33 protein-coding genes and 2 pseudogenes are annotated in these 40,384 nt (G+C 45.8%); 20 read left to right on the top strand and 15 right to left on the bottom strand.

Annotated elements, in window-relative coordinates:
• Positions 1-361: 361 nt before the first annotated feature.
• The 3 genes from R8O11_RS21525 to R8O11_RS21515 are packed head-to-tail and all read right to left on the bottom strand — an operon-like array spanning position 362 to position 2,911.
• Complete coding sequence (locus tag R8O11_RS21525) at positions 362-490, bottom strand: DUF2474 domain-containing protein (RefSeq protein WP_017447407.1); 129 nt, start codon at positions 488-490, stop codon at positions 362-364.
• A 20-nt stretch (positions 491-510) separates the two neighbouring features.
• A complete protein-coding gene (gene cydB, locus R8O11_RS21520) occupies positions 511-1,518 on the bottom strand; it encodes a cytochrome d ubiquinol oxidase subunit II (RefSeq protein WP_033906439.1) in 1,008 nt (335 codons plus the stop codon).
• A gap of 28 nt (positions 1,519-1,546) precedes the next feature.
• Complete coding sequence (locus R8O11_RS21515; protein ID WP_005477080.1) at positions 1,547-2,911, bottom strand: cytochrome ubiquinol oxidase subunit I; 1,365 nt, start codon at positions 2,909-2,911, stop codon at positions 1,547-1,549.
• Between the two features lie 136 nt (positions 2,912-3,047).
• On the opposite strand from R8O11_RS21515, the gene R8O11_RS21510 reads away from it, so the two are divergent.
• Positions 3,048-4,481, top strand: coding sequence for a PLP-dependent aminotransferase family protein (locus R8O11_RS21510; protein ID WP_081107495.1), 1,434 nt, complete (start codon positions 3,048-3,050; stop codon positions 4,479-4,481).
• A 9-nt stretch (positions 4,482-4,490) separates the two neighbouring features.
• On the opposite strand, the gene R8O11_RS21505 is transcribed toward R8O11_RS21510, so the two are convergent.
• Positions 4,491-5,039, bottom strand: a complete 549-nt coding sequence (locus tag R8O11_RS21505) for a sugar O-acetyltransferase (RefSeq protein ID WP_033906440.1) — start codon at positions 5,037-5,039, stop codon at positions 4,491-4,493.
• A gap of 338 nt (positions 5,040-5,377) precedes the next feature.
• Here R8O11_RS21505 and R8O11_RS21500 point away from each other — a divergent pair, with 338 nt between their 5' ends.
• On the top strand, positions 5,378-6,244 hold the full coding sequence (locus R8O11_RS21500) for a mechanosensitive ion channel family protein (protein ID WP_005373258.1): 867 nt from the start codon (positions 5,378-5,380) through the stop codon (positions 6,242-6,244).
• A gap of 98 nt (positions 6,245-6,342) precedes the next feature.
• On the opposite strand, the gene R8O11_RS21495 is transcribed toward R8O11_RS21500, so the two are convergent.
• The 7 genes from R8O11_RS21495 to R8O11_RS21465 form a co-directional block, all read right to left on the bottom strand.
• Positions 6,343-6,663 carry a DUF1840 domain-containing protein gene (locus tag R8O11_RS21495; RefSeq protein ID WP_025767896.1) on the bottom strand — a complete coding sequence of 107 codons (321 nt, stop codon included), beginning with the start codon at positions 6,661-6,663 and terminating at the stop codon, positions 6,343-6,345.
• Positions 6,664-6,836: 173 nt separating this feature from the next.
• A complete protein-coding gene (locus R8O11_RS21490) occupies positions 6,837-7,739 on the bottom strand; it encodes a hydroxymethylglutaryl-CoA lyase (protein WP_213895754.1) in 903 nt (300 codons plus the stop codon).
• Positions 7,720-9,768 carry an acetyl/propionyl/methylcrotonyl-CoA carboxylase subunit alpha gene (locus R8O11_RS21485; protein WP_182015885.1) on the bottom strand — a complete coding sequence of 683 codons (2,049 nt, stop codon included), beginning with the start codon at positions 9,766-9,768 and terminating at the stop codon, positions 7,720-7,722. Before R8O11_RS21485 ends, R8O11_RS21490 begins: the two co-directional genes overlap by 20 nt.
• Positions 9,761-10,543 carry an enoyl-CoA hydratase-related protein gene (locus tag R8O11_RS21480; RefSeq protein ID WP_318148835.1) on the bottom strand — a complete coding sequence of 261 codons (783 nt, stop codon included), beginning with the start codon at positions 10,541-10,543 and terminating at the stop codon, positions 9,761-9,763. Before R8O11_RS21480 ends, R8O11_RS21485 begins: the two co-directional genes overlap by 8 nt.
• A gap of 104 nt (positions 10,544-10,647) precedes the next feature.
• The gene (locus R8O11_RS21475) at positions 10,648-12,255 is read right to left on the bottom strand and encodes a carboxyl transferase domain-containing protein (protein WP_318194417.1); all 1,608 of its coding nucleotides are present in this window, start codon (positions 12,253-12,255) and stop codon (positions 10,648-10,650) included.
• Between the two features lie 114 nt (positions 12,256-12,369).
• Complete coding sequence (locus R8O11_RS21470; protein WP_318194416.1) at positions 12,370-13,539, bottom strand: isovaleryl-CoA dehydrogenase; 1,170 nt, start codon at positions 13,537-13,539, stop codon at positions 12,370-12,372.
• Between the two features lie 45 nt (positions 13,540-13,584).
• Positions 13,585-13,971 (bottom strand): MerR family transcriptional regulator, encoded by a 387-nt coding sequence (locus tag R8O11_RS21465; protein WP_005373242.1) that lies wholly within the window; start codon positions 13,969-13,971, stop codon positions 13,585-13,587.
• A 209-nt stretch (positions 13,972-14,180) separates the two neighbouring features.
• Here R8O11_RS21465 and R8O11_RS21460 point away from each other — a divergent pair, with 209 nt between their 5' ends.
• The 14 genes from R8O11_RS21460 (at position 14,181) to choV (ending at position 31,961) form a co-directional block, all read left to right on the top strand.
• A complete protein-coding gene (locus R8O11_RS21460; protein WP_318194415.1) occupies positions 14,181-15,359 on the top strand; it encodes a thiolase family protein in 1,179 nt (392 codons plus the stop codon).
• Positions 15,360-15,429: 70 nt separating this feature from the next.
• The gene (locus R8O11_RS21455) at positions 15,430-16,923 is read left to right on the top strand and encodes a CoA-acylating methylmalonate-semialdehyde dehydrogenase (protein ID WP_318194414.1); all 1,494 of its coding nucleotides are present in this window, start codon (positions 15,430-15,432) and stop codon (positions 16,921-16,923) included.
• 93 nt (positions 16,924-17,016) lie between these two features.
• Complete coding sequence (locus R8O11_RS21450; protein WP_136977192.1) at positions 17,017-18,171, top strand: acyl-CoA dehydrogenase family protein; 1,155 nt, start codon at positions 17,017-17,019, stop codon at positions 18,169-18,171.
• Between the two features lie 49 nt (positions 18,172-18,220).
• Positions 18,221-18,997 carry an enoyl-CoA hydratase gene (locus R8O11_RS21445; RefSeq protein ID WP_182015890.1) on the top strand — a complete coding sequence of 259 codons (777 nt, stop codon included), beginning with the start codon at positions 18,221-18,223 and terminating at the stop codon, positions 18,995-18,997.
• Positions 18,998-19,007: 10 nt separating this feature from the next.
• The gene (locus tag R8O11_RS21440; RefSeq protein ID WP_182015892.1) at positions 19,008-20,138 is read left to right on the top strand and encodes an enoyl-CoA hydratase/isomerase family protein; all 1,131 of its coding nucleotides are present in this window, start codon (positions 19,008-19,010) and stop codon (positions 20,136-20,138) included.
• 19 nt (positions 20,139-20,157) lie between these two features.
• On the top strand, positions 20,158-21,054 hold the full coding sequence (mmsB, locus tag R8O11_RS21435; RefSeq protein WP_149150627.1) for a 3-hydroxyisobutyrate dehydrogenase: 897 nt from the start codon (positions 20,158-20,160) through the stop codon (positions 21,052-21,054).
• 9 nt (positions 21,055-21,063) lie between these two features.
• Positions 21,064-21,822 carry an SDR family oxidoreductase gene (locus R8O11_RS21430; protein WP_005373217.1) on the top strand — a complete coding sequence of 253 codons (759 nt, stop codon included), beginning with the start codon at positions 21,064-21,066 and terminating at the stop codon, positions 21,820-21,822.
• 462 nt (positions 21,823-22,284) lie between these two features.
• Positions 22,285-24,306, top strand: coding sequence for a diguanylate cyclase (locus R8O11_RS21425; RefSeq protein ID WP_412035066.1), 2,022 nt, complete (start codon positions 22,285-22,287; stop codon positions 24,304-24,306).
• Positions 24,307-24,911: 605 nt separating this feature from the next.
• Entirely contained in the window at positions 24,912-25,511 is a 600-nt protein-coding gene (betI, locus tag R8O11_RS21420) for a transcriptional regulator BetI (protein WP_017820329.1), read from the top strand.
• An 18-nt stretch (positions 25,512-25,529) separates the two neighbouring features.
• Positions 25,530-26,990 (top strand): betaine-aldehyde dehydrogenase, encoded by a 1,461-nt coding sequence (gene betB, locus R8O11_RS21415; protein WP_318194412.1) that lies wholly within the window; start codon positions 25,530-25,532, stop codon positions 26,988-26,990.
• Between the two features lie 180 nt (positions 26,991-27,170).
• Positions 27,171-28,886 carry a choline dehydrogenase gene (gene betA, locus R8O11_RS21410; protein WP_053349194.1) on the top strand — a complete coding sequence of 572 codons (1,716 nt, stop codon included), beginning with the start codon at positions 27,171-27,173 and terminating at the stop codon, positions 28,884-28,886.
• Between the two features lie 36 nt (positions 28,887-28,922).
• Positions 28,923-29,861: a choline ABC transporter substrate-binding protein gene (locus R8O11_RS21405; RefSeq protein WP_005382646.1), complete on the top strand. Its 939-nt coding sequence runs from the start codon at positions 28,923-28,925 to the stop codon at positions 29,859-29,861.
• A gap of 76 nt (positions 29,862-29,937) precedes the next feature.
• Complete coding sequence (gene choW, locus R8O11_RS21400; RefSeq protein WP_005392552.1) at positions 29,938-30,780, top strand: choline ABC transporter permease subunit; 843 nt, start codon at positions 29,938-29,940, stop codon at positions 30,778-30,780.
• 2 nt (positions 30,781-30,782) lie between these two features.
• Positions 30,783-31,961: a choline ABC transporter ATP-binding protein gene (gene choV, locus R8O11_RS21395; RefSeq protein ID WP_064354706.1), complete on the top strand. Its 1,179-nt coding sequence runs from the start codon at positions 30,783-30,785 to the stop codon at positions 31,959-31,961.
• 97 nt (positions 31,962-32,058) lie between these two features.
• On the opposite strand, the gene R8O11_RS21390 is transcribed toward choV, so the two are convergent.
• On the bottom strand, positions 32,059-32,715 hold the full coding sequence (locus R8O11_RS21390; RefSeq protein ID WP_064354707.1) for an NAD(P)H-dependent oxidoreductase: 657 nt from the start codon (positions 32,713-32,715) through the stop codon (positions 32,059-32,061).
• 243 nt (positions 32,716-32,958) lie between these two features.
• Here R8O11_RS21390 and R8O11_RS21385 point away from each other — a divergent pair, with 243 nt between their 5' ends.
• Complete coding sequence (locus R8O11_RS21385; RefSeq protein ID WP_017633662.1) at positions 32,959-33,393, top strand: globin; 435 nt, start codon at positions 32,959-32,961, stop codon at positions 33,391-33,393.
• A gap of 41 nt (positions 33,394-33,434) precedes the next feature.
• On the opposite strand, the gene R8O11_RS21380 is transcribed toward R8O11_RS21385, so the two are convergent.
• Positions 33,435-34,217 (bottom strand): slipin family protein, encoded by a 783-nt coding sequence (locus R8O11_RS21380; RefSeq protein WP_005373196.1) that lies wholly within the window; start codon positions 34,215-34,217, stop codon positions 33,435-33,437.
• Positions 34,218-34,227: 10 nt separating this feature from the next.
• Entirely contained in the window at positions 34,228-35,604 is a 1,377-nt protein-coding gene (locus R8O11_RS21375) for an NfeD family protein (RefSeq protein WP_206958792.1), read from the bottom strand.
• A gap of 498 nt (positions 35,605-36,102) precedes the next feature.
• On the opposite strand from R8O11_RS21375, the pseudogene R8O11_RS21370 reads away from it, so the two are divergent.
• The 3 genes and pseudogenes from R8O11_RS21370 (at position 36,103) to R8O11_RS21360 (ending at position 39,987) form a co-directional block, all read left to right on the top strand.
• Positions 36,103-37,070 (top strand): annotated as a pseudogene (locus R8O11_RS21370) (cytochrome-c peroxidase).
• Positions 37,063-39,420, top strand: a complete 2,358-nt coding sequence (locus R8O11_RS21365) for an ATP-binding protein (protein ID WP_318194411.1) — start codon at positions 37,063-37,065, stop codon at positions 39,418-39,420. Before R8O11_RS21370 ends, R8O11_RS21365 begins: the two are co-directional and overlap by 8 nt.
• Before the next feature lie 99 nt (positions 39,421-39,519).
• Complete coding sequence (locus R8O11_RS21360) at positions 39,520-39,987, top strand: OsmC family protein (RefSeq protein ID WP_017820322.1); 468 nt, start codon at positions 39,520-39,522, stop codon at positions 39,985-39,987.
• Positions 39,988-40,063: 76 nt separating this feature from the next.
• Here the strand turns inward: R8O11_RS21360 and R8O11_RS21355 are convergent.
• Positions 40,064-40,318, bottom strand: a pseudogene (locus tag R8O11_RS21355) (NADP-specific glutamate dehydrogenase); the annotation flags it as partial.
• Positions 40,319-40,384: the final 66 nt, after the last annotated feature.

Genomic DNA, 40,384 nt, shown 5'->3' with positions numbered 1-40,384 from the left:
TACATGGAAGTTACTGAAGAACTTAATGAAAACAGGATGTTAAGTCTTCAGCAACAATTAAAGGGAACATAGCCAATTAGAAAGCTACTTTTTAGCAAAGTGGATTTACGTTTAGAGTCGAAGTTTCAAAGTTTACCGCAAGATAAAAAGGAAGCATTACTGAGCATTGCGAAAAAGCTTGAACCTTTTGATCTCGTAAGCATGCATGAACGACTTCAGGCAATGTAGACTTATGAAAGAATGTTTTGAGTAGATTCTTAACGCTTGGCTTTTTCATTAAGATTGAGTATTAGGTTCAACGCCTCTAGCTCTTACACAAGATCTAGAGGCATCCATTTTTTATTGACTTAAAAATGCCGCGCTAAGATTTTAACCCTGCAGCGGTCATCATGACGCGAAATAACATAGACACTAACCCTAATGCAGCGACGCTAACGACCCAAATTCCAACCATCCACGCCCATTGGCGGCACCAATTTTTGACTTTCATACTCACTCCTTATCAACTCGTTAATGGTACGCTTCGTCTTCTTTCACTTTTCCAGAGAAGACATAATAACTCCAAAAGGTGTAAGCCAGAATGATCGGGATGATGATCACCGCTCCAACGAGCATAAAGCGCTGACTGCTTGCAGGAGCCGCTGCTTCCCATATTGATATGCTAGGAGGAATGATATTTGGCCAGATACTGATGCCAAGCCCTGCGAACCCGAGAATCACGATCACTAGCGCCATCACGAAAGGGCTGCGCTCTTTACGCTTTTTAACGGAGTCAGCAATCTTCAAACATACCAGTCCAGTAATGACTGGTACGGGCAGTAAGTAGAACAAATTCGGCAGAGAAAACCATCTTTCCGCAATGGTAGGGTAAGCAAGTGGAGTCCAAGCGCTCACAATGACTAATGCGGAGATCATCGCCAGTAGTGTTTTATTAGTGAAGCGGTACATCGTGTTTTGCAGTGCACCTTCCGTCTTCATGATGAGCCATGTGCTACCGAGCAGCGCGTACGTTGCGACTAAACCCAAACCGCAAAAGATGGGAAAAGGGGTAAGCCAGTCTAGTTGGCTACCTACGAAGACGCGGTTTTCCACCGCAAAGCCTTGAATTACCGCGCCAACAACGATGCCTTGGAAAAACGTGGTTAAAATCGATCCGACCATAAAAGAGCGATCCCAGAACTTTAAGTGGCTTTCCAATGCTTTAAAGCGAAACTCAAATGCGACTCCACGAAAGATCAAAGCAATCAACATCAACGTTAAAGGGATGGTTAGCGCTTCAATAATCACCGCGTAAGCCATCGGAAAAGCGCCAAATAGAGATGCGCCTCCAAGCACAATCCAAGTTTCGTTACCGTCCCAAACTGGCGCGACACTGTTGACCATGACGTCTTTTTGTTTTTCATCCTTGATGAAGGGCATCAGTATTCCAATACCCAAATCGAAGCCGTCCATGATGATGTACATCAAAGTGGCAAAAACGATGATCGCGAACCAAATCACGGATAAATCAAAATGCATATTCTCTACCTTAACTTTGTGACAAATTCTAGATGCGACCTGAAACGGTCGTCATGTCGTGCTCATCGTGTTCGATTGCATCGGGGCCTTTCTTGATTTGGTGGATCATGTAGTAATAACCAAAACCAAATACCAAGCTGTATACAACAAGGAAACACAGCAGGCTGATGCTCATTTGTAGGTCTCCGTGTGCAGAAACCGCATCACGCGTTTTTTGTACGCCATACACGACCCAAGGTTGCCGACCAACCTCTGTCGTAAACCAGCCAGCGAGTATTGCGATAAGGCCAGATGGCCCCATAAATAATGAAAATTTGAGGAACCAACGCGAGGTATAAAGCGTGTTCTTTTTTCGTAACCACATGCTGTAGAAGCTTTGAAAAATCATCAGAAGTCCTAGCCCGACCATGATTCGAAATGACCAAAAGACGATAGGTGAGTTCGGTCGTTCCTCTTTCGGGAAGTCTTTCAGCGCCGGGATTGGCTCAGTTAAACTGTGGCGTAGGATCAAACTTCCTAGAACAGGAATTTCTAAGGCATAGTCTGTGCGTTCTTGTTCCATGTTTGGCATGCCGAACAAAATCAATGGGGTTGGTTTGCCATCACTGTTATCCCAATGTCCTTCGATGGCAGCGATTTTGGCGGGCTGGTGTTCCAGAGTGTTTAGCCCATGCACATCGCCAATCACGGCTTGGAGTGGCGCAAGGAACACTAAGATCCCGAGCGACATCGAAAACATGGTTTTTACCGCAGTCGATTGATTGCCTCTCAATAAATGCCAAGCGGCTGACGCGCCTACAAAGAGTGCTGAACTGACAAAAGCTGCGACGCTCATGTGAGCCAAACGATAAGGAAATGAAGGATTGAAAACGATAGCAAACCAGTCGGTTGGCACCACACGTCCGTCGACAATTTCATAGCCTTGTGGCGTTTGCATCCAACTGTTGGAGGCGAGAATCCAGAAGGTCGAAATGATCGTGCCTAACGCCACCATCGAGGTTGCAAAAAAGTGCAGCTTTTCGCCGACGCGACGCCAACCAAACAGCATCACGCCAAGAAATCCGGCTTCGAGAAAGAAAGCCGTTAACACTTCATAAGTCAGTAATGGGCCAGTGATAGAACCAGCGAAGTCGGAGAAACCACTCCAGTTGGTGCCGAATTGATAGGCCATGACAAGGCCAGATACAACGCCCATCCCAAAGTTAACCGCAAAAATTTTCGACCAGAAGTGATAGAGCTTTTGGTAATCGGGATTACGTGTTTTTAGCCATAAGCCTTCCAGCACGGCGAGATAGGTGGCCAAACCTATGGTGATAGCGGGGAAAATAATATGAAAGGATACCGTGAAGGCGAACTGTATCCGTGCAAGCATAAATGCGTCGAGGCCAAACATTAAACTTCCTTTGATCTTTTAAGTTTTATGAGAGAGCTATTTTAAAAGGAGCGGAATGAGGGAAGTAGGTACAGACAGTGACTATAAACCTATAACAGATTAAATATTGAAGTGTTATTATTTTGAATTCAGCTTTATGGAGGGGGATTTGCGTTTGGCGAAGTATCAAGAGTTAGTGGAACAGCTTAAAAGGCAGATAAAATCGGGGATATGGCATCCGGGTGACAAGCTGACTTCTCTGCGTCGCCAATCTGAACACTCGGGTTTAAGCTTGATGACGGTGTTGCATGCCTATCAAATTCTGGAATCTCAAGGCTGGGTCACCTCACAGCCGCGCTCTGGTTATCGAGTCGCTCCCAATATTAAGAGTTCAAATGAACCCCAAGCGCCAGCCGCGGTTTCGTGGACAGAACAGGTAGACATCAATGAATTTATCTTTGATGTGCTGCAAGCGAGTAAAAATCCATCCATGATCAATTTTGGCTTTGCCTATCCAGATCCAAGTTTGTACCCACGCTATCACGTGAATCGGGCGATGAGCGCAGCCGCTCGCAATATGCCGATTTCTACCGCCTTTGATAACTTACCGCCGGGAAACGAACAATTACGCACCATCATCGCGAAGCGTTATGCTGCGAAAGGCATTGAAATTTCACCCGATGAAATTGTTATTACGGCAGGCGCGCTGGAGGCGTTAACGCTCAGTTTGCAAGCCTGCACAAGACCGGGAGATTGGGTGGTTGTGGAGTCGCCTGCATTCTACGGTGCATTGCAATCCTTAGAGCGGTTAGGTTTGAAAGCGCTCTCAGTAAGAACAGACCCAGTCACGGGCATTGACCTAGACTCATTGGAACGAGCGCTGCAAACACACGATGTGAAAGCATGTTGGCTGATGTCGAACTTCCAAAATCCTCTGGGTTTTACGCTCACCAACGAGAAAAAACAAAAGCTGATTGAGCTGACACAGCGATATAACGTACCAGTGATTGAAGATGATGTGTACAGCGAACTGCATGCAGGGAATGACTCGGTCTACCCACTAAGAATGTTTGATGACACGGGCAATGCCATGTTGTGCTCCTCGTTTTCAAAATCATTAATCGCAGGGCTACGTATTGGTTGGGTTGCGGCGGGAAAGCGGGCGCTAGAGGTACAAAAGTTACAGCTAATGAGTACATTAGCGACGAGTGCACCAGTGCAAATGACATTGGTGCATTATTTAACAAGCCGCAATTATGAATCGCATTTGAAGCAGTTACGGAAAAAGCTGTTTGAACGTAAAAGTAAGATGACGGATCTGCTTAGTGAGCTGTTACCTGAAGCAGTCAAAGTGTTAAGCCAAAGCGGCGGGTACTTTATTTGGTTAGAGCTTCCCAAGCATATCGACGCCTTGCAGATATATCGAGAAGCGCTAAAAGATAATATCAGCATCGCACCGGGAAAGATGTTCAGCCTGACAGAACAATACGATCACTGTATTCGTCTTAACGCTTCTTTTGAGCTCAATGACAAATACGTCCATGCTCTCAATCTGCTTGCCAACATTATTCGCTGTCATTTGGCGAAATAGCGACTTTCTTCAGTTTTTTGGTTTAATAGAGCGCGCGGGATTTCCAGCAACTCGATCGCCCGGCGCAACGTCTTTGGTTATGACAGAGCCAGCGCCGACGACGGCCTCATCGCCAATGGTCACGCCTGGCAGTATGATAGCGCCCCCACCAATCCAAACGTTATTGCCGATTTTTACCGGTTTGGCGATCTCATCTCCGGCTAAGCGTCTTTGTGTATCGAGTGAATGAGCGGCTGTGTAAATTTGCACTCTAGGCCCAATCATGACGTCCGCGCCAATCTTAACCTGCCCATTGTCCAGAATAATGGCATCCCAGTTGATGTAGGAGTTTTCCCCGATGGACAAGTGACAACCGTAGGTAAGTTGAAGCGGTGGCTCTATACAGGCGCTGTTTTCTAATTGGACGCCCATTTCCGCCAATAGTTGTCTACGGATACTTGGGTTTGGCTCGTGGTTAAATTGGAAGACAAGCTGCGCGGTTTTGGCGCGCATCAGCTTTAGTTCTTCATCCAGACAATTATAGGTTTCTCCAGAGCGCATCCGAGTCAGTTCTGACATAACAATCATTCCATCAATGTTGTTTGCAATAAGGTGCATAATAATAAATGAAGGTGATTCGAAGTGAAAATTTGATGCTTAAAAATCAGAAAGTTATCACTGATTTGCCTTGCGTATTCAGTCGGTTGATTGGCTCGTTGAGTACACAAAGACGTACTCCTTAAATGGCTTAATCGTGTTGAAGCCAAAGCGGGAAACCACTCGAAGCGTTTTACGTAGATTACAATATAGTTAATAAGTAGAACTTAATTGAGTCGCTTGCGCTATCGATTGACCTAAAAATTTAAGACTTATGCGCTCTGGCTTGCTGGCAACGATGAATCAAGAGTGAGCACTTTATGTTCGAACGGGTCATTTCATTTTTAGAAACAACGCTGTTTACCTTTAACGAACAACCTATCACGTTGTGGGCGATATTGATGGTGCCGACATGGGTCATTGTCGCTTTATGGTTATCGAAAATTTTGATCAAAACCGTTACGTCAAGAATGTCTTCATCGGGGAAAGACCCAAACGTGATTCATTTGGTTAAACGGATATTATTTGTCATCGCTCTCGCCATTATTTTTATGACCACACTTTCGATGATAAATGTGCCAATTACCGCGTTTGCCTTTCTGTCTGGTGCCATCGCTATCGGCTTCGGTTTTGGTGCGCAAAACATCATTAACAACTTCATAAGTGGCTGGATTTTGATTGGTGAAAAGCCAATCCGAATTGGGGACTTTTTAGAGGTTGAGGGCGCCAAAGGCACTGTCGAGCAAATAAATACACGCTCAACGAGAATCAGACGAACCGATGGTGTTCATATGCTCATACCCAACAGTCAGTTGATTGAGAACGTGGTGATCAACTGGACGTTATGCGACAGATTAGTTCGTGGCTCTGTCGTCGTCGGTGTCGCGTATGGGAGCGATGTCAAACAGGTTGCTGCCTTAATGGCGGAAGTGACTTCGCAGCAAGCGCAAGTTCTGAGTTCGCCAGCGCCAGATGTGTTTTTTCAAGACTTTGGTGACAATGCTTTGATCTTCGAATCTTATTTTTGGATTAACTCAACGGTTGAGGGCGGTATTCGCTCGGTCGCAAGTGCCATGCGTTTTGAAATCTACGAAGCTTTCGAAAAGCACGGCATTGAAATCGCGTTTCCACAACGAGATGTGCACATTGATGGGCAAATCAAGTTGTCTAGGGAGAGAAACGGATAGGGCGATAAGCGGTATTGGTGTTCTTATCTTGGTGTCGAGCAACCAAAGCGAGGCGGTCACAACACGGATTCACCTCGTTAGAAACCAGTTTGAAGGCGTTATTGGTTGTCCCACATGACTTCGCATTCTTCTTTGATTGCTGATTTTAGCAACTCAATCAGTGGAAACGCTCTGCGTCCTAGGCTTACCGCGGGCTCTGCTTGTTCTTCCTCTTCGTCTACATCAGTATGGAGATTTTCTTCAGCTGCATTTTTCGCAGATAGAGCAGAAGTTAATCTTGATAACGCGTCAGGAACATCTTGAGCGGAAATTGATCCCGGCACCGTGCCGCTGTGACCCATCATTTTGAGCATATCTAATGCAATATCACCAAACATTGTGACGTTTGAGTGGCTTCGACAACGAAATGTTATGAGCATTTACCTGATCCTGTTTTATACGTTCGCTTTGAAACTAAATTGTAGCTGAAATCAGGCACTAATTAATGTGATGAAGACCGTTGAGCGTTAAGGTTTTTATGAGTAACAATAAAAAACGGGCACGTACGTCTGCATGCCCGTTGAAATATATTACCTGATTGGTTGTTGATGATTTACAAGCTATACGGATCGCCTAGAGCCAATGCGACCCTAGAAGCAGGAGACTTTCCTAACGCACGGCAAATTTGCCAACCCGCTTCATTGATGACGCTAAGGTCAACGCCTGTTTCAATCCCAAGTTGCTCACACAGATAAAGTACATCTTCCGTTGCAACATTACCACTGGCTCCTTTCGCGTAAGGGCAGCCGCCGAGCCCCGCTACTGCGCTATCAATGGTGTTGATGCCCATTAACAAGGCTTGATAGATATTGGCTAATGCTTGCCCATAAGTGTCATGAAAATGTACTGCGAGCGCGTCTTTTGGCAGTAGCGTTAACAACGAATCCAGCATGGCGATAACGCGATTAGGCGTTGCTTTACCGACAGTATCACCGAGCGAAATCTCATAACATCCCATATCAAACAACGTATTGGCGACCTTGGTAGTTTGCTCTGGCTTGATTACTCCCTCATATGGGCACACCATGGTACAAGACAAGTACCCGCGTACAGGAATGTTATGCTGGTTCGCCAATTCGATAACGGGCTCAAATCGAGCGAGACTTTCGGTAATGCTGCAGTTGATGTTCTTCTGGCTGAACGTTTCTGAAGCGGAGCCAAACACCGCAATTCGCTTTACACCGCTTTCCAGCGCACGTTCTAACCCTGCGAGATTTGGTGTGAGCGCGCTATAAACCACTTCAGGCTTTTTTGAGATACCAGCAAACACCTGATCGGAATCGGCCATTTGAGGCACCCACCTTGGAGAGACGAAAGATCCCGCCTCAATATGCTTTAAGCCACTGCTGCTTAGTTGGTTAATCAAACGGATTTTATCAACCAGCGTCACTGCCGTTTCATTTTGCAGACCATCACGAGCGCCGACTTCGACGATATTAACCTTCGCTGGTAGCATATTCGCGCTCCTTATCTTCACTGACGTTATCCGATATCAAAGACAAATTCAGCAGTATGGAACCGTGCTGTACTTGGTCCCCGTGCTGATAAAACAATTCGTCGACTGTTGCTGCGACCGGAGCCGTGATGGTGTATTCCATTTTCATTGCTTCGAGTACCAAAAGCGGATCGCCCGCCGCCACTTCGTCACCTTTAGCCACCATAACTGCTGAAATTATGCCGTTGAGTGGTGCGGTTGGACTGAGTTCATCATCTACATCTTTTGCAGAGTCAAAGTTAGGTTGATGAGCGAACGTGCGCTGCTGACCAAGATAAAATAGTGTTGTTCTTTGTTCATCGCTAAGTGCATTAAAGGTGTAACGCACATTATCAATATCGACGATAAACTGGTTGTCACTTTCAAGCAGGATAACCTGATGCAGCTCCTCACCACATCGGACAGTGAAGTGAGATCCTGTATCTTGCGATGATTGTTGCAAACGTGCCTGATGGTTGGCTTTGGCATCCGTGAAGTTAAATCGGTAAACGTTGTCAACTGACAGTCTAAAACCTCGTTTGGTTGGCGCGGGTAACGTTGAGCTGTCTGATTTTGAAATGAGATCATTCCAGCGAGCAACCGCCGCCAATGTAAGCCAGATTGAATCCGACACGTCTTGCTGCTCATTTATGCCTTGTTGATGTGTGACGAGGAAACCTGTATCGAGCTCAATCTCGGCAAAGGCTGGCTGCGAAACAATGCTGTGCAGGTAACCAATGTTTGTCGTTACGCCACGTACGTGATATTGAGTTAACGCCTGCTTAAGCTGCTTTAGCGCGATATCACGAGTTTGCCCCCAGACGATCAGTTTGCTGATCATTGGATCGTAATATTCGCTGATGCTATCGCCTTGGGTAACACCACTATCAACGCGTACGCACGCTAGGCGCACACTACTGTCTGATACGGGTTCTTTTAAGTAATCAATGCGGCCAGTCGACGGCATAAAGTCATTGTCTGTATCTTCTGCGTAAATTCGCAGCTCAATTGAATGACCGTTGTGGGTGATTTCAGATTGCGAAATAGGTAAATGCTCGCCAGCTGCGACTTTTAATTGCCACTCCACCAAATCAACACCGGTGATCAATTCAGTAACAGGGTGTTCAACTTGCAGACGGGTATTCATCTCCATGAAGTAAAACTCACCGCGGCTATCGAGCAAGAACTCCACCGTGCCAGCGCCAACATAGTCGATCGCTTGAGCGGCCTGAACCGCAGCTTCACCCATTTGTTTACGCAGTTCATCACTAAGACCGGGAGCTGGTGCTTCTTCGACTACTTTTTGGTGACGGCGTTGAATGGAGCAATCGCGATCAGAAAGATAGACACAGTTGCCATGTTGGTCAGCAAATACCTGAACTTCAACGTGGCGAGGCTGCAATATACATTTTTCGATTAGAAGCTGCTTATCGCCAAAGCTTGAAAGTGCTTCACGCTGCGCACCGTCGATGGCCAGAGGCATTTCGGCTGCGCTATTGACCACTCGCATGCCTTTACCGCCGCCCCCTTGGGTTGCTTTAAGCATCACTGGGTAACCGATTTTTTCCGCTTCTGCTAATAAATGCTCTATGCTGTTGTCTGTGCCGTGATAGCCCGGAACCAATGGTACGTTCGCCTCTGACATGATGGCTTTGGCTTGCGACTTCGAACCCATTGCTTCAATTGCGCTGGTGGAAGGGCCAATAAAAACAATGCCATTTTCGCTGCACGCTTTCGCCAGTTTCGGGTTCTCGGAAAGAAAACCATACCCAGGGTGGATAGCATCGGCTTGCCATTTTTTCGCAGCGCCGATAATCGCATCGATATCGAGATACGATTCACTCGCCGGAGCGGGGCCAATGAATTCAGCGAAATCCGCTTGTTTAACATGTAAGCTGCTGCGATCCGCTTCGGAATAGACGGCAACCGTCTCTATAGCCATGCTTTTTGCGGTTTTAATGATTCGGCAGGCAATTTCACCGCGGTTTGCGATCAGTATTCTTTTAAACATGATTCCTCCAATTGGCGGCGCGCTTTTCAAAAAATGCACTCAGTCCTTCTTGTCCTTCTGCGGACACGCGGGCGGTTGCAATAGCTTGGCTGGTGTATTCAATTAATGAATGCTCGATAGGTTGATTGTCACAACGTAAGCAGAGCGTTTTTGCTGCCTGCATGGCTTGTGGACCGTTGTTAAGCAGGTGATCAATGGTGCGATTGACGGCTTCACGTGGTTGAGCGTCTATCTGATGAAGAATACTCATCGATAGTGCGGTTTCGGCATCAATCAGTTCCGCGGTTAAAAAGTAGCGTCGGCTTTGTCGTTGTCCAATCGCTCGGATTACGTAAGGTCCGATGGTGGCGGGTAACAAACCGAGCTTCACTTCACTCAAACAGAAGCGGCTTTCAGGTGTACCAATAGCGATATCGCAGCAGCAGATAAGCCCAAGTGCGCCGCCAAATGCAGCGCCATGCACCATAGCAATGGTTGGTTTGCTAAAGGTATCCAGCGTATGCAAAAGTTTTGCTAGTTGCTGTGCATCTTGCAGGTTTTCACTTTCGGTTTTGGCGGCCATTGACTGCATCCAGCCAAGATCTGCTCCCGCAGAAAAGTGTTTTCCCTGTGCAGTTAACACCAGTGCACGGAGAGAATCGTCCTTTTCGAGCTGTTCTAGTGTCTCAATTAGTGAGGCAATCAATGCGTCATTAAACGCGTTGTGTTTTTCTGGCCGATTCAGGCTCAACCAGGCAACGCCATTGCTGTCTTTTTCAAGCAGTAGTCCGGTCATGTGACTTCCTTTGTCTGACATTTCAGTCTGTATTTCAATGCTCGCTAACCATTACTTGTTAAACATCGGTATTCGCGAGGAGTTAAGGTTTGCCTTGCATCCGACTACATACGGAAGATGCCAAATTTGCTGTCTGGTATCGGCGCATTAAGCGCAGCAGACAGAGCAATGCCGACAACATCACGGGTTTTCGCAGGGTCAATAATGCCGTCGTCCCACAAACGAGCACTGGCGTAGTATGCATGGCTTTGAGTCTGATATTGCACCGCAATTGGACGTTTGAACGCTTCTTCTTCCTCCGCGCTCCAGCTTTCACCTTTGCGAGTTTTGATATCGCGGGTCACTTGCGCCATCACGCCAGCCGCTTGCTCTCCACCCATGACGGAGATGCGCGCGTTTGGCCACATCCACATCATGGTTGGATCATAAGCGCGGCCACACATGCCGTAGTTCCCAGCGCCATACGAGCCACCAATCACTACGGTAAACTTCGGCACGTCTGCACACGCAACAGCAGTTACCATTTTCGCACCATGTTTGGCGATGCCTTCGGCTTCGTACTTCTGACCGACCATAAAGCCCGTGATGTTCTGCAAGAAAAGCAGAGGAATTTTGCGTTGTGCGCACAGCTCAATAAAATGCGCGCCTTTTTGTGCTGATTCCGAAAATAGAATGCCGTTGTTAGCGACAATGCCAATCGGCATACCGTGAATATGGGCAAAGCCACAGACCAAGGTTTCGCCGAACAAGGCTTTAAATTCATCGAACTGGGAATCATCAACAATTCGGGCAATGACCTCTTTAACATCAAACGGCTTTTTGAGATCGGTTCCGACGATGCCGTACAGCTCTTGGGCAGGAAAACGTGGTTCCTGTGGTGCTTTTTGCTTGAGTTGAACGGGTTTCAAGTGGTTAATTTGAGAAACGGCTTGTCTTGCCAACTCTAACGCGTGGTGATCATTTTCTGCGTAATAGTCCGCCACACCAGAGGTGCGACAATGAACGTCTGCGCCACCAAGATCTTCCGCGCTGACTTCTTCACCTGTCGCTGCTTTTACAAGAGGTGGACCTGCCAAAAAAATCGTGCCTTGTTCTTTGACTATGATGGATACGTCGCACATGGCAGGGACATAAGCGCCGCCAGCGGTACATAGCCCCATGACCACCGCAATTTGTGGAATGCCTTTGGCCGACATACGGGCTTGGTTGTAGAAAATACGGCCAAAATGGTCTTTATCTGGGAAGACTTCATCTTGGCGGGGGAGGTTAGCACCGCCAGAGTCGACTAAGTAAACACACGGCAGTTGGCATTTTTCTGCAATTTCTTGTGCTCTTAAGTGCTTTTTCACGGTGAGTGGGTAGTAACTGCCGCCTTTTACCGTCACGTCGTTCGCGACGATCATGCACTCAGTGCCGTCAATCACACCCACACCTGCAACCACCCCAGCACATGGAACGTAATCTGGATACACATCCCAGCCAGCAAATTGACCAATTTCTAGAAAGGACGAACCAGGGTCGAGTAGGGCAAGAATGCGCTCACGTACCGGAAGTTTGCCTTTCTTCTGCTGATGCTCGCGGGCTTTCTCGCCGCCACCATCTTCGATTTGCACAGTCACGGTATAGAGTTGATCCACGAGCGACGCCATAGAGCGGTAGTTTTCCTGATACTGCTCTGAATGGGTATTAATATTGGTCGTCAAACAAGCCATAAATAGCCGATCTCCATTCGGTAGACGGGTGACACCACCCGCCTTTATCTATGTTGAATAAGATTTAGGTTGAATAAGGAATTTATTTAGATTCAGAACGCCTAGGTATGTTGATTAGGCGCTTTCGTTAAACAATTCGCGACCAATAAGCATGCGGCGAATTTCTGAAGTGCCCGCACCGATTTCATACAGCTTGGCATCTCGCAACAAACGGCCCGTATCAAACTCGTTGATGTAGCCGTTACCGCCAAGTAGTTGAATCGCATCCAGTGCCATCTTGGTTGCCAGCTCTGCGCTGTAGAGGATCGCGCCAGCAGAATCTTTACGTGTGGTTTCACCGCGATCACAAGCGGCAGCGACGGCGTAAACATACGCTTTAGCGGCATTCATTTGTGTGTACATATCCGCGATTTTTGCTTGAACTAGCTGGAATTCACCGATGGATTTACCGAACTGTTTACGGTCGTGAATGTAAGGCACAACGATATCCATACACGCCTGCATGATGCCAAGTGGGCCGCCTGCAAGCACCACACGTTCGTAGTCGAGGCCGCTCATCAATACTTTCACGCCTTGGTTTTCTTCGCCGAGAATATTTTCCGCAGGGACTTCGCAGTTTTGGAAGACCAGCTCACACGTATTCGAGCCGCGCATACCCAACTTGTCGAGTTTTTGTGCTTGAGTAAATCCAGGGAATCCGCGTTCCACAATAAATGCCGTGATGCCTTTGGAGTGCTGGCTTGGGTCGGTTTTTGCGTAGACAACATAGGTGTGTGCATCAGGGCCGTTGGTGATCCACATTTTGTTGCCATTTAATAGGAAAATATCGCCTTTACGTTCGGCTTTAAGCTGCATAGAGACCACATCAGAGCCGGCGCCGGGTTCACTCATAGCAAGGGCGCCGATATGTTCACCGGAGATGAGCTTAGGTAGGTATTTCTCTTTTTGCGCTTGTGTGCCGTTACGGTGGATTTGGTTGACGCAAAGGTTGGAGTGAGCGCCGTAACTTAACGCAACCGAAGCGGATGCTCGGCTGATTTCTTCCATAGCGATAACGTGGGCGAGATAGCCCATGCCTGCACCACCAAACTCTTCGCTGGTGGTCACACCTAAAAGACCCATGTCACCTAATTTGGACCAAAGATGGTTTGGAAAGTCGTTAGTTTGGTCGATAGATTGCGCTAGCGGCGCAACTTCTCTTGCAGCAAAACTATTGATTTGCTCGCGAAGCAAATCGGTATTTTCGTCATAAACAAAGTTCAGGGAAGAGTAGGTAGATTTCATTGCGTGTCCTTGCCTTTACGTCACCTACATCCCAGAGTTGAGGTGTTAGGTGACTTTTTCGCCTTTCATGGATCTCAGTGTGTTTTGGCATCGCAACTGCGCAGCATTTAACTCCATCATTACCGCTTGAATGTCGTTTGCTTGCTGTTGCAATGCTGCCTTCTTCTCTTCGATCAACCGAATCATATAGTTCAACTGCTCAGTACTTTGATCGGTATCGTAGAGTTCAAATAACTCTTTGATATCTGCAAGAGAAAAGCCCAATCGCTTACCTCGCAAAATCAGTTTTAGTCGAATTCGATCACGACCATTGTAGATTCGAGTGTTGCCTTTACGTTCTGGAGTTAGGAGACCTAAATCTTCGTAGAAGCGAATGCTTCGAGTAGTAATGTCGAACTCTTTCGCGAGCTCGCTGATCTTAAATGTGTTCATTCCTTAACCTTACGACTTTCGTATAACATTTACATGAATATACAATTCGTTAACGTTAAAGTAAACAAACAACATCCACTCTTGAGCCTTGATATCACTCGCATTTACTCGAAATCAAAGAATCACTCGAACAAACAATAACCTCAAACTTGACGTTAACGTAAATGTTAGTATAGTTATGACGTAAACGTCAACAAAAGGTTAATGGAATGAAAAATGAAACATGGATTGTTGCCGCTAAGCGAACGCCTATCGGCTCTTTTCAAGGTGCATTAGCTTCAACAGATGTCACGGAACTCGGTGCGAGAGCCATTCAAGGGGCGCTAGCCGAAAGCCAACTCGATGTGCACAAAATAGACGAAGTGTTGATGGGGTGCGTTTTACCCGCCGGTGTGGGGCAAGCGCCTGCAAGACAAGCAAGTCTTAAAGCTGAAATGCCACAATCGATTGGTTGTACGACACTGAACAAAGTTTGTGGATCGGGTATGAAAACCGTCATGCTGGCATATGACCTTATTCAATCTGGCAATGCGCATGCTGTCATCGCTGGTGGCATGGAAAACATGTCGTCTTCTCCTTATCTATTAAAGAAAGCGCGTGATGGTTTCCGTTTAGGTCACGAGCAAGTGCTTGATCACATGTTTTATGACGGTTTGCAGGATGCCTACCAAGGCGAGCTGATGGGTGTCTTTGCAGAACAGACGGCGCAAAAGTATCAGTTCAGCCGTGAAAGTATGGATGCCTGGGCGCAACAGTCGTTGACTCGTGCGCAGCAAGCAATCGAACAAGGTTTGTTCAAAGAAGAGATCGTGCCTTTTAACGTAAAAAGTCGACGCGGTGAAACCTTGGTTGTAGATGATGAGCAACCGAGCAAACTCGACGTCACTAAAATTCCTACCTTACGCCCTGCGTTTGCCAAAGATGGCGGCGTAACCGCAGCAAACTCTAGTTCCATTTCGGATGGTGCGTCGGCAATGATCTTAGTCGATAGTGAGTTTGGTCGTCAGGAAAACCTTCAGCCCCTAGCCAAAATTGTCGCGTACAGCACGCATGCAAGACAGCCTGATGAGTTCACCATCGCACCAGTCTTCGCGATTGAATCGCTGCTGGAAAAAACGGGCTGGGACAAATCAGACGTGGACCTTTGGGAAATCAATGAAGCTTTTGCTGTCGTGACTCAATACGCGGTAAAAGCACTCGAACTGGACGAGAGCAAAGTGAACCCTCGCGGAGGGGCTTGTGCGCTGGGGCATCCAATAGGCGCAAGTGGCAATCGAATCCTTGTCACTTTGATTCATGCGCTAAAACAAACTGGTGGTAAGCGTGGCGTTGCATCGCTTTGTATTGGCGGCGGCGAAGCTACCGCTATCGCGATTGAAATCTGCTAAATCACTCTCAACAAAGTTTCACTTACATAACAGTAGTCAGTAACAAGCTGAAAAATACAAGGATGTCATCATGACAGAACAAGTAAAGCAGTATATCGGTGGTGAATTTGCCATCTCCGATTCAAAACAATGGCTAGATGTAACCAACCCGGCAACCAACGAAGTGATTGCACAAGTACCTTGTGCCACGGAATCGGAAATGAATGCGGCGATTGCCAGCGCAACAGAAACGTTCAAACGCTGGAAAGAAGTTGCAGCGCCGGAGCGTGCTAGATTGATGCTGCGTTACCAACATTTGCTAAAAGAGCAACACGATGAGTTGGCGATACTGCTTTCAAGTGAGACAGGCAAAACCCTCGCGGATGCAAAGGGTGACATTTGGCGTGGGATTGAAGTCGTAGAACAAGCGGCGAACATTTGTAGCTCAATGATGGGCGAAACGGTTGAGAATGTCGCAACCAATATTGATGGTTACTCTTACATTCAACCGCTCGGTGTTTGTGCTGGCATCACACCGTTTAACTTCCCTGCGATGATCCCATTGTGGATGTTCCCGATGGCGATCGCTTGTGGCAACACCTTTATTTTGAAGCCGTCAGAGCAAGTGCCACTAACGGCAATGAAACTGGCGGAGCTGTTTGAACAAGCTGGCGCACCAAAAGGCGTATTGCAAGTTGTTCACGGGACCAAAGAGCAAGTCGACCGCATTCTGACTGATCCAGTTGTTCGTGCGATCTCTTTTGTTGGCTCTGTGCCCGTTGGTGAGTACATCTACAAAACAGGTACAGACAACCTGAAACGCGTGCAGTCATTTGCAGGTGCTAAGAACCACATGGTCATCATGCCGGATGCAAACAAACAGCAAGTCATCAATAACCTAGTTGGCGCGTCAGTTGGTGCTGCAGGCCAACGCTGTATGGCTATTTCGGTTGCCGTATTTGTCGGCGAAACCAAAGAATGGATTCCAGAGCTTAAAGAGGCGTTAGCTCAGGTTCAGCCTGGCGCGTGGGATGATGAAACCGCCGGTTATGGTCCACTGATTAGCCCTCAAGCGAAGCAGCGAGTGGTGAATCTGATTAATGAAGGCAAAGCGTCAGGCGCGAATTGTGTTCTGGACGGGACAGACTGCCAAGTACCTGGCTTCCCGAACGGTAACTGGCTGGGGCCAACACTGTTTACCAACGTGACCACAGACATGTCGATTTATCAGGAAGAAATTTTCGGGCCTGTGCTGTTAACTATGGAAGTGGATGACCTAGATGAAGCGATTGAACTGATCAATGCAAACCGCTTTGGTAATGGTACGTCTATTTTCACGGCGAACGGCGCTGCCGCGAGAAAGTATCAACACAATATCGAAGTAGGTAACGTAGGCATCAACGTGCCGATTCCAGTGCCATTGCCATTTTTCTCATTTACTGGGTGGAAAGGCAGCTTCTACGGCGACCTGCATGCTTACGGTAAACAAGCGGTTCGCTTCTACACCGAGACGAAAACTGTCACCGCGCGTTGGTTTGAAGATGACATTCCAAGCGGTCCAAACATGACCATTCAACTTAGCTAATTACTGGATTAGCGACACCTCTAGCCAAGCGCCACCGTTTAAGTGGGCTTGGCTCGGATACAAATGCAACGAATTAGACCTTAGGACTTCAAGATGGATTTTGAATTAAACGAAGATCAACTCGCGTTTGCCGAAGTAGCAAAGCAGTTTGCAGACCAAATGTTAGCGCCTCATGCGGCCGAGTGGGATGAAAACCATCATTTCCCTAAAGACGTACTGCGTCAAGCAGGTGAACTTGGTTTTCTGAGCATCTATACGCCGCCAGAGCATGGTGGCTTGGGGTTATCTCGTTTGGATGCGGCGATCATTTTCGAGCAGTTGGCTATGGGTTGTACCGCGACTACTGCGTTTATGACCATTCACAACATGGCGACGTGGATGATAACCAGCTTTGCCAAAGCCGAAGTGGCGCAGCAATTTAGCGCGGATCTAATTTCGGGTGAAAAGCTCGCTTCCTACTGTTTAACCGAACCTAATGCCGGCTCTGACGCCGCTTCTCTAACGACTAGCGCAGTGCGTGATGGCGATGAGTTTGTCCTCAATGGAGCAAAAGTGTTTATCTCGGGTGCGGGTGATACAGATGTTCTCGTCGTGATGGCGCGTTCCTGTGGTGAAGGAGCGAGTGGCGTTTCTGCATTCGTTGTTCCTGCTGATTGCGAAGGCATTAGCTACGGTAAAAAAGAAGCCAAAATGGGTTGGAACTGCCAGCCAACTCGCATGATTACCTTCGAAAATGTTCGTATTCCGGCTGACTATCTGTTGGGTGAAGAGGGAGAAGGCTTTAAGTTCGCCATGCTTGGTCTGGATGGCGGCCGAATCAATATCGCCACTTGTTCCGTCGGTACTGCGCAACAAGCTCTGAACGAAGCCAAACAATACATGACCGAACGCAAACAGTTCGGCCGTTCACTGGCGCAATTTCAAGCGTTGCAGTTCAAGCTTGCTGATATGGCGACTGAGCTGGTCGCTGCGCGTCAAATGGTGCGACTCGCTGCCGCTAAACTCGATGCCCAGCACGTAGAAAAAAGTGCGTACTGTGCCATGGCAAAACGCTTTGCTACTGATGTGGGCTTTAAAGTCTGCGATCAGGCGCTGCAAATTCACGGTGGCTATGGCTACATCAAAGAATATCCAGTCGAGCGCCATTTCCGAGACGTTCGTGTTCACCAAATCCTTGAAGGTACCAACGAAATCATGCGTCTGATCGTCGCAAGACGATTACTAACGGAAGGCGTTGAGCTGCTTTAGTCAGCGAGACACAGCCTTACCTAAAGAAATTAAAAAGGACTGAAAGATTATGACGGCACAAATCAAATTAGAGCGCGAAGCGCATATTGCCAAGCTCACGATTAGTAATCCGCCAGCGAACACTTGGACGCTTGAGTCTTTGAATCAGCTAAAAGAGTTGGCGATTGAACTTAGCAATGATTGCTCTATTTATGCGTTGGTTTTAACAGGCGAAGGCGAGAAGTTCTTCTCTGCTGGAGCAGATCTTAATAACTTTGCATCGGGTGATAAATCACAAGCAGCGGACATGGCGTTCGCATTTGGTGAAGCGTTTGAAGCGCTTTCTGCATTCGATGGGGTTTCTATCGCAGCGATTAATGGCTATGCGATGGGCGGCGGTCTGGAAGTGGCGATGGCGTGTGACATTCGTATCGCAGAAGAACAAGTACAAATGGCACTTCCTGAAGCATCGGTAGGTTTGTTGCCGTGTGCGGGAGGGACGCAAAACCTGACCGCGTTGGTAGGTGAAGGTTGGGCGAAGCGTATGATCCTGTGTGGCGAGCGTGTGACGGCCGAGCGAGCGGAAAAAATTGGTTTAGTCGAAGAGGTGGTGGCGAAAGGTCAAGCACTCGAAGCGGCTATGGAGCTAGCACAGCGTGTTGCGGGCCAATCACCGAAATCCATTTCTGCGTGCAAAACGCTCATTCAAGGTCGACGCAGCCAAACTCACGCGGCTGGATTGGTTTTAGAGCGTGAACTGTTTTTACAGCTGTTCAATACACAAGATCAGACTGAGGGTGTGAATGCGTTTTTGCAAAAGCGCAAGCCACAATGGACAAACAGCTAGCGGAGGCCAAATGACAGGTACAGTAAATGTTTCAAAGCTTAAGTGCGCTGATGGCTCTGTTATTGGTGTGCTGGAGCTTGATAATCCAGCTGCTCTCAACGCGTTGAGTTACGTGATGATTGAGAAGTTGTACAAACAGCTTAATGAATGGCAAACGGACGACAGCGTCGTCGCGGTATTCTTGCATGCTCAAGGTGAAAAAGCGTTTTGTGCTGGCGGAGATATTCAAGCGATCTATCGCGCACTTGAAAACAAAGAGCAAGATTTTGATTCTGCGTTTTCAGCGATGGAAACCTTCTTTGACCTCGAATATCGTTGTGACCATCTTATTCATACTTATCCAAAACCGATCATCGCGTGGGGACATGGTTATTTGATGGGCGGGGGAGTTGGCCTGTTTATGGGTGCCAGCCATCGCGTAGCAGAAACCACCACACGCTTTGCAATGCCAGAGATTAAAATTGGCCTTTACCCAGATGTAGGCGCGACGTACTTCCTGAACCAGTTGCCAAAACATTTGGCACTGTTCTTAAGTTTGACGGCTTGCCAAATTAACGCAACAGATATGAAAGCGTTGGGGTTAAGCCAATGGATTGCACAGCCAGAAAACAAGCAAGTGCTGCTGGATCTGCTTGCATCGGTAAGTTGGAAAGGTGAAGCGAACATCAACGAAAAAATCGCCACTACGCTGCGTTCGGTACACGTGGACGAGCCAACCGAAGGGATGTTGATGCCCTATGCGGAATTGATTGAGCAGTTATGTTCGGGTGACTTAGCGTCAATTGTTGATGCAATCAGCCGTGCTAACGTTGATAACAAGTGGTTCGTCAATGCGCAGAAGTCACTGAACTATGGCAGTCCGCTGTCGCTCAGTATCACTTATCAGCAGTTAACGCAGTATCAAAACCTCTCTTTGAAAGCGTGTTTTGATATGGAATTTAACCTAACACTACGTTGTGGCTTAGAAGGTGATTTTAGAGAAGGGGTTCGTGCGCTGATTATTGATAAAACCAATCAACCGACTTGGCAACATCGCACGGTTTCTGACGTAACGCCACAAGTTTTGGAGCGCTTCTTCTCGCCAATTGACTCAGCAGAATACCCACTGACCGCATCGTCGGTCGCTATAGCGGCACTTTAGTACAAGGAAGAAATACGATATGGACAAAATTGCATTTATTGGCCTTGGTAACATGGGTGCGCCTATGGCTAAGAATCTACTCAAAGCGGGCTTGAACGTCGAAGTATTTGATTTGAACCCAAACGCAGTTGAGGAGTTGACCGCATTGGGCGCTTCAAGTGCCGATTCCGTTCAGCAGGCAGTACAAGGTGTTGACGTGGTTGTCACTATGCTGCCAGCGAGCCAACACGTTCAAAGCGTTTATCTTGGTCAAGATGGCATCTTAGATAGCGTCGAATCAGGTACCTTGCTGATTGATTCTTCCACCATCGATCCGGCGACTGCTCGCTTGGTTGGCGAAAAAGCATCGCAACTTGGTATCAGTTTTGTTGATGCACCAGTATCTGGCGGCGTTGCGGGCGCAGCAGCAGGTACGTTAACTTTCATTGCTGGCGGCTCACAAGAGAACTTTGTTCAAGCCAAAGCGGTGCTTAGCCACATGGGTAAAAACATCTTCCATGCGGGTGATGCTGGAGCTGGTCAGGTCGCGAAGATCTGCAATAACATGATGTTGGGCATTTTGATGAGCGGCACCTGTGAAGCACTCAATTTAGGGATGGAAAACGGACTCGATCCCAAAGTGCTTTCCGACATCATGTTGCAAAGTTCAGGGCGTAACTGGGCGCTAGAGCTTTATAACCCTTGTCCAGGTGTGATGGAAAGTACGCCTGCAAGCAATGGTTATCAAGGCGGCTTTATGAGCCAGTTAATGGCTAAAGATCTGGGTCTTGCGATGGAAGCGGCGGTTGCCAGTCAAACATCAACGCCAATGGGCAGCTTGGCTCGTAATCTGTTTAATTTTCACAACAGTCAGGGCAACGGGCAAAAAGATTTTTCAAGCTTGTTTGAGTTCTACCAAAAGCAAAATCAGGCCTAAGGAGCGCTTATGGAGTTAGCAAATAAGGTCATTGCGATCACGGGGGCAGGGCAGGGGCTGGGTAAACAAATGGCACTGTCACTGGCGGAAAATGGCGTTCATCTTGCGCTTATCGACCTCAATTCAGATCAACTGGCTGAAACGAAAGCGGAATGTGAATCTCTCGGCGTTACCGCTCGTTTTTATGTGACGAACGTGACTGACGAACAGCAGGTGTGCACTGCTTTTGAGCAAATTGAGGCAGATTTCAAGCAGCTCAATGGCGTTATCAATAACGCAGGTATTATGCGTGATGGTATGTTCATTAAAGTCAAAGATGGTCAGGTTAACACGATGTCGCTGGAACAATTTCAGTCTGTTCTAGATGTGAATGTAACAGGCACTTTCCTGTGTGGCCGTGAAGCGAGCAAGGTAATGCTGAACACCGATAGCAAAGGGGTTCTGATCAACATATCCAGCGTTGCGCGTGCCGGGAATATTGGTCAAACCAACTATTCAGCATCTAAAGCGGCGGTAGCCACCATGGCAACGGTGTGGGCGAAAGAGTTAGGGCGTTTCGGAATTCGCTCAGTGGCGATTGCTCCGGGTGTCATCAAAACTGCCATGACAGACCAAATAAAACCTGAAGCGATGGAACGTTTAATCGGAATGATTCCGGTTGGACGTTTAGGTTTGGCGGATGAAATTTCATCGACCATAAAATACGTGTTAACCAACGAATTCGTGACCGGAAGAGTGTTCGAAGTCGATGGCGGAATGCGAATGTAACCCCCTCTGCAACATAAAAAAGGGGAGCGAGTTTGATTGTCCGCTTCCTTCCACTTTCTCCTTTCTTTTATTGCTTCTATCTGAAAAATGTATTGGATGCATGGTCGACTGTTATCTCATCGAACGGTATAGAAATTTATTCTATTTCTAATGTGAATGGCTAGTTCTATATTGCTTGTCATGTAAATGTATTAACTCACAACTAAGACGATCTTTTGTCTCACTAACGAGATCGTTATTCTTGGTGTGTAAAAAACATTCTTATTGGTCATATTGTAACCGAAAACTATTTCGGCATCTAAAGATGGTGATTTATTATTCAGCGCAAAATACATGGGAATATGAGGCTGACTGAATAACCTTCAGTTGTCTTAATAATAAATAATCAGAATTCTCAATTACACTGAAGTAACTACCCATTAGGGAAGAGCAATAATGTCACTATTTCATTCGCTTAGGACGATGCCGCTATTATTGGGGTGTCTGTGTTTTTCTGTTCAGGCCTCCACAGAAAAGGTGGAACAGGAAGGTAAGTTTTTACAGTCGTTAGAAGGCATCGAAAATCAAATTTACGCATTACCTCAGAGTTCTTTAGCTTTGATTGAAGCGTTAGAAGAAGAGTCTTTACTACAAAACCAACCAACAGCGCTGTTGGTGCGTTACTGGCTTGCCAAGGCCACGGTTTTAGAGCTGCTAGGGCGCGTAGAAGAGAGTCAGAGTGTCGTTCAAAAAGGATTGGAGCTTGTACGTCCACAGAGCCATGAGTATCTCCTGTTTAAGTTGATTCAGATGCGAACTATGGTTGGAAAGAGCGATATCGATACCGCGCTTTCTGCGTTGGATAGCTTGTTGGAAACATCGCGTGAGAATGGTGATAAGCAACTTGAATCAGAAATCCTGTTGCTAAAAGGACGCTATTACGATGAGCAAGGTGAGTTTAAAAAATCCTATGCTGCACTTATGTCGTCCATGGATGCGGCTGAATCTTCAGGTGTTCACGGGCTGGTCGAACGTGCAGCACTAGAGCTAGGTGACGTACTTGTCAAAATTCAGGGTTACGACCGATCTGAGGCGCTTTTGGAACAAGCATATCGCTATTTTAGGGATAGGCGTATGTCGTTCAATGAGTTGTTGAGCGTTTTGACGATAGCGAAACTTCATAAAGCACAGTTCCAATACGAAGAGGCGATAGCGTCATATCAGCGAGCGTTAAAGCTGGCTCAAATTATCGGTGATGGACGCTTTAGATTTCGAGTTAACCTTGAACTTGCAGCTTTATATCGCGAGACGAAACAAGAAAAGAAGATGGTTAATCACTTGAAGCTGGCGGAGAATTTACAGTACAGAGAAACGTCTAGCGCGTATTTGGCAACATTTAAGTTGTTACAAGCCGAATATATGTTAGAGCAGCAGCAATTTGAAATACTTTTAGCGATGATCGCGCCAATGCTGCCGGAGATTATAGAGAGTCGATACGTCAAGCAACAGCAAATGGAGCTACTAAAAGTCGCCGCTATGGCCTATGCGGGAAGCAATGACTTTAAACTAGCATTCGAAACTTACGGTAACTATCACGATAAATTTATCCAATTTAGCAATCAAAGAGAAGTTGAAAATCTTGAGCGCCAGCAGACGTTATTTGAGTTGGAACGACTTGAATATGAGAACGAAGATCTCAACTGGAACAATGTGTTGCAGCGTATGGAGCTAGAAAATAACCGTCGTACTTTTTACTTATTGGGTGAAGCGCTACTTGCGCTCATCGGTGTTCTATTTTTGATGGCGGTAGTATTTCTCGTCGTCAATCGCTCGCGTTTGAGAATGCGTCGCCTCGCAAAGACAGACAAATTGACAGGGTTGTTCAATCGCCGTTTTTTAGAGGACTGGTTCACTAAGCCAGTAGAAGTGAGGCGTGAGCGAAAAGAGAAACCGGTACCTCAATCTAAGCAAGAAAAGATACAACACTTTGTTTTTGAGCAAGTCGAGCAAGTTAAGTACGGTTATCTAGCTTTAAATAAATGGGTAGATAGCAAACTCGATAAACAGAAAATGGTGCCAAATAAACCACAATCGGGGCCAGTAACTTTAGCGTTAATCGATGTGGATTATTTCAAGCAGGTAAATGATACCTATGGGCATGTGTTTGGAGATACCGTACTAACGGGCGTTGCCAAAGTGTTGGAGGAAACTGTACGTGAGAACGACATTGTTGCTCGCTTTGGTGGGGAAGAGTTTGTTGTTGTTATGCCCAATACAGACCATAAAAACGCCCTTATTACTGCAGAACGTTTACGTAGCGCTTTATCCCTACATGGCTTTGTTACGGAACAGAAAGAAGAAGTGAGAGTGACCTGTAGTTTTGGAGTCGTTACCACTGAAGATAATGAGATGAGTTTTAAATCACTTTGCGATCAGGCCGATAAATTGCTTTATCAAGCGAAAGCGAACGGACGCAACTGCGTGAAAGGTCGCTCGCTAGCGTAACAGAAATCAAGAGTTCAGGCTCATCGCACGATGAATCTGAACTTATCCCTCCCATTTACTTTGATAGCCAAGTGACTTTGAGATCCTTGCTTCGAATATAAAACGCTGAATCTAACATCTTAAAGTCACTTGGCGATATTACTTAAAAATGGCTTAAGGATATCGAATCGCATATTCATGGCGTTCAATATAACCTCTCTCTTTGCCTTCTTCACCTTCAAAGTGCGAATGCCACTTGTGTCTACAAAACTATAACAAACTAGTGTGTCTAATCTTTGTACAAATAAACCGTGTACAGGTGAAATGATTAGTGGTCGATATAAATTTTTTGTGGCACAGATTTTTGTTGTTCAAAAATCAACTCGTCCATAATCGCTTTAAAAATAGATTAATAGTTAATTATTTGATTTTATTTACCTTATTTGTTTATTCTTAAACTGAAATCTAGTTATCCCGACAAGTTCTTGCCGAGCAATTTTTCGTACACCCTCAACTTTTCATCCTTTTTTACTAACATTTTTCTTTAAAAATAATTTGAGTTCGAATTAATTTTCAGGCATTTTATATTTAACTAACCGTTCAATTAAAAATAACAGGGACGCAAAATGCCAAAGGTGGGGATGCCTGAAATCAGAAAACCGCAGCTTGTGAAAGCGACAATGTCAGTGATTGATAGAGTCGGTTTACACGCGGCGAGTATTTCGTTAATCAGCAAAGAAGCCGGTGTATCAACGGGGATTATCAACCACTATTTCGGTGGTAAGCACGGATTGCTGGAGGAAACGATGCGAGAAATCTTGCGTCAGCTTTCGTCCACTATCACACAGAAGTTACGTGAGCTGCCAAGTGATGCTCATCACCAAAGAATTAATGCAATCATTGACGGTAACTTTGTCGGCTATCAGGCAGAAAACCAAGTTGCTAAGACTTGGCTGGCGTTTTGGTCGTACTCAATGCATGACGAGCAGCTCAAGCGTTTACAGCGTGTCAACGAACGACGTCTATTGTCCCACCTAAGAAAAGAACTCAAAGCATTATTAAATGCAGAGCAGGCTGAATTGGTTGCTCATGGTATTGCATCACTTATTGATGGAATTTGGCTGCGCGGAACGCTCAACCCGCAAGGCATTGATGCAGAAAGAGCGAGAATCATCATCAACGATTATCTCGAAAAACAACTTACGTTTTATTCTGAAAAAATATAAAAGTTACAGGTCTTCAAAATGGAAATGAAAGCACACTATATCAATGGTGCGATGTACGACGGGTGTTCAGATGAACACTTCACCACTTACAATCCGGCGAATGGTGAGCCATTGGCCAACATTAAACAAGCGAACCAAGACGATCTTCAAGCAGCGATTGAATCGGCAAAAAAAGGTTTTGCTGCATGGTCGGCGATGACTGCGATTGAGCGCAGCCGTATTTTACACAAAGCCGTTGCCATTTTACGTGAGCGTAATGACGAGCTGGCTGCATTGGAAGTGGCAGATACTGGTAAGCCCATTCAAGAAGCTATCGCGGTTGATGTCACAACAGGTGCCGATGTTCTTGAGTACTACGCTGGCCTTGCTCCAAGTCTACAAGGTGAACAGCAGCCACTCAGCGACGATCAGTTTTTCTATACACGTCGTGAGCCATTGGGCATTTGCGCGGGTATTGGCGCTTGGAATTATCCAATTCAAATTGCGATGTGGAAATCGGCGCCAGCACTGGCTGCGGGCAACGCAATGATCTTCAAGCCATCAGAAGAAACACCATTAACGGCGCTTAAGCTCGCCGAAATTTATTCAGAAGCGGGCATGCCAGATGGCGTATTTAATGTCGTGCAAGGGGATTACCGAGTAGGACAGATGCTAACGGCGCATCCTGATATCGCAAAAGTGTCATTCACGGGTGAGTCAGGCACCGGTAAAGTCGTAATGAGTGACAGCGCTAAGACACTAAAACAAGTAACGATGGAGCTTGGTGGTAAGTCTCCACTGATTATTTTTGATGATGCGAAGTTAAACGATGCCGTTTCTGCGGCCATGGTGGCGAACTTCTACACCCAAGGTGAAGTTTGTACGCACGGTACACGCGTATTTGTCCATGAAGGTATTTATGACGACTTTATCACACAACTTAAAGCCCGAACCGAGCTGTTAGTCGTCGGCGATCCGCTTGATGAGAACACGCAGATTGGCGCGCTAATCTCTAAAGATCATGAATCGAAAGTTTTAGGAGCGATTGAAGCCGCGAAAGCGAGTGGCGCGACGTTACTGACTGGCGGCTACAAAGTAACAGACAATGGCCTAGCTAATGGTAACTTTGTTGCTCCAACCGTATTTGTTGATTGCGATGATGACATGAGCCACGTTCAACAAGAAATCTTTGGCCCGGTAATGTCAGTTCTGAAATTCCGCGATGAGTCGGAAGTGATTGCGCGCGCAAATGGCACCGATTATGGCTTAGCGGCAGGTGTCTTTACTCAAAACCTACCTCGTGCGCACCGTGTGATCCATCAAATTCAAGCGGGTATTTGTTGGGTGAACACATGGGGTGACTCACCTGCGGAAATGCCAGTTGGCGGCTACAAGCAATCAGGTGTTGGCCGTGAAAACGGAGTCGAAACCCTTAAACATTACACACAAACGAAGAGTGTTCTGGTTCAGCTAAGCGACTTCGAAAGCCCTTACAAATGATACTACTCATAGTAGATAACTGACCACTTTAGCTTGTTAAAATGCTCGATAACTACGTTGTCAATTTTGATTGTAGGTTAACTACTTATCAAAATTTCCGCCTTGTTCTCAAGCATTTTTCCTACGCTAATTTCGCTCACTTATCTACGGTGATGAGTATTAACTCCTAGGAGAATAAAAATGCAACAACACTACGATTACATCATCGTCGGTGCGGGTTCGGCCGGCTGTGTGTTAGCGGATCGCTTAAGTGAAAGTGGTCAAAATTCGGTCCTATTACTCGAAGCGGGTGGGTCGGATAAAAGTATTTTTATCCAAATGCCAACAGCGCTTTCTTACCCGATGAACACTGAAAAATACGCGTGGCAGTTTGAGACGGTTGAAGAGCAAGGGTTGGATGGTCGCCAACTTCATTGTCCTCGCGGAAAAGTTCTGGGCGGTAGCTCATCTATCAACGGCATGGTTTACGTTCGCGGACACGCTTGTGACTTTGACCAGTGGGAAGAGGAAGGCGCGAAAGGCTGGAACTATCAGTCGTGTTTGCCTTATTTCCGTAAAGCAGAGTCTTGGATTGGTGGTGCTGATGAATATCGGGGCGATCACGGTCCAGTCGGCACATGTAACGGCAACGATATGAAGCTCAACCCGCTGTACCAAGCTTTTATTGATGCAGGCAAAGAAGCGGGCTACCCAGAAACAAAAGATTACAACGGTTATCAACAAGAGGGCTTTGGCCCAATGCATATGACCGTCGACAAAGGCGTACGCGCTTCAACCTCTAATGCATACTTAAGCCGTGCTAAAAAACGCAAAAACTTCACCCTAATGAAGAGGGTGACGGTTCATCGAGTTTTATTAGAAGAAACTGATTCAGAAGGCAAGAAAGCGGTAGGCGTTGAATTTGAAAAGTCAGGTTCAATTCAGCAATGTTTTGCGAATAATGAAGTGATTTCGAGTGCGGGTTCGGTTGGCTCCGTTCAGCTGTTGCAGCTTTCAGGCATTGGCCCTAAGGCAGTATTAGAAAAAGCGGGCATTGAGGTGAAACACTCGTTGGAGGGAGTAGGTAAAAACCTGCAAGATCACTTAGAAGTGTACTTCCAATATCACTGTAAACAACCTATCACGCTCAACAGCAAATTAGGCTTGGTGAGCAAGGGCTTGATTGGCACTGAGTGGATATTAACTCGCAAAGGCCTAGGGGCTACTAACCACTTTGAATCGTGTGCGTTTATCCGCTCTCGTGAAGGACTAAAGTGGCCAAATATTCAATATCACTTCTTGCCAGCGGCAATGCGCTATGACGGGCAAGCTGCTTTTGATGGTCATGGTTTCCAAGTGCACGTTGGACCTAACAAGCCAGAAAGTCGCGGGTCGGTCGAAGTTGTCTCTGCGAATCCGAATGATAAGCCGAAGATTGAGTTTAACTACATTTCCACTGAACAAGATAAGCAGGATTGGCGTGATTGTATTCGCCTTACTCGCGAGATCCTCAATCAGCCAGCCATGGATGAGTTTCGTGGGGATGAGATCCAACCCGGTCTGAACATCACAACGGATGAACAGATTGATGAATGGGTGAAGCAAAACGTCGAGAGTGCTTACCATCCATCTTGTACCTGCAAAATGGGCGCAGATAATGACCCATTAGCCGTCTTAAATGAGCGATGCCAAGTACGCGGTATTCAAGGCTTGCGTGTGGTGGACTCTTCTATTTTCCCAACCATTCCGAACGGTAATTTAAATGCGCCAACGATTATGGTGGCAGAACGCGCCGCGGATATGATTTTGGATAACGCCCTAGAAACGTCGAACAACGTACCAGTTTGGATTGCACCGGACTGGCAAGAGATGCAACGAATGCATCCGCCAAAAAGAGATCTCGATTCGATCTCATAAAATGAAAAAGTCAGTAATCATTACAAGGAATTCAACATGTCTAAGATGACAAAAATCTTCTCAACAATTGCACTAAGTACTTTAGCAACAGGCGCTTACGCCAACCAATGTGAAACGGTTCGTTTCGCAGATGTAGGTTGGACTGACATCACAGCGACCACTGCCGTTACATCAGAGTTACTTAAAGGGTTGGGGTACAAAACGAAGACCGATCTTCTGTCTGTGCCTGTAACTTACTCCTCTATGGCTAATGGCGATATCGACATTTTCCTAGGTAACTGGATGCCAACGATGGAAGGTGATATCGCGAAATACCGTGATGCAGGTACTGTTGAAACCGTACGCGCGAACCTCGTTGGCGCAAAGTACACGCTAGCGGTTCCAAAATACGTTTATGACGCAGGCGTAACCAATTTCGCTGATCTAGTAAAACATGCCGACAAATTTAAAGACCGCATTTACGGCATTGAACCAGGAAACGATGGCAACCGCTTAATTCAGTCAATGATTGATAGCAACGCATTCGGCCTAAAAGATTTCAGCCTAGTTGAGTCCAGTGAAGCTGGCATGGTGTCTCAAGTATCACGTGCCGCACGCCGCAATCAATGGATTGTGTACCTAGGTTGGGCGCCGCACCCAATGAATAGTAACGTTGAAATGGAATATCTAGCGGGTGGCGATGACTTCTTCGGTCCTAACTACGGCGGCGCGAACGTCTACACAAACGTACGTAAAAATTACCTCGCTGAGTGTCCAAATGTAGGTCAGCTAGTGAAAAATCTAGAGTTTAACCTAGAAATGGAAAATGAACTGATGGAAGCGATTCTTAACCAGAAACAAAAGCCATCAAAAGCAGCGCAAGCATGGTTGAATGCAAACCAAGAGCAAATTGAAGCGTGGCTAGAGGGCGTGAAAACGGTAGATGGCCAAGATGCGCTAACAGCTATTACAAACTACTTAAAAACAAACGCTTAATAAGCAATATTTGAGCTCGTTTTTTTAAAGAAAGTGGGCAGAATTTTGCCCGCTTCATTAACACAAAGGTTTTATTTTGAATTTTATTACGGACAACAAACTACCGTTGGGCCAATGGATGGAAACTGGCGTCGATTGGTTAACCATCAATGCATCGGGTTTTTTCGATGCAATCTCTATTACACTTGAAACGATCATTCTTTTCGTGGTGGACATTTTTAAATGGATGCCACCTGCAGCGCCAATCATTATGACGGCGGCAATTGCTTGGTTCTTACATCGCAGCATTCCTCTTGTCGTATTTATCGTGTTGGCCTTACTCGCAATTCTCAACCTTGGTTACTGGCAAGAAATGCTGGAAACCTTTGTCCTTGTGTTTGCAGCGACAACGATTTCCGTATTAATTGGCGTGCCGTTGGGCATTATGGCGGCGCACCGTCCTTGGTTATACACCTTGTTGCGGCCAATACTCGATTTGATGCAGACCGTACCGACATTCGTTTACCTAATTCCAACCTTGGTTCTGTTTGGCTTAGGTATTGTCCCTGGTCTAATCTCGACCATCATTTTCGCTATCGCTGCGCCAATTCGATTGACGTACCTCGGCATTATTAAAGTGCCGGAGGAGCTACTTGAAGCGGGTAAAGCATTTGGTGCCAGCCGCATGAAGCTACTGTTTAAGGTGGAGTTACCTGCGGCATTGCCAAGTATTATGGCTGGCGTTACGCAGTGCATTATGTTGTCTCTGTCTATGGTGGTCATTGCGGCGCTTGTTGGTGCTGATGGACTTGGTAAACCAGTCGTACGCGCACTGAATACGGTAAACATCTCGCAAGGTTTTGAAGCTGGTTTAGCGATTGTACTCGTTGCCATCATTCTTGATCGCTTGTGTAAAGCACCAAACCAGAAGGAGGCATAATCATGGACGCTATTACTATTAAAAATCTTGATGTCGTTTTTGGTCAGCAACAAGCACAGGCGCTAGCACTACTAGATCAAGGGAAGTCTCGACAAGAAATCATTGATGAAACTGGCCAAGTGGTTGGGGTTGATAATGTTTCGCTGAACGTGAAACAGGGTGAGATCTGTGTCTTGATGGGGCTTTCAGGCTCGGGTAAATCAAGTTTGCTGCGAACGGTTAACGGATTGAACGATATTTCTCGTGGCTCTCTGAAAATTAAAGATGGCGACGATATGGTTGAGCTCTCTAACTGTGACGAACAGAAACTGCGCCACCTTCGTACGCACCGCGTGTCCATGGTGTTTCAGAAGTTTGCATTGATGCCTTGGTTAACGGTGTTAGACAATGTAGCGTTTGGTCTAGAGATGCAAGGCATTGGTAAAGCAGAGCGTCGTAAAAAGGCGCGTGAACAGCTCGAAATGGTCGGTTTGTCTGAGTGGGAAACCAAATTCCCGCACGAGCTCTCTGGTGGTATGCAGCAGCGTGTTGGCCTAGCGCGAGCGTTCGCGATGGACACAGATATCTTGTTAATGGATGAGCCGTTTTCAGCGCTTGACCCATTGATTCGCGCTCAGCTTCAAGATGAACTGATTCTGCTGCAAGAAAAGCTAAATAAAACCATTCTTTTTGTAAGTCACGACTTGGATGAGGCGCTTAAAATCGGCAACAACATCGCCATTATGGAATCAGGAAAGCTGATTCAACATGGCAAGCCAGAACAGATCATTCTTGCTCCAGAAAACGATTATGTGGCGGACTTTGTTGCTCACACTAATCCATTAAATGTGCTGAAGGGACGTTCCTTAATGCGTGACGATTTGGTTCGCGAAGATACGCGTGTTCTGATTTGCCCTGATAAAGATATTTGGGTGATACAAGAGAGCAAGGGGTTAAGTTTAGCGGATAAAGGTAAATCGTTGATTCAATGGAAGAGCAATTCTTCGAACCTTGACGAAGTTAATGAAAACTCTCTGGTTCAGGTTAGCCCAGAAATCAGTATGCGAGAAGCGATTGAACTTAAACAGCGTAGCAATCAGCCTCTGCTTATGGTTGAAGATAATAAGCTGGTTGGTGTGTTAAGCGACAATGAGCTTTACGATGCATTGCTTGGTAATTTTAAGTCAGAGCAAGTTGCGTAAAGTTGACGCAGAACCAAGTAAAAAAAGAGCCGCACATTAATGCGGCTCTTTTTAGTTTAAACAATGAGTTAAGTCGCTAAGCTAAGACAATGGTCGACTATAGAGTCGTAATTACGTCATCCATTGCAAGGCGCGCTTTTGGAAGACCATGATTATAATCTTCCCCATCTTTATGGTAGCCAATCGCTAGCGCAACTTCACAAATATGGCCCTCGAGCTCTTCTTTAAACTCTTCTCCAATCAGAGCCGGATCGACACCTTCCATCGGTGTTGAATCAATGCCTAGTCGTGCCAATGTGTGTAGTAGGTTGCCTAGTGCCAAATAGACTTGTGCTTTTGTCCAGTTTCCGTTGAAGCCATTTTCGTCCGTATTTGCATCGGCAAAAGCGTAAGCACCCATAAAGTTGTTGTACATCTCCGCTGGCAAGTGGCCAGATGTTACTTCTGCATCCACACGCTTCGCAAATTTCTCTTTAGTAAATTTAGGATCGTAAGCAAACAGAATCGTATGTGATGCGGCTTTCGCGTGTGGTTGGTTAAACTGATGCATATTTGCAAACGTATTGTGGAAACGTTGCTTCGCTTCATCACTTTCAATAACGATGAATTTCCATGGTTGTGAGTTGATAGAAGACGCCGACAAACGCAGTGCTTCTTTGATTATCGCCATGTCTTCTTGAGAAACGCGCTTGGTTTCATCATATTTTTTTGCAGTGTAACGGCTATTTAGATCGGTAATGATTTGATGGGACACGTTTATATCCTCTTTATGTGATGACAGATGAGGATGCACTAGCATCGACAACCATGCGTACCTCGAATATGGGTTCATGATAATGGATATTTTTTCATTGATAAGAGGGTGTTTATTTAAATCACTTTTTACTTTTTGTTGAAAATCGATGTGAGTTGATCGATTTGAAACTTAAATGTCCTTATTTGGAAGCTTTTATTTGATACTAAATTAAACTCATATTGAGGCGTAGGGGAAAGCAACATGAACGTGATTGAAGTTTTTAATGATAGCTATGAACGTTGTACTTCAGATCAGGAGTTTTTCGACTTGTTCTACAAAAATTTATGGTCGAAAAGTGCCAACTTTAGACAGAAGTTTGACGGTATAGACATGCACCAACAAGTGAGAATGCTTAGAGGGTCTATCGTATTTTTTATGATGGCAGATACCTCGACCGAAGCGCACAAAATGGTGGAAAAGTATGGGAAAAAGCATGCAAGTGCAGATATTGGTATAGAGCCGCAGGATTTTGATGTTTGGCTTGAGAGTTTGTTAGAAACGGTTCGACAGTGTGATTCCGGGTATGATGCCGATGTTGAAACCGCTTGGCGAACATGCTTTAAAACGGGCTTAGAAGTAATGAAACAAGAATGTGATAAAGAAGATGGGCACATCCTTAAAGCGAGTACTAAATAAGGAAGTAACGTGAGTGGTCGTTACTTCCTAGGGTCAGAACCTTACTTATCTTGTGTCTCTTTATTCTTTTTCACCGCTTCGGCGATATCACTGACAGCTTCGACAAGATTGATCGGCATTGGAAAAATAATAGTGGATGTTTTGTCTGTAGTGATTTCAGTGAGTGTCTGCATGTAACGTAATTGCAGTGCATTCGGTGCTTCGTTGAGCATTTGCGCTGCTTCTTTTAATTTATTTGAAGCCTCTAACTCACCAGTAGCGTGAATGATCTTCGCCCTACGGTTACGTTCTGCTTCTGCCTGACGGGCTAGGGCTCTGACCATGCTGTCATTTAAATCAACATGTTTGACTTCAACCGTAGCAATCTTGATTCCCCAGTCATCAGTCTGTTGATCGAGAATGGATTGTAAATCCTTATTGAGGCGTTCTCGCTCTGATAGCAATTCATCGAGTTCATGCTGACCCAATACCGAGCGCAGCGTGGTTTGTGCTAACTGGCTGGTGGCATCGCTGTAGCTTTCAATATTGTTAATCGCCATTTGAGGATCGACTACGCGAAAATAAACGACCGCGTTGACGCGCACAGAAACGTTATCTTTGGTAATCAAATCTTGTGTCGGCACATCCAAAACGACAGTACGTAAATCAACCCTCACCATTTGCTGAATAAATGGGATAAGGATGATCAAACCAGGTCCTTTGACTTCTTGAAATCGACCAAGAAAGAACACAACCCCACGTTCGTATTCTCTCAAAACCTTGAACATTTGGGTCGCTAGTGCGAACAGCAGCACCACGATCACCGCAACGGTATAGAGCATCATAAAGCGCCTCCTATTTATTTTGGCGGTCATCAGGCATCACAGTTAAGGTCAGCCCTTTAACATTAACAATGGTGACGTGATCACCTTGTTTGAATTGTTGATGGTCTTTGGCTTTAGCTCGCCATAACGCACCGTTGAGTTGAACGCGTCCTTCGCCATCGATAAAGTCATCGCTTACCACGGCGACCTTCCCAGGGTAAGTCTCTAAACCCGTCGTTACACGCCGGCGACGAATTTTGAGCAGCAGGCCGACGGTCAGCACGATTAGAGCCACGGAAAATATGGCAATACCAAAAATCAAAGGAAGGGCGATCTGGAATCCTGGTAACTCACTGTCCATGAGAAATATCGAACCGAGTACAAAGGCGACAACGCCGCCTAAGCCCAAAATACCAAAGCTCGGGCTGAATGCTTCCGCTATCATTAGTGCAATACCGAGTAACAGCAGACCAAGACCTGCGTAGTTGACGGGCATCATTTGTAGTGCGTACATGGCAAGAAGCAGACAAATCCCACCTAGCACACCGGGTAAGCCAATTCCTGGGTTGTAAAACTCAAGAAGTAAACCGTAGATGCCGATGAGCATTAGGATGTAGGCAACGTTTGGATTGGTGATAACGGCTAACATTTCTGCTCGCCAATCTGGCGTTCTTTCAACCCATGTTGGATTTTCAAGTGACAATGTCACAGTGCGATTGTTTACTTTAACAGTTTGCCCATCTATGGCTTTGACTAAATCCTCTGGTGAGTTGGCTATATAATCAATAACGTTTAATTCCAATGCCTCTGTGGCGTCCAAACTCGCTGCTTCGCTCACTGCTTTCTCTGCCCACTCTGCATTTCGGCCATGAAGCTTTGCTAAGCCTTTAATATAGGCTCTAGCATCATTAATCACCTTTTTCTCCATTGCGGTTTTCGCGGGAACTTTCTCTGAACCTTCGTTGGTTCCTTCTGACGTTTCTTCCGCGTTTTGATCTTTGCCATCATCCGATGAAGGGGGCTGAGGGGCACCACCTAACGCGACGGGCGTTGCCGCGCCAAGGTTGGTGGCTTCAGCCATGGCGGCAACGTGGCTGGCGAGTAAAATGTATGTCCCTGCGCTAGCCGCTCTAGATCCTGACGGGCCAACCCAAGTCGCAATTGGAGTGGAGGAGGTGGTAATCGCGTGAATAATATCTCGCATTGCGCTATCTAAGCCGCCTGGTGTGTCCATCTGTAAGATCACTAAACTGACACCGTTTAGTTGAGCTTCTTCTATTTCACGAGATAAATAGTCGCTAGTAGCAGGCCCTATAGCGCCTTTGACAGGAACAATCCAAACGGTATTCGCCAGTGCTTGACTGGCCATCAAGAGTAAAGGTAAGAACCATATCCATAGTCGTTTCATGCAGTCCTCCTTGTGTGGTCACAGGGACTTTTTGAAATCCTAATTCAAGTATATCCAAATAACTTAGAGATGCTTGAGTATAGGTTCTAATGAATAAGTTCCCGAGGCTAATTAGGAGACTACTTTTTTATATATAAACGCTGTGTGAGATAGTAAACTAAAGCAAATTATTGGTAATTGTGATGTTTATGTTTATTGTTCAGCGTTTGATTAAGTTGGCCGTTATCTGTGCCGTATTCTTTACTATTTTCGATCTGATCTCCTATGGAGAGGTGACTTGGTTTCAACGGTTTTTGGCTTTTCTACACTAAACTCAGATTTCAATACGTTAGCTACTCATAAGGCGATAGGTTTCTTCCTATTCGCCTTATTACTCCCTCTTCAACCAAAGCCTTAAACAAAGCAATACTTAACTCGTTTTTTCAACTTCCTGTCGGTGGAAAAAACGCCAAAATGCAACTAAATTCATATCAATGACAAGTTTAAGGTATGTAGTTGATGAGGCAATTCAGCGCAATCGCACTAGCTGTTGTAACACTCATTTTGAGCCAAACAACAACCGCAAGAAACGCGAAGATGTTAGGTGATATCTCCCTAGTTCAGCCCATACAGGGTGATCCTAATGTGGATATTAAGCTAGCGAGAATTGGCTGGCATCTCTTCCGCGATCCTCAATTATCGTCAAATGGTAATGTCAGCTGCGCGACATGCCACAATCTGCAAACCAATGGCGCTGAAAATACACCAGTCTCTACGGGGTGAAAGGTGATGGAATTAGAAATTCTATAACAGTGTTTAATGCAGCGTTAAATTATCGTTTTTTATGGGATGGTACGGAAAACACCTTGATGGCTCAGATTGATGGTCCAATCCATAATCCAATGGAAATGGACTCAAACTGGCAAACAATAGAGCAATATGTAAAAGAGAGTGAACATTATCAAGCGCTATTTAATCGTGACGGTGAATTGCCGATTAACGTTCATAATATCAAGTCCGCTATTGTGGAGTTTGTTGAAGGGCTGCAGACGCCTGGCGCACCATTCGATGCTTACTTATTGGGTTACACGCATGTATTGAGTGAACAGCAAATCAGAGGTTGGAAAACATTTCAGACTTCAGGTTGTGTGCAGTGTCATCAGGGCAAAAATATCGGCGGAGCGATGATCCAAAGGTTCGCCTATTTCAAGGATAAGCCAGTAGTAGAGGACTCGGGCAGGCAACTCGTTACGATAGAAGATGAAGAGCGATTCTATTTTAGAGTAGCCAGTTTACGCAATGTCGCGCTAACGAGTCCTTATTTTCATAATGGGCAAGTCGATAAGTTATCCGACGCGATACAAATCATGGCTAAAACCCAGCTCGGTATAACGATGAACGATGAGAATGTCGCGGACATTGAAGCATTCTTGCAGTCGTTGACAGCACCTAGACCCATAATTTTAGAGGTGTTGGAAAATGAATAAATTCAAACTGATCAACTTTTGCTTTTTTATCGGGATACTGACGTGCTGCACACTGGCGTATATGTCGTATATGAATTCAAAAAACGCTCAAGAATTTCATGCAGGGCTAATGAATATCGGACATGAGTTGATTGAAGAGCGTGATGTTATCGTGAACCGATATGCCGTTGAAGATAGGAAAAACTATGAGTTAACAACATCTTTAGTAGAGATAGAAATCGCAGCACAGGCACTGTTGGAATCATCAAAGGCATCAGTTTGGTTTCCCGTGACACCCAATCGTATAAAAGTTAGGGATACGCTTGAACAGTTTAAGGAGCGAGTGCTTCAAACAACGTTGAAGCTTGATATGTTAATTGGTGTTCAGGTAGAAAATCGGTATGCATTACTCATGTTGTTCCATTTATATCAGCAAGATGTTTCTACCGAGAGCGGTCAATCTTTGGGTGGCAGTCGTTATCTTGAATTTCTCAACCAGTTGCTTCTAACACAAACTGAAGTTGAGAGTGAAAAGGAAGCGAACTTCCTTAAACGGCTTCAAACGAGTGATAAAAGAATTGAATTGCTGACGAATGAACTGCTTGATCACACTTATATTGAGTTTGTCGAAAGCTCAGAGCATCGGTTACTCAATATTGCTCAAAGTGAGGCGCGTTTTACGTGGTTGTTTGTATTTATCGCGGTGATGTTTCTAGTTAGCGCGTTTGTTTATCAGTCACATCACCGAATGCATAACTTAAAACAGTTGAATCTTGAAATTGAAGAGGCGAGAAACAAAGCCGAGCGAGCGGCAAAAGCGAAATCAAATTTTCTCGCTGCAATGAGTCACGAACTAAGGACGCCGATGAATGGTGTACTAGGGCTTTCTCAAATGATTGCAGAAGAGACCAAAGAGCCGACGACGAAAGAGCATATTAGGGTTATTCTTGATTCTGGCCAGCATCTGATGACTATCCTCAACGATATTTTGGATTTTTCTAAAGTTGAAGAAAACAAACTGGAATTTGAGCAAGCTAAGTTTAAGCTCGATCAAGTGCTTTCTCCGGTGTGTAGCGCAATAAAACCACTTGTTGATGAAAAAAATATCGAGTTAATCTTGGAAAACGAGGTTTCTGAATATACTGAATTTACTGGAGATTGTGCGCGTTTACGACAGATCTTGTTTAATCTCGCCGGTAACGCGGTGAAGTTTACCAACGAAGGGCATGTGCTGGTTAGAACTGAGTTAGATGAATCGAATCAGTTGTTGGTCATGCGCGTGAGCGACACCGGTATTGGTATTGCGCCAGACAAACACGAGCATATTTTTAACTCGTTTGAGCAAGCAGACTCATCAACGACTCGAAGGTTCGGCGGAACAGGGCTTGGGTTAGCCATCGTCAAAAAACTAACCGATTTGATGGGTGGCCATATTACTCTGAAGAGTATAGAAGGCGTTGGAAGTCAATTTATCGTTGAGTTGCCGATTCCTTGGGTAGAATCTGCTCCGAAAAAGCAGCAAGAAGCACCGAAACCTCGCGCAAAATCACACCATTTAAAGATACTACTTGCTGATGATAACCGTGTGAATGCCATTGTGGCAAAAGGGTTTTGCGAAAAGCTTGGGCATGAAGTGGAAGTTGCAGAAAATGGATTAATCGCGGTTAAAAAGGCGAAAGAGAACGAGTACGACCTGATCTTGATGGACAACCATATGCCCGAGATGAATGGCGTTGAGGCGACACGCGTTATCCGACAAGAGTTAGGTATCAAGACATTACTCTTTGCGTACACGGCAGACGTATTTCGTGAAGCTCACGATAGCTTTATTGAAGCAGGAGCAGACCATGTGCTTACGAAACCGCTACAGCATGAGAGCTTTTCAGACGCTCTCAAACAGTTTGCCGCCAGACTCGAACCGAAACAGAATCCGCCACTAACGAGTGACAGCAATGTGCTTCAATTGCAACGTAAGCCAATCGAGAACTTAAGGTTAACAGAGGAAGAACTCTCCCGCTCAGGCATGTTTACTTCTTTACGAGATGAGCCAGAAGCGCTCGACGAGTTGCTAAAAAGCATTATTGTCGATTTTGAGACTTCGGTTGATGAACTTATTGAATACTTTATGGCTGAAGACTTTGCTTCATTAGCGCTGACGTTGCACAAAACGAAAGGGATGGCACTGAACCTAAGTTTACCTATTTTGGCGAGCCAAACGGAGACCCTGGAAACTCAACTTAAAGCCAACCAAAGTCCCGAGATTGAGCAGTTACAGATGCTGATCAATCGGTTACAGGTCAACATCCATCAGTCTCAGAGACTTTTGGATGATATCCAGAAGAACAATGCCGATCCTCAACAGATTTTATAGTCCCTGTGAGTGCGATGCTTTCCTTAACTCATTTTGTTGTGGTTTACTGTGGCAAGGACGGATAGTGTTGATTCGTCGTCGGAAAATCAGGGAGTTAGAATGAGTAAGCATTCCGCTTTAATCAAATGGCATCGTAAAGCTGGCGAAGAGTTTAGTGATAATAAGTATAGTCGGGCACACATTTGGCAATTTGATGGAGGGTTGCAAGTCCCAGCATCTCCATCTCCCCACGTAGTACCATTACCACTATCCGTAGAAGAAAACGTTGATCCAGAAGAAGCGTTTGTCGCGGCACTTTCTAGTTGTCATATGCTCGTTTTCCTGTCTATTGCAGCAAAGCGACGTTATGTTGTGGACAGTTACTTCGATGAAGCGGTAGGGGAGCTTGAAAAAGGCGAAAACGGAAAAGAGTGGGTATCAAAGGTAACGTTAAACCCTAAGATAACATTTTCAGGTGAAAAACAACCGACACCATCTCAATTAGAAAAACTGCACCACATGGCCCATGAGAATTGCTTTATCGCCAACTCCGTTAAAACAGAAGTGACAACGCTTATTGCGAATTAAGTGGAGCTCTTTATCAAAAAGCGCGGCCTATTGCGGAGTTATATTAAGCCAGCAGTCATCCTGCTGGCTCGTTCATCTAGACGACACCTTGCTCAATCATTGCATCAGCGACTTTTCTAAAGCCTGCAATGTTGGCGCCTAAAACTAAATTTCCAGGTTGGCCAAACTCTTTACTGGTTTCGTTTGCATTGATGAAAATATTTTTCATGATGGTTTGCAACTGACTATCCACTTGTTCAAACGTCCAGTTTTGCATGCTGGCGTTTTGCGCCATTTCAAGTTGACTGGTTGCAACGCCGCCTGCATTGGCTGCTTTTGCAGGCTTTGTTGCGTAAATCGAATGAACTAAATCAGAATATTACGATCAGATCAGGGACATTCATTCACTGACTTTGAT

This window comes from Vibrio sp. 1288 (assembly GCF_033344475.1).
Note: the sequence above shows the minus strand (reverse complement) of the source record. Positions and strands in the feature narration are given on the sequence as shown.

Bases quoted from the DNA above. Each gene is read 5' to 3' on its own strand.
- R8O11_RS21475 (WP_318194417.1), bottom strand. From the start codon at position 12,255: ATGGCTTGTTTGACGACCAATATTAATACCCATTCAGAGCAGTATCAG.
- R8O11_RS21375 (WP_206958792.1), bottom strand. From the start codon at position 35,604: ATGAAACGACTATGGATATGGTTCTTACCTTTACTCTTGATGGCCAGT.
- R8O11_RS21480 (WP_318148835.1), bottom strand. From the start codon at position 10,543: ATGACCGGACTACTGCTTGAAAAAGACAGCAATGGCGTTGCCTGGTTG.
- betI (WP_017820329.1), top strand. From the start codon at position 24,912: ATGCCAAAGGTGGGGATGCCTGAAATCAGAAAACCGCAGCTTGTGAAA.
- R8O11_RS21515 (WP_005477080.1), bottom strand. From the start codon at position 2,911: ATGTTTGGCCTCGACGCATTTATGCTTGCACGGATACAGTTCGCCTTC.
- betB (WP_318194412.1), top strand. From the start codon at position 25,530: ATGGAAATGAAAGCACACTATATCAATGGTGCGATGTACGACGGGTGT.
- choV (WP_064354706.1), top strand. From the start codon at position 30,783: ATGGACGCTATTACTATTAAAAATCTTGATGTCGTTTTTGGTCAGCAA.
- R8O11_RS21455 (WP_318194414.1), top strand. From the start codon at position 15,430: ATGACAGAACAAGTAAAGCAGTATATCGGTGGTGAATTTGCCATCTCC.
- R8O11_RS21365 (WP_318194411.1), top strand. From the start codon at position 37,063: ATGAATAAATTCAAACTGATCAACTTTTGCTTTTTTATCGGGATACTG.
- R8O11_RS21445 (WP_182015890.1), top strand. From the start codon at position 18,221: ATGACGGCACAAATCAAATTAGAGCGCGAAGCGCATATTGCCAAGCTC.
- R8O11_RS21510 (WP_081107495.1), top strand. From the start codon at position 3,048: ATGGAGGGGGATTTGCGTTTGGCGAAGTATCAAGAGTTAGTGGAACAG.
- R8O11_RS21500 (WP_005373258.1), top strand. From the start codon at position 5,378: ATGTTCGAACGGGTCATTTCATTTTTAGAAACAACGCTGTTTACCTTT.
- R8O11_RS21495 (WP_025767896.1), bottom strand. From the start codon at position 6,663: ATGCTCATAACATTTCGTTGTCGAAGCCACTCAAACGTCACAATGTTT.
- R8O11_RS21450 (WP_136977192.1), top strand. From the start codon at position 17,017: ATGGATTTTGAATTAAACGAAGATCAACTCGCGTTTGCCGAAGTAGCA.
- R8O11_RS21405 (WP_005382646.1), top strand. From the start codon at position 28,923: ATGTCTAAGATGACAAAAATCTTCTCAACAATTGCACTAAGTACTTTA.
- R8O11_RS21470 (WP_318194416.1), bottom strand. From the start codon at position 13,539: ATGAAATCTACCTACTCTTCCCTGAACTTTGTTTATGACGAAAATACC.
- R8O11_RS21465 (WP_005373242.1), bottom strand. From the start codon at position 13,971: ATGAACACATTTAAGATCAGCGAGCTCGCGAAAGAGTTCGACATTACT.
- R8O11_RS21460 (WP_318194415.1), top strand. From the start codon at position 14,181: ATGAAAAATGAAACATGGATTGTTGCCGCTAAGCGAACGCCTATCGGC.
- betA (WP_053349194.1), top strand. From the start codon at position 27,171: ATGCAACAACACTACGATTACATCATCGTCGGTGCGGGTTCGGCCGGC.
- cydB (WP_033906439.1), bottom strand. From the start codon at position 1,518: ATGCATTTTGATTTATCCGTGATTTGGTTCGCGATCATCGTTTTTGCC.
- R8O11_RS21385 (WP_017633662.1), top strand. From the start codon at position 32,959: ATGAACGTGATTGAAGTTTTTAATGATAGCTATGAACGTTGTACTTCA.
- R8O11_RS21380 (WP_005373196.1), bottom strand. From the start codon at position 34,217: ATGATGCTCTATACCGTTGCGGTGATCGTGGTGCTGCTGTTCGCACTA.
- R8O11_RS21440 (WP_182015892.1), top strand. From the start codon at position 19,008: ATGACAGGTACAGTAAATGTTTCAAAGCTTAAGTGCGCTGATGGCTCT.
- R8O11_RS21360 (WP_017820322.1), top strand. From the start codon at position 39,520: ATGAGTAAGCATTCCGCTTTAATCAAATGGCATCGTAAAGCTGGCGAA.
- R8O11_RS21525 (WP_017447407.1), bottom strand. From the start codon at position 490: ATGAAAGTCAAAAATTGGTGCCGCCAATGGGCGTGGATGGTTGGAATT.
- mmsB (WP_149150627.1), top strand. From the start codon at position 20,158: ATGGACAAAATTGCATTTATTGGCCTTGGTAACATGGGTGCGCCTATG.
- R8O11_RS21485 (WP_182015885.1), bottom strand. From the start codon at position 9,768: ATGTTTAAAAGAATACTGATCGCAAACCGCGGTGAAATTGCCTGCCGA.
- R8O11_RS21430 (WP_005373217.1), top strand. From the start codon at position 21,064: ATGGAGTTAGCAAATAAGGTCATTGCGATCACGGGGGCAGGGCAGGGG.
- R8O11_RS21425 (WP_412035066.1), top strand. From the start codon at position 22,285: ATGCCGCTATTATTGGGGTGTCTGTGTTTTTCTGTTCAGGCCTCCACA.
- R8O11_RS21505 (WP_033906440.1), bottom strand. From the start codon at position 5,039: ATGTCAGAACTGACTCGGATGCGCTCTGGAGAAACCTATAATTGTCTG.
- R8O11_RS21490 (WP_213895754.1), bottom strand. From the start codon at position 7,739: ATGCTACCAGCGAAGGTTAATATCGTCGAAGTCGGCGCTCGTGATGGT.